The 55,345-nt window shown below is 72.1% G+C and carries 50 protein-coding genes and 2 pseudogenes (2 of these 52 running past the window's edge); 26 read left to right on the top strand and 26 right to left on the bottom strand.

The window, feature by feature from the left end:
* On the top strand, positions 1 to 737 hold the 3' portion of the coding sequence (locus ACYQ8Q_RS12195; RefSeq protein ID WP_460064402.1) for a pseudouridine-5'-phosphate glycosidase. Its footprint begins 172 nt before the window's first position; the window shows 737 of its 909 coding nt (coding positions 173-909); the start codon falls outside the window, past its left edge; the stop codon is at positions 735 to 737.
* Positions 734 to 1,804, top strand: coding sequence for a carbohydrate kinase family protein (locus ACYQ8Q_RS12200; RefSeq protein WP_460064404.1), 1,071 nt, complete (start codon positions 734 to 736; stop codon positions 1,802 to 1,804). Before ACYQ8Q_RS12195 ends, ACYQ8Q_RS12200 begins: the two co-directional genes overlap by 4 nt.
* Positions 1,805 to 2,041: 237 nt before the next feature.
* Here the strand turns inward: ACYQ8Q_RS12200 and ACYQ8Q_RS12205 are convergent, their stop codons facing one another.
* Positions 2,042 to 2,836, bottom strand: a complete 795-nt coding sequence (locus ACYQ8Q_RS12205; RefSeq protein ID WP_460064406.1) for a methyltransferase — start codon at positions 2,834 to 2,836, stop codon at positions 2,042 to 2,044.
* Positions 2,837 to 3,094: 258 nt separating this feature from the next.
* Here ACYQ8Q_RS12205 and ACYQ8Q_RS12210 point away from each other — a divergent pair, with 258 nt between their 5' ends.
* On the top strand, positions 3,095 to 4,222 hold the full coding sequence (locus ACYQ8Q_RS12210; protein WP_460064408.1) for a magnesium and cobalt transport protein CorA: 1,128 nt from the start codon (positions 3,095 to 3,097) through the stop codon (positions 4,220 to 4,222).
* 48 nt (positions 4,223 to 4,270) lie between these two features.
* Here ACYQ8Q_RS12210 and ACYQ8Q_RS12215 read toward each other — a convergent pair whose 3' ends face one another.
* Together ACYQ8Q_RS12215 and ACYQ8Q_RS12220 are read right to left on the bottom strand one after the other, a co-directional pair.
* Entirely contained in the window at positions 4,271 to 4,696 is a 426-nt protein-coding gene (locus tag ACYQ8Q_RS12215; RefSeq protein ID WP_460064409.1) for a CBS domain-containing protein, read from the bottom strand.
* 123 nt (positions 4,697 to 4,819) lie between these two features.
* Positions 4,820 to 5,461 (bottom strand): nucleoside/nucleotide kinase family protein, encoded by a 642-nt coding sequence (locus ACYQ8Q_RS12220; RefSeq protein WP_460064411.1) that lies wholly within the window; start codon positions 5,459 to 5,461, stop codon positions 4,820 to 4,822.
* Between the two features lie 122 nt (positions 5,462 to 5,583).
* Between ACYQ8Q_RS12220 and ACYQ8Q_RS12225 the strand changes: the two genes are divergently transcribed.
* From ACYQ8Q_RS12225 to ACYQ8Q_RS12235, 3 genes are all read left to right on the top strand, one after another.
* Positions 5,584 to 6,411: a DUF2293 domain-containing protein gene (locus tag ACYQ8Q_RS12225; RefSeq protein WP_460064413.1), complete on the top strand. Its 828-nt coding sequence runs from the start codon at positions 5,584 to 5,586 to the stop codon at positions 6,409 to 6,411.
* Between the two features lie 52 nt (positions 6,412 to 6,463).
* Positions 6,464 to 6,943 (top strand): anthrone oxygenase family protein, encoded by a 480-nt coding sequence (locus ACYQ8Q_RS12230; RefSeq protein WP_460073274.1) that lies wholly within the window; start codon positions 6,464 to 6,466, stop codon positions 6,941 to 6,943.
* A gap of 144 nt (positions 6,944 to 7,087) precedes the next feature.
* The gene (locus tag ACYQ8Q_RS12235) at positions 7,088 to 8,575 is read left to right on the top strand and encodes a glutamate synthase subunit beta (RefSeq protein WP_460064415.1); all 1,488 of its coding nucleotides are present in this window, start codon (positions 7,088 to 7,090) and stop codon (positions 8,573 to 8,575) included.
* A 44-nt stretch (positions 8,576 to 8,619) separates the two neighbouring features.
* Here ACYQ8Q_RS12235 and ACYQ8Q_RS12240 read toward each other — a convergent pair whose 3' ends face one another.
* On the bottom strand, positions 8,620 to 9,156 hold the full coding sequence (locus tag ACYQ8Q_RS12240) for a carboxymuconolactone decarboxylase family protein (RefSeq protein ID WP_460064416.1): 537 nt from the start codon (positions 9,154 to 9,156) through the stop codon (positions 8,620 to 8,622).
* A 47-nt stretch (positions 9,157 to 9,203) separates the two neighbouring features.
* Between ACYQ8Q_RS12240 and pdxR the strand changes: the two are divergent.
* Positions 9,204 to 10,613, top strand: a pseudogene (gene pdxR / locus ACYQ8Q_RS12245) (MocR-like pyridoxine biosynthesis transcription factor PdxR); the annotation flags it as partial.
* A 470-nt stretch (positions 10,614 to 11,083) separates the two neighbouring features.
* On the opposite strand, the gene ACYQ8Q_RS12250 reads toward pdxR, so the two are convergent.
* From ACYQ8Q_RS12250 to ACYQ8Q_RS12260, 3 genes are all read right to left on the bottom strand, one after another.
* The gene (locus tag ACYQ8Q_RS12250; RefSeq protein ID WP_460064418.1) at positions 11,084 to 11,896 is read right to left on the bottom strand and encodes an SAM-dependent methyltransferase; all 813 of its coding nucleotides are present in this window, start codon (positions 11,894 to 11,896) and stop codon (positions 11,084 to 11,086) included.
* 116 nt (positions 11,897 to 12,012) lie between these two features.
* The gene (locus ACYQ8Q_RS12255) at positions 12,013 to 12,267 is read right to left on the bottom strand and encodes a DUF397 domain-containing protein (protein ID WP_055638138.1); all 255 of its coding nucleotides are present in this window, start codon (positions 12,265 to 12,267) and stop codon (positions 12,013 to 12,015) included.
* Complete coding sequence (locus ACYQ8Q_RS12260) at positions 12,268 to 13,128, bottom strand: helix-turn-helix domain-containing protein (RefSeq protein WP_460064420.1); 861 nt, start codon at positions 13,126 to 13,128, stop codon at positions 12,268 to 12,270.
* A 274-nt stretch (positions 13,129 to 13,402) separates the two neighbouring features.
* On the opposite strand from ACYQ8Q_RS12260, the pseudogene ACYQ8Q_RS12265 reads away from it, so the two are divergent.
* The 3 genes and pseudogenes from ACYQ8Q_RS12265 to ACYQ8Q_RS12275 all read left to right on the top strand — a co-directional run.
* A pseudogene (locus ACYQ8Q_RS12265) lies at positions 13,403 to 14,029 on the top strand (ATP-binding protein); the annotation flags it as partial.
* Between the two features lie 1,166 nt (positions 14,030 to 15,195).
* On the top strand, positions 15,196 to 15,633 hold the full coding sequence (locus tag ACYQ8Q_RS12270) for a hypothetical protein (protein ID WP_460064422.1): 438 nt from the start codon (positions 15,196 to 15,198) through the stop codon (positions 15,631 to 15,633).
* A gap of 312 nt (positions 15,634 to 15,945) precedes the next feature.
* Positions 15,946 to 17,808 carry an ABC transporter ATP-binding protein gene (locus tag ACYQ8Q_RS12275; RefSeq protein ID WP_460073275.1) on the top strand — a complete coding sequence of 621 codons (1,863 nt, stop codon included), beginning with the start codon at positions 15,946 to 15,948 and terminating at the stop codon, positions 17,806 to 17,808.
* A 3-nt stretch (positions 17,809 to 17,811) separates the two neighbouring features.
* On the opposite strand, the gene ACYQ8Q_RS12280 is transcribed toward ACYQ8Q_RS12275, so the two are convergent.
* Positions 17,812 to 17,988 (bottom strand): hypothetical protein, encoded by a 177-nt coding sequence (locus tag ACYQ8Q_RS12280; RefSeq protein WP_460064424.1) that lies wholly within the window; start codon positions 17,986 to 17,988, stop codon positions 17,812 to 17,814.
* Positions 17,989 to 18,144: 156 nt separating this feature from the next.
* Entirely contained in the window at positions 18,145 to 18,801 is a 657-nt protein-coding gene (locus ACYQ8Q_RS12285) for a DUF899 domain-containing protein (RefSeq protein ID WP_460064426.1), read from the bottom strand.
* A 249-nt stretch (positions 18,802 to 19,050) separates the two neighbouring features.
* On the opposite strand from ACYQ8Q_RS12285, the gene ACYQ8Q_RS12290 reads away from it, so the two are divergent.
* Positions 19,051 to 20,007: an endonuclease/exonuclease/phosphatase family protein gene (locus ACYQ8Q_RS12290; protein ID WP_460064427.1), complete on the top strand. Its 957-nt coding sequence runs from the start codon at positions 19,051 to 19,053 to the stop codon at positions 20,005 to 20,007.
* A gap of 276 nt (positions 20,008 to 20,283) precedes the next feature.
* Here ACYQ8Q_RS12290 and ACYQ8Q_RS12295 read toward each other — a convergent pair whose 3' ends face one another.
* From ACYQ8Q_RS12295 to ACYQ8Q_RS12315, 5 genes are all read right to left on the bottom strand, one after another.
* Positions 20,284 to 22,158: an FUSC family protein gene (locus ACYQ8Q_RS12295; protein WP_460064428.1), complete on the bottom strand. Its 1,875-nt coding sequence runs from the start codon at positions 22,156 to 22,158 to the stop codon at positions 20,284 to 20,286.
* Positions 22,159 to 22,729: 571 nt separating this feature from the next.
* Complete coding sequence (locus ACYQ8Q_RS12300) at positions 22,730 to 23,461, bottom strand: DUF7873 family protein (RefSeq protein WP_460064430.1); 732 nt, start codon at positions 23,459 to 23,461, stop codon at positions 22,730 to 22,732.
* 58 nt (positions 23,462 to 23,519) lie between these two features.
* Positions 23,520 to 24,302: a nucleotidyltransferase domain-containing protein gene (locus tag ACYQ8Q_RS12305; protein ID WP_460064432.1), complete on the bottom strand. Its 783-nt coding sequence runs from the start codon at positions 24,300 to 24,302 to the stop codon at positions 23,520 to 23,522.
* A 172-nt stretch (positions 24,303 to 24,474) separates the two neighbouring features.
* The gene (locus tag ACYQ8Q_RS12310) at positions 24,475 to 25,197 is read right to left on the bottom strand and encodes an aspartate/glutamate racemase family protein (protein WP_460064433.1); all 723 of its coding nucleotides are present in this window, start codon (positions 25,195 to 25,197) and stop codon (positions 24,475 to 24,477) included.
* A 5-nt stretch (positions 25,198 to 25,202) separates the two neighbouring features.
* Positions 25,203 to 26,669 (bottom strand): NCS1 family nucleobase:cation symporter-1, encoded by a 1,467-nt coding sequence (locus ACYQ8Q_RS12315; RefSeq protein ID WP_460064435.1) that lies wholly within the window; start codon positions 26,667 to 26,669, stop codon positions 25,203 to 25,205.
* A gap of 147 nt (positions 26,670 to 26,816) precedes the next feature.
* On the opposite strand from ACYQ8Q_RS12315, the gene ACYQ8Q_RS12320 reads away from it, so the two are divergent.
* The 3 genes from ACYQ8Q_RS12320 to ACYQ8Q_RS12330 are packed head-to-tail and all read left to right on the top strand — an operon-like array spanning position 26,817 to position 27,939.
* Positions 26,817 to 27,536 carry a GntR family transcriptional regulator gene (locus ACYQ8Q_RS12320; RefSeq protein WP_460064437.1) on the top strand — a complete coding sequence of 240 codons (720 nt, stop codon included), beginning with the start codon at positions 26,817 to 26,819 and terminating at the stop codon, positions 27,534 to 27,536.
* Between the two features lie 41 nt (positions 27,537 to 27,577).
* Positions 27,578 to 27,784 carry a hypothetical protein gene (locus tag ACYQ8Q_RS12325; protein WP_460064439.1) on the top strand — a complete coding sequence of 69 codons (207 nt, stop codon included), beginning with the start codon at positions 27,578 to 27,580 and terminating at the stop codon, positions 27,782 to 27,784.
* Entirely contained in the window at positions 27,742 to 27,939 is a 198-nt protein-coding gene (locus ACYQ8Q_RS12330) for a hypothetical protein (protein WP_460064440.1), read from the top strand. The genes ACYQ8Q_RS12325 and ACYQ8Q_RS12330 overlap by 43 nt, the downstream gene beginning before the upstream one ends.
* A 36-nt stretch (positions 27,940 to 27,975) precedes the next feature.
* On the opposite strand, the gene pip is transcribed toward ACYQ8Q_RS12330, so the two are convergent.
* From pip to ACYQ8Q_RS12345, 3 genes are read right to left on the bottom strand one after another with little or no spacing between them, the layout of a single operon-like run.
* On the bottom strand, positions 27,976 to 28,950 hold the full coding sequence (pip, locus tag ACYQ8Q_RS12335; protein WP_460064442.1) for a prolyl aminopeptidase: 975 nt from the start codon (positions 28,948 to 28,950) through the stop codon (positions 27,976 to 27,978).
* Positions 28,951 to 29,005: 55 nt separating this feature from the next.
* Positions 29,006 to 29,740: a uracil-DNA glycosylase gene (locus ACYQ8Q_RS12340; protein WP_460064444.1), complete on the bottom strand. Its 735-nt coding sequence runs from the start codon at positions 29,738 to 29,740 to the stop codon at positions 29,006 to 29,008.
* A gap of 30 nt (positions 29,741 to 29,770) precedes the next feature.
* Complete coding sequence (locus ACYQ8Q_RS12345; protein ID WP_460064445.1) at positions 29,771 to 30,454, bottom strand: class I SAM-dependent methyltransferase; 684 nt, start codon at positions 30,452 to 30,454, stop codon at positions 29,771 to 29,773.
* Positions 30,455 to 30,665: 211 nt separating this feature from the next.
* Here ACYQ8Q_RS12345 and ACYQ8Q_RS12350 point away from each other — a divergent pair, with 211 nt between their 5' ends.
* Positions 30,666 to 30,944, top strand: a complete 279-nt coding sequence (locus ACYQ8Q_RS12350; protein WP_460064447.1) for a DUF6343 family protein — start codon at positions 30,666 to 30,668, stop codon at positions 30,942 to 30,944.
* A gap of 15 nt (positions 30,945 to 30,959) precedes the next feature.
* Here ACYQ8Q_RS12350 and ACYQ8Q_RS12355 read toward each other — a convergent pair whose 3' ends face one another.
* From ACYQ8Q_RS12355 to rpsA, 4 genes are all read right to left on the bottom strand, one after another.
* Entirely contained in the window at positions 30,960 to 31,340 is a 381-nt protein-coding gene (locus tag ACYQ8Q_RS12355; RefSeq protein ID WP_055637991.1) for a tetratricopeptide repeat protein, read from the bottom strand.
* Positions 31,341 to 31,390: 50 nt separating this feature from the next.
* A complete protein-coding gene (gene coaE / locus ACYQ8Q_RS12360; RefSeq protein WP_460064449.1) occupies positions 31,391 to 31,999 on the bottom strand; it encodes a dephospho-CoA kinase in 609 nt (202 codons plus the stop codon).
* 76 nt (positions 32,000 to 32,075) lie between these two features.
* Positions 32,076 to 33,014 carry a PAC2 family protein gene (locus tag ACYQ8Q_RS12365; RefSeq protein ID WP_460064451.1) on the bottom strand — a complete coding sequence of 313 codons (939 nt, stop codon included), beginning with the start codon at positions 33,012 to 33,014 and terminating at the stop codon, positions 32,076 to 32,078.
* A gap of 221 nt (positions 33,015 to 33,235) precedes the next feature.
* Positions 33,236 to 34,726 (bottom strand): 30S ribosomal protein S1, encoded by a 1,491-nt coding sequence (rpsA, locus tag ACYQ8Q_RS12370; protein ID WP_133910183.1) that lies wholly within the window; start codon positions 34,724 to 34,726, stop codon positions 33,236 to 33,238.
* 389 nt (positions 34,727 to 35,115) lie between these two features.
* Between rpsA and ACYQ8Q_RS12375 the strand changes: the two genes are divergently transcribed.
* Entirely contained in the window at positions 35,116 to 35,952 is an 837-nt protein-coding gene (locus ACYQ8Q_RS12375; protein ID WP_460073277.1) for a class I SAM-dependent methyltransferase, read from the top strand.
* Between the two features lie 43 nt (positions 35,953 to 35,995).
* On the top strand, positions 35,996 to 38,536 hold the full coding sequence (gene hrpB / locus ACYQ8Q_RS12380) for an ATP-dependent helicase HrpB (RefSeq protein ID WP_460073278.1): 2,541 nt from the start codon (positions 35,996 to 35,998) through the stop codon (positions 38,534 to 38,536).
* A 58-nt stretch (positions 38,537 to 38,594) separates the two neighbouring features.
* Here hrpB and ACYQ8Q_RS12385 read toward each other — a convergent pair whose 3' ends face one another.
* The 3 genes from ACYQ8Q_RS12385 to ACYQ8Q_RS12395 form a co-directional block, all read right to left on the bottom strand.
* Positions 38,595 to 39,587: a PorA family protein gene (locus ACYQ8Q_RS12385; protein ID WP_460064452.1), complete on the bottom strand. Its 993-nt coding sequence runs from the start codon at positions 39,585 to 39,587 to the stop codon at positions 38,595 to 38,597.
* 21 nt (positions 39,588 to 39,608) lie between these two features.
* Positions 39,609 to 39,743, bottom strand: a complete 135-nt coding sequence (locus tag ACYQ8Q_RS12390) for an SPW_0924 family protein (RefSeq protein ID WP_107472664.1) — start codon at positions 39,741 to 39,743, stop codon at positions 39,609 to 39,611.
* A 144-nt stretch (positions 39,744 to 39,887) separates the two neighbouring features.
* The gene (locus tag ACYQ8Q_RS12395) at positions 39,888 to 41,672 is read right to left on the bottom strand and encodes a lytic transglycosylase domain-containing protein (protein ID WP_460064454.1); all 1,785 of its coding nucleotides are present in this window, start codon (positions 41,670 to 41,672) and stop codon (positions 39,888 to 39,890) included.
* 328 nt (positions 41,673 to 42,000) lie between these two features.
* Between ACYQ8Q_RS12395 and ACYQ8Q_RS12400 the strand changes: the two genes are divergently transcribed.
* Entirely contained in the window at positions 42,001 to 42,867 is an 867-nt protein-coding gene (locus tag ACYQ8Q_RS12400) for a DUF4184 family protein (RefSeq protein WP_460064456.1), read from the top strand.
* Here ACYQ8Q_RS12400 and ACYQ8Q_RS12405 read toward each other — a convergent pair.
* Entirely contained in the window at positions 42,833 to 43,156 is a 324-nt protein-coding gene (locus ACYQ8Q_RS12405; protein ID WP_460064458.1) for a hypothetical protein, read from the bottom strand. The two genes, ACYQ8Q_RS12400 and ACYQ8Q_RS12405, sit on opposite strands and share 35 nt — an antisense overlap.
* Positions 43,157 to 43,363: 207 nt before the next feature.
* The gene (polA, locus tag ACYQ8Q_RS12410; RefSeq protein ID WP_460064459.1) at positions 43,364 to 46,090 is read right to left on the bottom strand and encodes a DNA polymerase I; all 2,727 of its coding nucleotides are present in this window, start codon (positions 46,088 to 46,090) and stop codon (positions 43,364 to 43,366) included.
* A 246-nt stretch (positions 46,091 to 46,336) separates the two neighbouring features.
* Here polA and ACYQ8Q_RS12415 point away from each other — a divergent pair, with 246 nt between their 5' ends.
* From ACYQ8Q_RS12415 to ACYQ8Q_RS12450, 8 genes are all read left to right on the top strand, one after another.
* The gene (locus ACYQ8Q_RS12415; protein WP_460064461.1) at positions 46,337 to 48,616 is read left to right on the top strand and encodes an FdhF/YdeP family oxidoreductase; all 2,280 of its coding nucleotides are present in this window, start codon (positions 46,337 to 46,339) and stop codon (positions 48,614 to 48,616) included.
* 48 nt (positions 48,617 to 48,664) lie between these two features.
* On the top strand, positions 48,665 to 49,129 hold the full coding sequence (locus ACYQ8Q_RS12420) for a PaaI family thioesterase (protein WP_067245415.1): 465 nt from the start codon (positions 48,665 to 48,667) through the stop codon (positions 49,127 to 49,129).
* A 105-nt stretch (positions 49,130 to 49,234) separates the two neighbouring features.
* The gene (locus ACYQ8Q_RS12425) at positions 49,235 to 49,645 is read left to right on the top strand and encodes a hypothetical protein (protein ID WP_460064463.1); all 411 of its coding nucleotides are present in this window, start codon (positions 49,235 to 49,237) and stop codon (positions 49,643 to 49,645) included.
* Positions 49,642 to 50,277 carry a Tat pathway signal sequence domain protein gene (locus tag ACYQ8Q_RS12430; protein ID WP_460064465.1) on the top strand — a complete coding sequence of 212 codons (636 nt, stop codon included), beginning with the start codon at positions 49,642 to 49,644 and terminating at the stop codon, positions 50,275 to 50,277. The genes ACYQ8Q_RS12425 and ACYQ8Q_RS12430 overlap by 4 nt, the downstream gene beginning before the upstream one ends.
* 288 nt (positions 50,278 to 50,565) lie before the next feature.
* The gene (locus ACYQ8Q_RS12435; protein WP_460064467.1) at positions 50,566 to 51,795 is read left to right on the top strand and encodes a branched-chain amino acid ABC transporter substrate-binding protein; all 1,230 of its coding nucleotides are present in this window, start codon (positions 50,566 to 50,568) and stop codon (positions 51,793 to 51,795) included.
* A 115-nt stretch (positions 51,796 to 51,910) separates the two neighbouring features.
* A complete protein-coding gene (locus ACYQ8Q_RS12440) occupies positions 51,911 to 52,843 on the top strand; it encodes a branched-chain amino acid ABC transporter permease (protein WP_460064468.1) in 933 nt (310 codons plus the stop codon).
* Positions 52,844 to 52,848: 5 nt separating this feature from the next.
* Positions 52,849 to 54,672, top strand: a complete 1,824-nt coding sequence (locus ACYQ8Q_RS12445) for a branched-chain amino acid ABC transporter permease (RefSeq protein ID WP_460064470.1) — start codon at positions 52,849 to 52,851, stop codon at positions 54,670 to 54,672.
* 5 nt (positions 54,673 to 54,677) lie between these two features.
* A protein-coding gene (locus ACYQ8Q_RS12450) for an ABC transporter ATP-binding protein (RefSeq protein ID WP_460064472.1) crosses the window boundary here: on the top strand, positions 54,678 to 55,345 show its 5' portion. 229 nt of this gene lie beyond the right edge of the window; only the first 668 of its 897 coding nucleotides appear in the window; the start codon lies at positions 54,678 to 54,680; its stop codon lies beyond the right edge, outside the window.

The following is a 55,345-nucleotide window of genomic DNA, read 5'->3' on the forward strand; positions in this document are numbered from 1 at the left end:
CCGTGCTGGACGGGCGGCCCCATATCGGCCTCGACAAGGAGCAGCTGGAGCGGGTCGCCAACGAGGACGGCATCCGCAAGCTGGGCCACCGTGACCTGCCGCTCGCGGTGGCCTCGGGGGCGAGCGGCGCGACCACGGTGTCGGCGACGGCGCTGCTGGCCGCACTGGCGGGGGTCCGGGTGTTCGCGACGGGCGGGCTCGGCGGGGTGCACCGGGAATGGACGGTGACCCAGGACGAATCGGCCGACCTGGGGCTGCTCGCGCGGACCAGGATCACGGTGGTGTGCGCGGGCGTGAAGTCGATCCTGGACGTTCCGGCGACCTTGCAGCGTCTGGAGACCCTGGGCGTGGCCGTCGCCGGATACGGCACGGACCGCTTCCCGGGCTTCTACCTGTCCGACTCGGGTCATCCGGTGGACTGGACGCTGGAGACCCCCGCGCAGGTGGCCGAGGTGATGCGGGCCCAGGACACGCTCGGCGGGCCGGAGTCGGCGCTGATCGTCGCCAACCCGGTGCCCGAGGAGGAGCAGCTGGATCCCGAGGTGCACGCGCGCGTGCTCGCGGACGCGCTGCAGGCGTGCGAGGAGGCGGGCGTCACCGGCCAGGGGGTCACTCCGTTCCTCCTCGACCACCTCGTCCGGCACACCGACGGGGCGTCGCTGAGCGCCAATCTGGCGGCGGTGCGCGGCAACGTCAGCCTCGCGGCCAGGATCGCGGCGGCCTGGGCCGAGGGATGACCGGACGCCCGGGCGGACCGGAGCGCCCGCGCGGCGGGCCGGGCACGGCAGCGGTACCGGCTCCGCCCTCGTCCGAGGGCGGGAACCCGCCGGGCGGGGCGCTGCTGGTCGTCGGGGACGTGGTGACGGACGTCGTCGCACGGCATCGGGGGCCGCTGGCGTCGGGTACGGACACGGCCGCCGCGATCCGGACCCTGCCGGGCGGCGCGGGCGCCAATGTGGCGTGCTGGGCGGCGCACCGGGGGTGTTCCGACGTACGGCTGCTCGGCCGGGTCGGTGCGGACTCGGCGGCCTGGCACGAACGGGAGCTGACCGCGTGCGGGGTGCGGCCCCGGCTCGTCGTCGATCCGCAGGCACCGACCGGGACGGTGATCTGTCTGGTGGACGCACAGGCCGCGGCCGAGCGGACGTTCCTCACGGACAGCGGGGCCGCGCTGCGGCTGGAGCCCGGCGACTGGTCCGACGCCCTGCTGGACGGGGTGGGCCGCCTGCATCTGTCGGGCTATCTGCTGTTCTCCGCGTCCGGGCGGGCCCTGGTGCGTACGGCGTTGGCGTCGGCACGGGCGCGCGGAGTGCCGACGAGCCTCGATCCGGCGTCGGCGGGCTTCCTGGTGGAGCTGGGCGCCGAGCGTTTCCTCTCGCTCGTCGAGGGGGTGGACGTACTGCTGCCGAGCCGTGACGAGTCGTGTCTGCTGACCGGTCTGCCGGACGGAGCGGAGGCGGCGGCCGAGCTGAGCCGCCGTGTCCCGCTCGTCGTGGCCAAGCAGGGGGCCGGCGGGGCGCTGATCGCGCGCGGCGGCGCGGTCGTCGCCGCCGTTCCGGCCGTCCCCGCGACCCCCAGGGACACCACGGGCGCCGGCGACGCCTTCACGGGCGCCTTCCTCGCCTCCCTCCTGCGGGGCGACGAGCCTGCGGCAGCGGCGGCCGAGGGGTGCCGGGCGGGAGCCCGCGCGGTGGAACGGGTGGGAGCCCGGCCGCCCACTCCCGGCGACGGGACGACACCGGCGGTCACGAACGGAACCCGGGCCACCGGCTCCCAGGTCACCGGCTCCCGGGCCACCGGTTGAGGCCGCGTCGGCGGGGCGCATCGGCCCGTTCTCCGACGGACGGCCAAGTGGCTCCCGGCGGACGGCCCGGCGGTGCTCGGGCGGACGGCGGCCCAGCGGTCCCCGGTCGCGGCCCAGTCGTGCCCGGCGGTCGGCCCGCCCGCCGCCGGGCGTCGGCGTGGCCCGCGCACACCCCTCGGTCCCACAACCCCGCGGTCCTTGAGGCTGTCCCGTCCCCGACAAGCGGTCCCGCCGGGTCTAAGCCTTGCGTCCCCAGGCGGAGATCATCGGGGCCGTGGCCAGGTCCATGGTGCCGGAGGCGACGTTGGTCAGATGGCAGTCGATCTCCTCGGTGGTCGCGAGACCGGCGCTGACGAGTCTGTCGCGGATCTGGCGGACCGTCGCCGACTCCAGGGCGGCGCAGGCGGGTGAGGTGACGGGGAAGTAGGCGTCGGCCTCGACGCGCTGGAGTCCGGCCTCGCGCAGCAGACGCGGGAGCTTACGGCCGTAGGAGAGGTCGGCGCCCCGGTCGGCGAGCAGCGTGCGGAAGCCGTGGCGCAGCCGGTTGGCGAGCTGCTGTTCGGGGCCGTACTCATCGGGACAGAGCAGGGGCTGGAGGGCGGGGTCACCGTCCTCGACGAGCAGGCGTCCGCCGGGGCGCAGGGCCTTCACCATGGAACGCAACGCCCGTTCCCGGTCCGGGACATGGACCAGGACGAGCCGGGCGTGCACCAGGTCGAAGCCCTCGGCGGGGGGCTCCTCGACGCCGACGTCGTGGACGCGCACCTCGACCGGCGGGCGGGCGGCCGGGGTGAGCCGGGAGGTGTCGATGTCGGTCGCGACGACCTTGCCGGTGGGGCCGACCTTCTTCGCCAGCCAGGCCACCACCGAGGTCCCGCCGGCCCCGACCTCCCAGCAGCGCCAGCCGGGGCCGACCCCCAGCCCCTCGAGGTGGCGGAACGTCGTGGGGTCGAAGAGGGCGGCGAAGGCGTCGAAGCGCTCCGCCGCCTCGGTCTGCCGGTTGTCGAGAAGGTACCCGTCGGTTCGCGTCATGTGCCGATCATCCCAGTTCTCCCGTTTGCCGGAGGCGGTCGACGCGGCCATGAATCCATGCCGGGGCGTCGTGGTGTTCCTGTCGGGAGAGGGCGGGGAACCCGCATCGGTGGTGGCGGGTAACACCGTTGTCCACAGGCGGGAACAAACCGGAACCAGCCCTTTCCACAGGCTTACCCACGGCATACGCGAGCCTGGCAAACTGGCGGACCAGGGCGCGGGAGTACGGCGCGAGGAGAGCCACGCAAGGAGATCCAGATGACCATGGCAGGGAATCTGCGGAAGGTCACCGGCCTCGGCCGGGTCGGCGGCCTGCGCGGGGTGGCACGGCTCGCCCGGCGTCGCGCCCGGGTCGATCTCAGTCACCACGCGCGCTCCCCGCTGGGCTCCTCGGTGGTGAACTGCGTGACCTACCAGGAGGGTGTGCGCGCCCCTGTCTGCGAGGATCTGGTCGAGACGGTCGAGCGGGTGCGCAAGAGCGGCCAGGGCTTCGTCTGGCTCGGGCTGCACGAACCGACGAACGCCGAGTTCGCGGGCATCGCCGAACTCTTCGACCTGCACCCGCTGGCCGTGGAGGACGCCGTCGAGGCCCACCAGCGCCCCAAGGTCGAGCGGTACGGCGAGACACTGTTCGCGGTCTTCAAGACGGTCTGCTACGTCGAGCACGAGGAGCTGACCGCGACGAGCGAGGTGGTGAACACCGGCGAGATCATGGTCTTCGTCGGCCAGGACTTCGTCGTCACGGTCCGTCACGGGCGGCACGGCTCGCTGGGCCCACTGCGCGAGGAGCTGGAGTCCGATCCGGGGCAGCTCACCAAGGGCCCGTCGGCGGTGCTGCACGCGATCGCGGACCATGTCGTGGACGACTATCTGAACGTCACGGACGCGGTACAGGGGGACATCGACCAGGTCGAGGCGGACGTCTTCGCGGAGAACGGGGCACGGGCCGACCCGGGGCGCATCTACCAGCTCAAGCGTGAACTCCTGGAGCTGAAGCGGGCGGTGGTCCCGCTCAAGCGCCCGCTGCTGGATCTCGCAGACCGCCCGGTGCGGGTGATCGAACCGGAGATACAGGCGTACTTCCGGGACGTCTCCGACCATCTGCTGCGGGCCACGGAACAGATCGCCGCGTTCGACGAACTGCTCAACTCCATCCTTCAGGCGCATCTGGCGCAGGTCACCGTCGCGCAGAACGAGGACATGCGCAAGATCACCGCCTGGGCCGCGGTGATCGCGGTGCCGACGATGGTCTGCGGGGTGTACGGCATGAACTTCGATCACATGCCGGAGCTGCACTGGAGGTTCGGCTATCCCCTGGTCATCGGTGTGATATCCGTGGCCTGCCTGGTGCTGTACCGCGGCTTCCGGCGCAACGGCTGGCTCTGAGGGCACCCGGCCCCGGGCGGCGGCAGGGCCGGGGCGTCGTGGGCACGGTCAGGGTCCGGTCCTGGCGTAGACGCTCCCGGCCCAGGAGGCGATCTGGCCCTCGCTCAGATGCCGGGCGAGGTCGGCCTCGCTGATCATGCCGACCAGGCGCTTGTTCTCGATGACGGGGAGCCTGCGGATCTGATGGTCCTGCATCTCGCCGAGCACGTCACCGACGTCGGCGCTCGCGTCGATCCAGCGCGGGGTGCCCCGGGCCATCTCTCCGGCGGTGACCTTCGCCGGGTCGCGGCCCATGGCCACGCAGCCGACGACGATGTCGCGGTCGGTGAGGATGCCGCAGAGCCGGTCGTTGTCGTCGCCGATGGGCAGGGCTCCGACATTGAGTTCGCGCATCAACTGTGCGGCGCGGTCGAGGGTTTCATGGGCGGGGATCCAGCGGGCTCCCCGGTGCATGATGTCTCCGGCTGTGGTCATGGGTACCTCCCGGTACCGGACGGCCGGCGCGGCGCGGGGGGCACCGCTCGTCCCGGCGCCCCTCCATTCTCGCCGCGCCCGCGGGCACCCGCATCTCACCCGGCCGTCCGGCTGCGCCCCGGCTCACCCGCCCCACGCCGGATGGCGCGGATCGTCCGCACGGACCAGGACATCGGCCGTGGCGGCGGGGTCGGTCTCGGCGGCGTACGTGTCGAAGGCGGGCAGCGTCCACCGGTCCGCGTCCGGGGTGCGTCGGCGCAGGGCGGCCGGGGAGAGCTGGACATGGACGGTGAGGTCGAAGGGGAACCAGTGTCGTAGGAGGAGGGGACCGTGCAGCAGCAGGAAACCGCCCGGCGGGAGGTCGACGTACGGACTGCGGGTGGCCCGGTCCGTGGCCGGGTCCCAGAAGTCGGGAAGGATCCGCCCGTCACCGCCGGGCTCCAGGGGGCCGAACACCTCGCGCCAGAGGGTCCCGGTGTCGAACCAGCCGTCGTAGTAGGCCTCGACATCGTGCCGGCCGTACTCCAGGCGGAGGGAGGCGGGACGCAGGAAGCCGTGTGCGTCCACGACATGGGAGGCGCGGCCGCGTATCCGCAGCGCCTCGGCGACACGGGCCGCGAGGTCTCCGGGGCGGGCCGCCGGGGCGCCGTCGAAGGCGATACGGGGCCAGGGGCTGCCGTCCGCCGGCTTCAGGTCGAGCAGCCGCTCGGCGAGGAGGTCGCCGAGCCGTTCCCAGGTGATCGCTTCGAGTCGCACACCGCCCATGATGCGTCAGGCACCGGTCGCGAAGCGTCGCGGTCGCCGTCCGGCGGGGGAACGCCGCGTGCGGGCGCGAGCCGAGGCGCCGGTCGGGTGCTACCTCGCCCACCAGCGGGAATGAAGCCTGCATGGCAGCACCGACAACGCCCCCGTCCCGCACCGGCCTTCTCGTCGTCCAGCCGCTTCGACGGAAGTACTGTGCGGGCTGCCGCCGGGGCCCGCAGTCGATGCTGGTGCTGGAGGAGAGCGGGTCCCGCTGCCTTGACTGCGCCGACCTGGGGCACCTGGTGTTCCTGCCCCGCGGCGACACGGCGCTGACACGCAGGTCGCGGGAGGAGAGCGGGCTGTCGGCGGTGGTCATGCGGTTCAACCGGCGCAAAGGGCGCTACGAGCGGCAGGGCGTCCTGGTCGAGGAGGCGGGGCTCGCCCGGGCCGAGCAGCGGTGCCTGGCCGACGCCGAGGCCCGGCGGCGGCGCCGGCTGCGGGACGCGCGGCGGCGGGCCGTGACGGACGCGCGGTTCACGGAGGCGTTCGCGGCAGAGATCCTGCGCCTGCTGCCCGGCTGCCCGGTGGCGCGGGCCCGGGAGATCGCGGCCCACGCCTCGGTGCGGGGCAGCGGGCGGGTGGGCCGCAGCGCCGCCGGGCGGGCGTTGACCGAGGGCGCGGTGATCTCGGCGGTCGCGGCCTCCGTACGGCATCTGGAGACGCCCTACGACGAGCTGCTGATGAACGGCGTGCCGCGCAACGAGGCGAGACGGCGGATCGCGGCAGGGGTGGAGGCACGGCTGCGGGAGTGGCGGGAGGGCGGGGGCGGGGAGGGTGGGGAGGGGAGGGGGGAGGGGAGGGGGGAGGGGAGGGGGGAGGGGGCCCCTCCCCCCGGTCACCGGTCACCGATCGCTGGTCACCGGTCACCAGTCACCAGTCACCGATCACATACGGGATATCACTTGAGGTGACAGGGCAGGGCCGGGCAGGATCTTCGGACGACAGGGGGAGTTCACGGTGACAGTGATCGACGGACCGTATCCGATGCTCGCGCTGCTCGGCGCCGTCACGACGGGGGTGATGGCGGGGGTGTTCTGCGCGTTCTCGGTGCTGGTGATGCGGGGGCTCGCCAAGCTGCCGGCCGCGCAGGGGGTCGCCGCGATGAACGCGATCAACTCCTCGGCGATGACGCCGGTGTTCCTGGTGCTGTTCCTGGGGGCGGCGGGGTTGTGCGCGGGGATCGCCATGGTGACGTTCCTGCTGTGGCCGGACGAGGGGATGCTCCCGTTGCTGCTGGGCAGCGGGCTGTATCTGGTCGGTGCGTTCGGGGTGACCGTCGTGGCGAACGTGCCGCGCAACGAGACGCTGATGAAGCTGGAGCCGGGGGCGCCGGAAGCGGCGGCGTACTGGCCGACGTACGTGCGCCAGTGGACGCGCTGGAACCATGTGCGGGCGGTCACCTCGGCGGCGGCGGCGATCGTGTACGCGATATCCCTGGTCTGAGCCGGACCGGATCCGAGTCGGTCCGGTCTCCGGTCGGGCCTGGCGTCCGCCTCTCTGCACGGCGGACGGACCGGACGTATCGTGGCCGAAAGAGTGCCGCCCGATGACGCTCGGCCTGTCCACGCGTACGCAAGGAAGACGCCCATGGCCGATCCCAAGGGATTCATGACGACCCCCCGCCAGGACTGGCCCCGCCGGCCGGTCGAGGAGCGGGTGCGGGACTGGGACGAGGTGTACGTCCCCGGCGCGCTCCTGCCCATCGTCAGCAAGCAGGCCGACCGCTGCATGGACTGCGGCGTCCCCTTCTGTCACGACGCGTGTCCGCTCGGCAACCTGATCCCGGAGTGGAACGACCTGGTGTCGCGGGAGGACTGGCGGGCGGCGAGCGACCGGCTGCACGCGACGAACAACTTCCCCGAGTTCACCGGACGGTTGTGTCCTGCGCCGTGCGAGGCGGGGTGCGTCCTCGCCATCAACCAGCCCGCCGTGACGATCAAGAACGTCGAGGTGGCGATCGCCGACCGGGCCTGGGCCGAGGGGTTCGCGCCGCCGAGCCCGCCGGACCGGCTCTCGGGGAAGACGGTGGCGGTGATCGGTTCGGGGCCGACCGGGCTGGCCGCCGCGCAGCAGCTGACCCGGGCCGGGCACACGGTCGCGGTGTACGAGAAGGACGACCGGATCGGCGGTCTCCTGCGGTACGGGATCCCCGAGTTCAAGATGGAGAAGCGCCATCTGGACCGGCGGATCGAGCAGATGATCGCCGAGGGGACGCGGTTCCGTACGGGCACGGCGGTGGGGCGGGACGTGGGCGCGGCCGAGTTGCGGGCCCGCTACGACGCCGTGGTGATCGCCACCGGGGCGACGGCCTGGCGGGAACTTCCGGTGCCGGGGCGGGAGTTGGCCGGGATACATCAGGCGATGGAGTATCTGCCGCTGGCCAACCGGGTGTGCGAGGGCGATCTCGAGGTCTCGCCGATGTCGGCGGCCGGACTTGATGTGGTGATCGTCGGCGGCGGGGACACCGGCGCGGACTGCCTGGGGACGGCGGTCCGCGAGGGCGCGGCGTCGGTGACCCAGCTCGACATCTACGCCCAGCCCGGCGCGGACCGTGACGAGGACATGGATCCCTGGCCGACGTACCCGAAGATCTACCGGCTGTCGGCCGCGCACGAGGAGGCGCGCGAGCTGCGCAGTGCGCCGGCGGCCGACGCGGACGCGCGCCTGTTCGCGGCGTCCACGCTCCGCTTCAGCGGGGACGAGGACGGGCGGGTGCGGTCGTTGCATCTCGTCGAGGTGGACGCGCGGCGGCGGCCGGTGGCGGGGAGCGGGCGGGAGCTGCCGGTGGACCTGGTGCTGCTGGCGCTCGGTTTCTCCGGGCCGGACCGGGCGGACGGGCTCGTGGACCAGCTGGGGCTGACGCTCGAGCCGCGGGGCACCATCGCGCGGGACCGTGACTTCGCGACGAACGTCCCCGGCGTGTTCGCGGCCGGGGACGCGGCGCGCGGGCAGTCGCTGATCGTGTGGGCGATCGCGGAGGGGCGTGCGGTGGCGGCGGCGGTGGACCGGCGGCTCTCGGGCGGTTCGCGGCTGCCGGCGCCCATATCGCCGTACGACCGTCCTATGAGCGTGTGACGGTGGTACGGCGATATGTCCCGGCGGTCCCGCCGCACGACCGGTCAGCGGCGTTCGTCCGTGCCCGCGACCTTGCCCGTCGCGAGGGCCACCCGGTTCCAGGTGTTGATCGTGCAGATGAGGGCGAGCACCTGGGCCAGTTCGTGGTCGTCGAAGTGGGCGGCTGCCTCGGCGTAGACGTCGTCCGGGACGCCTCCGTCGGCGACCAGGGTGACCGCCTCGGTCAGGGCGAGGGCCGCCTGTTCCTTCTCGGTGTAGAAGTGGCGGGCCTCGCGCCAGACGGCGACCAGGTGCAGGCGGTCCTCGCTCTCGCCGGCCTTGCGGGCGTCGTTGGTGTGCATGTGCAGGCAGTACGCGCAGTGGTTGAGCAGCGAGGCGCGGATCTGGATCAGTTCGACGAGGGCGGGGTCGAGGCCCTCGCGGGCGGCGGCGTCGAGGCCGATGAGGGCGCGGAAGGCCGGCCGGGCGGACTTCCCGAAGTCGAGCCGGGTGCGTGCGGCCTCCGCGGCGGCGATCGCCCCGGAAAGGAGCGCGGCGGTCTGGAGGGCGGCGGTCGTGGTGTCGGTCGTGTGCGTCGTCATGCAGATAAACCTAGGGGCATGAAAGACCTCCGATAGGGTGCATTTCCATGGCGGATTCGTGGGTCAATTCTGCGGAGCGGATCGGTGCCGACCTGCATGTGGAGCTGTCCGGGCCGGGCGGGCGGCGGGCGGCTCTGATCGGGGCGCTGCGCGAGGCCGTGCGCAGCGGGCGGCTGGCGCCGGGGACGCGGCTGCCGCCGTACCGTTCGCTCGCCGCGGATCTCGGGGTGGCGCGCAACACGGTGGCGGACGCGTACGCCGAGCTCGTCGCGGAGGGCTGGCTGACCGCGCGTCAGGGCTCGGGTACCCGGGTCGCCGATCGTGCCCTCCCGCTGCGGCATGCCGAGCGGGTGCCGGTGAAGGCGCCGCTCCGCGCGCGTGGCCCTCGGCACGATCTGCGGCAGGGCACCCCGGACGCCTCGGCGTTCCCGCGCGCGGCCTGGCTGGCCTCCTATCGGCGGGCGCTGCAACAGGCGCCGAGCGAGGTGTTCGGGCCGGGTGATCCGGCCGGGCGCCGGGAGTTGCGCGAGGCGCTGACCGAGTATCTGGCACGTGCGCGTGGTGTGCGGACCGAGCCGGAGCGGATCGTGATCTGCTCCGGTTTCGCCCACGCCCTGCGGCTGTTGTGCGGTCCGGGTGGGGTGGTGCGCGGTCCGCTCGCCGTGGAGGCGTACGGGCTTGGCTTCCACCGGGAGCTGCTGGCGGCGGCTGGGGTGCGGACGGTTCCGCTGCCGCTGGACGGGGCCGGGGCGCGTGTCGATCTGCTGGGGCGTGAACGGGGCGTCCTGCTGACGCCCGCTCATCAGTTCCCCACCGGGGGACCGTTGCACGCGGGCCGTCGCGCGGCGGTGATCGACTGGGCCCGCGCGCGGGGCGCGGTGGTGGTGGAGGACGACTACGACGGCGAGTTCCGTTACGACCGCAGGCCGGTGGGCGCCGTGCAGGGCCTCGACCCCGAGCGGGTGATCTACGTCGGTTCGGTCAGCAAGAGTCTCTCGCCCGCGCTGCGCCTCGGCTGGATGGTGCTGCCGCGGCGGTACGTCGACGCCGTCCTCGCCGTCAAGGGGGAGCGGGAGGCGTGGGCGAGTGTCCTGGAGCAGCTGAGCCTGGCCGACTTCGTCGTGTCGGGGGCGTACGACCGTCATGTCCGGCGTATGCGACAGCGCTACCGGGGTCGCCGGGACCGGCTGGTGGAGGTGCTGGCCGCGCGGGCCCCGCACATCGAGGTCGGCGGGGTCGCGGCGGGTCTGCACGCGGTGCTGCGTCTGCCGGCGGGCACCGAGCGGTCGGCGGTGAAGGCGGCCACCTGGCACGGGGTCGCGCTGGACGGGCTGGCCGACTACCGGCACCCGGGGACGGACATGGCGGTGGGGGACGGCCTGGTCGTCGGATACGCGACGCCCTCGGAGCATGCGTACGGGGCGGCGCTGGAGGCCCTGTGCGAGGTGCTGCCGCCGCCGGGCACGGCACCCGGGCCGGTCGGCCCGGCCGGTGTGAAAGCGGGCCCGGTCGGTCGAGCAGGTGCGGCATCCGGGCCAACTGGTCGAGCCGGTGCGGAACCCGGCCGGGCCGGGCCGGCCGGTACGCAACTTGGCCCAGCCGGGCCGGCCGGTACGGAACCCGGACCAGCCGGGTCGGCCGGTACGGAACCTGGACCAGCCGGGCCGACCGGTAAGGAACCCGGCCCAGCCGGGCCAGCCGGTACGCAACTTGGCCCGGCCGGGCCGACCGGTACGCAACCCGGCCCGGCCTCCGGCTCTGTGTCCGGAGGGGGTGCTGCGGGTCCTCTCCGGTCCCAGGGGAAGGGCTCTGTGGGGAGGTAGGTGTGCCGGACCGGGCCCCTGACGGCCTCCCGCTGCCGGGCGGTCGTCAGGGGGTGAAGGTGCCGAGGGTGCGGGCCAGGGCTCGGGGCCTGAGGCTCGGGGGGCTACGGCTTGCGGGCCACCGCCCCGTAGCCGGGGATGACCCCGTCCTCCTGGCCCGGGACCGGTTCGCCGAGTTCGGGGTGCCAGTCGGGTACGACCGCCACGCCCGGGTCGACCAGGTCGAGCCCGTCGAAGAAGCGGCTGAACTCCTCGCGGGAGCGCAGGGCCAGGGTCACGCCCGCGGCCTTGAGTTTCTCCGTGGCCGCCGCGGACTCCTCCGGGGTGAAGTCGGCGGTGGCGTGGGTCATCATCAGGTAGCTGCCCGAGGGGAGTTCGGCGAGCAGTCGGTCGACGAGGTCGTGCGCGCCGTCCTGGTCGGGGACGAAGTGCAGGAGCGCGACCAGCGACAGGGCCACCGGCCGGGTGAGGTCCAGGGTCTTCCTGGCCCCCTCGACGATGGTGGCCGGGTCGCGGACGTCCGCCTGGAGGTACTCGGTGACACCGCCGGGCGTGCTGCGCAGCAGTGCCGCCGCGTGGGCGAGGACGATCGGGTCGTTGTCGCAGTAGACCACGCGGGCGTCCGGTGCGATCTCCTGGGCGACCTGGTGCAGATTGGGCTCGGTGGGGATGCCCGTGCCGATGTCCAGGAACTGGCGGATGCCGTTCCGGGCCAGCCAGCGCGTGGCGCGGTGCATGAACGCGCGGTTGACTCGTGCCATCACCGGCACGCGCGGGTCGAGCGCGAGCATCTGGCGGCCCATGGCCTCGTCGACGGGGTAGTTGTCCTTGCCGCCGAGGTACCAGTCGTACATCCGCGCGGGATGGGGCTTGCTGGTGTCGATCTCGACAGCGGGGGCGGGTTCCTGCCCGGTCATGAAACGCTCCGTAAGACGCAACGAATAATCAAGTCAGTGCCAAATCAAGGATGTCGAAGGACAGAGAGGAACGGGGTGGCAGCAGGGCAATCGAAAAGCGATCGGTGGTGATCAGGTCAGGACAGCAGGAAGTCGGCATCCCCCGCCTTGGCCCCCTCGATGAAGGCCGTCATCTCGTCGGTGGTGTAGATCAGCGCCGGACCGTCCGGGTCGGTCGACTGGCGGACGGCTATCCGGCCGTCGGCGAGCTTCATCGCCTCCAGGCAGTTGCCGCCGTTCCCGCCGCTCCAGGGCTTGTGCCAGCCCTCGCTGCCCAAGTCCCGCGCGGGCATGCCGTTGTAGACCCGTTTGCGCGGCTTGATGCGATCCATTCACAGCTCCTTGCGGAAATCCCTGAGGATCTCCTTCGTGCGATGTGCAGTAGCGGCCTGCGCCGCCATGCGGTCCATGACCTCGAGATGGGTCGCCACCTCGGTGCGCGCGTCGAGATAGACGGCGCCGGTCAAGTACTCGCTGTAGACCATGTCCGGAAGCTCCGGCATGGCGAATCGGAACAGCACGAAGGGCCCGTAGGTGCCGGGGTGCGGCCCGTTCGAGAACGGGGCCACCTGAAGCGTCACGTTGGGCAGCTTCGTCGCCTCGAGCAGTTTGTCGATCTGCGCGCGCATCACCTCCGGACCGCCCACCGGGCGGCGCAGCACCGTCTCGTCCATCACGACCCACAACCGGGGCGCGTCCTTACGAGTGAGCAGTTCCTGGCGTTGCATGCGCAGGTCGACAAGACGCTGGATGTCCTCCGGCCGGGTCTGGCCGATGGCTCCGGACTTCAGGACCCCGCGCGCGTAGTCCTCGGTCTGGAGCAGACCGGGGACGAAGTGCGGTTCGTACTGGCGGATCAGGGCGGCCGCGCCCTCCAGGCTGACGTGCATCGAGAACCAGCCGGGCAGGACGTCGTGGAAGCGCTGCCACCAGCCGGGCTTGTTGGCCTCCTCGGCCAGCTGCACGAACCCCTCGGCCTCCTCGTCGGTGACGCCGTAGGCCTTCAGCAGCAGCTGGAGATACGGGATCTTGAGGCCGACCTCGGCCATCTCCATCCGGCGGACGGTGGCGGGGGCGACCCGGAGGATGCGGGCGGCCTCCTCCCGCTTGAGCCCTGCGCGTTCCCGCAGGTCCAGCAGGCGCCGGCCGAGGACGACCTGTCCGACGGTCGGCGCGGACCGCGGTTCGCTCACGCTCCACCTCCACGAAGAGCCCCGGCCGCCCGGTCGTCTCGGCCGCGCTGAGCAGCCCCCGACCGGCCGGTGACGGAACGAATCCTGACAGCCCTACGGCGCCATTCGAAGACCTATTCGAACGATCTGTACGACTACGTACGGATCTCCGGTGATCCCAACTGGCGCCGCTCAACATGCTGTTGCGAGCAGTGTGCCACGGCCCTCCACCGCGTCACACAGCACTCTGCATTTTTCAGAGTGACACTTGCCAAGTGTTCACGGCGCGGCGATAGTGGCAAGCGTGATTCCGTCCGCGCCTTTAGGAACAGACGCCGCCGCAGGCCGCCCCCAGGGTCTCGGTGCCGCCCCGGGAGCAGGCCCCGACCAGGCCGCTGCCGAGCGCCGGTTCCGATTCGAACTGGCCGCCCATCCGGGTTCCCCCGCCCAGGCCAGACGCCTGGCACGGGCCCGGCTGACCGGCTGGTCGGTGTGCGAGGACACCTGCGACACCGCGGCTCTCGTCATATCCGAGCTGGTCACCAACGCGATCGTGCACACGGCCAGCGATGTCGTCGTGTGCGAGCTGCTCGACGGTGACGACGTGCTGCGTATAGCCGTGCGCGATCAGGGCTGTACCGCCGAGGATCCGCATCCCTCCCCGCAGCGGCCCGAGGAGGAGCACGGGAGGGGGTTGCTCCTCGTCGAGGCCCTCTGTCACGCGTGGGGCGCCCAGGAGCACGGCTCCGGCCTGCTGGTCTGGGCGGACCTGCCGCGCGGAACGGACGGACCGGCGGCGGTCGCGGAGCCACGGGAGGGCGCCGACGCCGCCCTCGCGGAGCACGCCGAGCCGCGCGACGATCTCGGCTGGGGCGCCCGTCCCAAGCCCGGGCCGGCCGACGGCTCCGGGGACGAGGACGAGGTGGTGGAGCAGATCCACCGCGATCCGATGCAGCCTGGCTCGATCCGTCCCGGCCCGATCCATCCGGGCCAGATCCTTCCCGGCCAGGTCCACCCCGGCCGGTCCGATCTCGACCGGACCGATCGCGACCAGACCGATTCCGACCGGACCGATTCCGAACCGGCAGGTCGAGACCGGACCGATTCCGACCCGGCGCATCGAGACCGGACCGATCGCGACCCGGCGGATCGAGACCGGACCGATTCCGAACGGGCAGGTCGAGACGGGACCGATTCCGACCCGGCAGGTCCAGACCGGACCGATTCCGACCCGGCGCATCGAGACCGGACCGATCGCGACCGGACCCACAGCGCCCGGATGCATCGCGACGCGGTCCGTCCCGAGCAGGCCCGCCCCGAGCGATCTGGTCCCGAGCGATCTGGTCCCGAGCGATCCGATCCCGCGCAGGCCGGCCCCCGGCGGTCTCGCCCCGAGCAGACCAACCGTGAGCCGTCTCGCCCCGACGAGGCCGGCCCGGAGCCGTCTCGCCGTGAGCGAGCCGGCCGCGACCAGGCCCCCCTCGACCGCGGACCGCAGGGCTCCGCTCCGGCGGTGCGTCCGGCGCCCTCACGCGGTGCGGCGGAGGCGTACGCGGCCGAGTTGATGCGCAGGGCCCCGTCCGGCATGCCGAAGCCCACGGGCCAGACCGCGAGCAGGCCCTCGGCCAAGGAGCACCACGCTCCGGAGCAGCGCGCGGCCAACCCCTTCGGCCCGGACCGCCGCACCCCGGAACAGCGCGTGTCCGACCTCTGCGTCCTGGAGCACCAGGGCCCGAGCCATCACGCCCTGGACCAAACCGCTTACGGGCACCCTCCGCTGGGCCACACCTCCGTGAGCCACAGCCACAGTCACAGCCCGCTGAACCACCGCGCGACGGACCACCGCACGCAGGATCACTGCGCACAGGCCCACCGCGCACCGGATCACCGCACCGCCGACGCCCACCGCGCGGACGAGCGCGGCCCGGACCACCAGGCCACCGGCCACTCCCCCGCGCCCGTCGGCCCCAGCGGCCCCGCCGCTCCGGTCACCCCCGTCGGCGAGGCCTCCGTCCCTCGTCCGTTCCCCGGTGTCGGGGGCGGCACGGGGCTCCCTCGGTTCGAGAGAAGCCGAGAGCGAGGGAGGGCATGAGCGGCGCGCCCGGCCGGCCGGTGCGCTCCCTCGACACACTCGTCCGGCTGCGGCGCGACCTGGGCCCCGTCCCGGAGCCGCCCCGCCGGCTGACCGTGCCGGACGGCATGATCGCCCCGCTGGGCTGTGACGCCGTGGCCGTACCGGTCGGCATCGGCCCGCTGCTCCTGCCGCGGCTGCCCCGCGTGGGCTGCGTCTACGCCGACGAGGCGCACTGGTGGTGGCTCGTCCCGTGCGACTCCGACTACGCCCTGGAGTGGCCCGCCCCGGCGCGTTACACGCCTGGCGCGATCGTCCCGGAGTCGCTACCCGCGCCGGACCTCATCCACCGGCCGGACGGCACGCTTCCGTACACCCCGCCGATCCCGCTCTACCTGGCCCTGTGCCGCCTCACGGGCACGACGCCCACCTGGTCACGGCCGATCAGCGCCTAGCCGGCCGCACCACCGACCCCTCTCGCCCCGCGCCACATCACCGGCCCCCTCGCCCGGCCACCCCCGGCGTACGCCCCCGCGCATCCTGCTTCCGCGTCCCGCGCCCTGTCCGGACCCGGCGCCTCTCGGGATAGTGGCCGTTCGTCCACGATCGCGGGAGGCGCACAGGTGGGGAAGGCGGGGAAGTCAGGAGAAGCGGGAGAGACGGGAGCGGCGGAAGCGACAGAAGAGGCACCGAAACCGAAAGGGCCCGACGACCGCGAGGTGTCCGAGTCGGAACGGCTCCTCTTCGGCGGCCCGCTCCGCTACGACATGGGCTGGAACCAGCACCGGGACGCCTTCCTGGAGCTGAGCTTCCGCGCCATGGTGACCCGGCTGCCCTCCCTGCTGGGCGTGAGCCTGCGGCTGGCCCGGCAGGCCGACCCGCGGGCCGCCCGCACCGTGCTGACCGCCGAGGTGGGCCGGGGCATGGCCCAGGCGGTGGGACTGCTCGCAGTGAACGCGGTGCTGAGCCGGCTGATCGGCGGCGGCCCCATCGAGGACCGGCTGCACGGAGCTCTTCCCGCCCTGGTCGTCATGGCCGTCGTCCTCCTCGTCGGAGCGCTGCTGCGGGCCGCGTCGACGTACGCCACGGGGCGGCTGGAGCCCAAGGTGGAGCGGGTGGCGACCGAGCTGTATCTGGAGCGGGCGGCGGCGGTGGAGCTGGCCGCGATCGAGGACCACGCCTTCCACAAGCTGCTGGACACCGCGCAGTACGGCGCCTCTTCCGCCCGGCGGATGATCATGTACGGCACGCGCGTGGTGAACGCGATGATCTCGCTGGTCGCGGCGGCCGGTGTGCTGACGGTGCTGCATCCGCTGCTGCTGCCGCTGCTGATCACGATGACGCTGCCGAGCGCCTGGAGCGCGCTGACGAACGCGCGACGCCGCTACGAGTCGTTCCACACCTGGGTGCAGCACGCGCGCGCGGGTCAGCTCATCGCCTCCCTCCTCACCGAGCCGGAGGCGGCTCCGGAGATCCGGGTGCACGGTGTCGGCCCGTTCCTGCTGCGGCACTTCCGGGCGATGTCGGAGACCGCGGAGGCGGAGCAGGCCCGGCTGGCCCGGCTCGCCGCCCGCACCGGTCTGTTCGCGGCGACCTGGACGGGCCTGGCGACGCTGGCGACGTACGCCACGCTGGGCGGGCTGCTGCTCACCGGGACGATGGCGCTGGCGGTCGCGGGCACCGCGGTGATCGCGATCCGCAGCGGCTCGGCGAGCCTGAACACGCTGGTCCTGGAGGTCAACCAGCTGCATGAGGAGGCCCTGTTCGTGGGGGATCTCCAGCGGTTGTACGTCGAGGCGGCCGAGCGGGCGATCCCGGTGGGCGGGGCGGCCCTGCCGGAGGATCCGCGGGAGATCCGCTTCGAGAACGTCACGTTCGGCTATCCGGGCGAGTCGGCCCGGCCCGCCCTGGAGGACGTCACGCTCTCCCTCCCGCTGGGCCGGATCGTCGCGCTGGTCGGGGAGAACGGCTCCGGCAAGACGACCCTGGTGAAGCTGCTGGCCGGGCTGTACCGGCCGGACCGGGGGCGGATCCTGTGGGACGGTGTGGACGCGGCGGACGCGGACCGGCGCCAACTGGCCGAGCGGATCGCGATGGTGGCGCAGGACTTCAAGCGGTGGCCGTTCACCGCGCGGGTGAACGTGGCGGTGGGGCGTTCGTCGGCGCCGCTGACGGAGGAGCGGCTGGCGGACGCGGTCGCGCAGGCGGGCGCCGAGGAGGTGGTCGGGGATCTGCCGCGCGGTCTGGACACCTTGCTGGCCCGGAACTTCAGCGGCGGGCACGAGCTGTCCGGCGGCCAGTGGCAGCGGCTCGGCATCGCGCGGGCCGCGTACCGGCGGGGCCGCATCCTGATCGTGGACGAGCCGACGGCGGCCCTGGACGCCCGCGCGGAGCTGGAGGTGTTCGACAAGATCCGTGCGCTGGCGGGCAGCGGCCAGACGGTGGTGCTGATCACCCACCGGCTGGCGTCGGTGCGCCACGCGGACCTGGTGCACGTCCTCGACCAGGGCCGGCTGGTGGAGTCCGGGACTCCGGACGAGCTGCTGGCCTGCGGCGGCGTCTACGCGGAGCTGTACGCGCTCCAGGCGGAACAGTTCAGCCCGACGGCGCCCACGCCGAGCGTCGGCTGAGGGTCAGTCCGTGGCGTCGCCGCCCCGGACGATCACCAGGAAGGTGTCGGTCGCGAGGTCCATGACGACCTCGGCGGCCAGTCCCTCCATCCGGCGTGCCTGCGCGAACTCCTCCGCGGGCCACGATCCGCGCGGCCCGCCTGCGGGAAAGCGCTCGAGCACGGTTCGCCCGTTCACCATCTCGCACCTCCAGAAAGCGTCGTACTCCCGTAGGAGTTAACGCCCTCCGGAGGCCGGAAAGCTCGCTCAGTTGCGTTACTGAGACGTAGTTGACACGGGTTCGGCGCGGACGGTGAGGATCCGGTCACGTTCCGGACATCTCCGGCACCGCGCGTGTCAGAGGTCGTACGCGTCGTGATGGCGGACGGGGGCGCCGGCCGGTGGTTCCAGGGCGGTGAGGTCCAGGAGGCCGGGGAGGGAGCCGAGCCCGTCGAGGCCGTGGCCGTGCACCGAGTAGGTGTGGAAGACACGGTCGCCGTCCCGCAGGAAGCAGCTCAGCCCGGGCCGCTCGACGAGGCCGCCGTCCTGCTCCCGTGTGACGTCGAAGTCATGGTTGAAGTCGTTCGTGTACGACGAGTACCAGGGCAGTGTCCAGCCCATGCGGGCCTTGAACTGGAGCAGGCGCGGATACGGCGCCCGGGAGACGGCCGCGAAGGAGACGCCGCGGGCCGTGAGGTGGGCGAGGTGGCCGAGCTGGTCCAGGAAGGCGGAGCAGTGGGGACAGCCCTCCTCCCACTCCGGCGCGAACATGAAGTGGTACAGCAGGAGTTGTCCGCGTCCGCCGAAGAGGTCGAGCAGGGTGGCCTTGCCGTCGCCGCCCTCGAAGACGTACTCCGTGCCGATCCCGACCATGGGCAGGCGCCGCCGTCGCGCGGTCAGCGCCTGCCGGGCGCGGGCCAGCGCCTCCTCCTCGGCGAGCAGTTCCGCGCGTGCCGTGCGCCATGCCTCACGCGAGACGATCTCCGGCAGTCCCGGAAGCTCCGGATGCGCCATGGGGCCCCTCCTGTACTGCAGTTGACTCGAAGGGGTGACCGGGGTGCGGTGCGGAACTCATCGGCGCCGCCGGGAGTTTTTCGCGTGCGGGGCACTTCCGGGGCGGGCGGCGCAGTAGGCGTCATCGTGTCGACGTACGCCGGTGTCGTGTCGTCGTGTGAGCCGTGGCCCGCATCGTGTCGCGGACCTGTCGTCGTGCGCGGTGGCCGGGCACGCTGGCGCCACGACACCTCCCGGAGGGATCCCGGCATGCTCCTCGGCACCTGGAACCTGGAGAACCTGTACCGGCCCGGAGGGCCGTTCGGCCCGAAGGACAAGGCGGCGTACGAGGCGAAGCTCGCCGCGCTCGCCACCGTGGTCACCGCGCTGGACCCGGGGGTGCTCGCCGTGCAGGAGGTCGGTGAGCCGGAGGCGTTGGCGGATCTGCTGGAGACGGTGGGTGGCGCCTGGCACGTGGCGCTCTCCGCGCTCCCGGACGGCCGGGGCATCCGGGTCGGGGTGATCAGCCGTACGCCGCTGGAGGTGCTGGCGGACACGCGCGCGTTCCCGCCGGAGGTGCGGCCGGTGCAGTCGGACGACTCCGGTGCGGTGTCGGACGGGGCGGGGCGCGGGTTCCTGGCGGTGGAGACGGTGACGGAGGCGGGGCCGCTGCGGGTGGCGGTGGCGCATCTGAAGTCGAAGCTGCTGTCGTATCCGGGGGATCGTTTCTTCCCGCGGGACGAGGGCGAACGGGCCCGATACGGCGCGTACGCCCTGCACCGCCGGGCCGCCGAGGCGACGGCGCTGCGGGCGCTCGCCGACGAGCTCCTGGCGGGTGACGGCCAGGCGCGCGATGTGGCGGTGCTGGGCGATCTGAACGACGAGGTGCGGGCGGCGACCACCCAGATCCCGCTCGGTCCGCCCGGGTCGGAGATCGGCACGCCGGGCTTCGAGACACCGGACAGGGGCGACGCGGCCCGGCTGTGGGACGTGGCCCCGCTGATCCCCGCGGAGCGGCGCTACTCGCGGATCGACTCCGGGCGCCGTGAGCTGATCGACCACATCCTGACGAGCCATCGGCTGGTCCACCGGGTGGCGGAGGCGGGGACGGGAAGCGGACCGGGGGCCGAGGGGGTGCTTCGGCTGCCGTCGGTGGGGGCGGATCCGGCGGCACACCGCAGCGAGCCGGGGTCGGACCACGCCCCGGTGTGGGTGCGGATCGACTGACGCGGCCCGAAGCCGGGTCAGCCCGGACACGGTCCCGGTCGGACCACGAGCGCCGGCCCACGGACGGTGCCTGCCGGACGGCGAGCGCCATCCCTCGCCCGGCGCCAGCCGGACCGCGACCGGCAGCCCTCGGACGCTGACCGTCGGACCGCGACCAGCAGCCCTCCGACACGGGCATCAGACCGCAAGCACCAGCCCCCGAGCGGTCGTCGGACCGCGACCACCAGCCCTCCGACACCGGCATCAGACCGCAAGCACCAGCCCCCGACACGGGCATCAGACCGCGAGCGGTAGTTCGGAGGGCGGGCTCGTGAGGCCCAGGCGGTCGCGGCGTGCGGCGAGTTCGGCGAGGAGTTCGGTGAGCCGGGCCCGGTGCCCGGGGGTGAGCCGGCCGGTGTCGTCGAGGTGGACGGCGCAGGCGGTGGTGGTGTCGACGAGCCGTTCGAGGAGGGCGGCGACCTCGTCCGTGCCCTCGGTGTGGCGGGCGAGGGCGGGCAGTTCATGCGCGGCGAGGGCGATGGCGGTACGGGCCTCGGCGAGGGTGCGGTAGGCCTCGCGGCGCAGGGTCCAGCGGACGGCGCGGTCGTCGGGGCCGTCGAGGACGTGGCTGAGGTAGGCGTGCGCGGCGCCGGTGGCCGCGGTGAGCCGGGCGCGCACCTGGCCGCCGCGCTCCCCCGGCATCGGCAGATGTCCGACGACGATGACGATCGCGCAGGCCAGCAGGGTCTCGGCGATACGGCTGACAGAGGCCTGCGGCTCGCCGCCGACCATCACGAGGGACAGCACGAGCACGGTGACGACGGCGGTCTGCGCGGCGAAGTGCCGGGTGGAGACGGGGATCAGCGCCCCGCAGACGGCGACCAGCGCGACGAGTCCCTCCGGCCGGGGCAGCACGGCGGCGAACGCGGCGAACAGCAGCGCGCCGAGCACGGTCCCGGCGGCCCGGCACAGCACCCGCGACACCAGCGGTCCGAGGTCGGGCTTGACGAGGAAGACGGCGGTGGCGGGCAGCCAGTACCAGTGGGTGTGCTGCCCGTACCAGTGGGAGTGGTGCAGGGCCTGGGCGATGGCCGCGCTGGCTCCGAAGCAGAGGGCGACCCGCAGGCCGTACTCGCGCCCGCCCGCCCCGAACGCGGTCCGCAGCAGATCGCGGGGACTGCGCCGACGGGTGTGCAGATCTCCTCCGCCGCCCCGGTCGAAGGCCTCGGCGGCGTGCAGCAGCGCGTCGTCGAGGGCGCGCAGCGCGGGCGCGGACCGGGAGGGCGCGGGCAGCGGCCCGGTGGGGGTGTTGTCGCGTACGGCGGCGGCGAGCCGGCGGGGGGCTTCGGCGGCGCGGGCGGAGACGGCGTCCCCGGCCCAGGCGAGGGCGGTCGCGGCCTCGGCGAGGGGCAGGGCGGCGGCGTACTGGGCGTGCAGACGCCGTTCGGCGGCGGAGCTGGCGAAGCGGCGCAGCCGGGGGCCGGTGAGGGCGTCCTGGGCGTGGTCGAGGGCGGCGGTGAGGGCGGCACGGCGGGCGGTGGCGTGGGGGGTGCCGGTGGCGTCGAGGAGGTCGGCGACGGCGTCGTACACCCCCGAGACGGCGGCGCGCTCCCCGTCGAAGCGGAAGTCGCCGGTCAGGGAGCCGGGCGTGGGCAGCGCGAGCCGTAGCGCGAGCAGCCAGCCGGCGCCGGCGAGGAAGGCGAGGGCGCGTGTCCAGCCGGCCTCGGGCACGGGCATCCCGGCGCCGATGGCCGCCGCCACCAGCAGCTGTGTCCCGGCGCCGGAGGCGACGGGCCCGATGGCGCTCATCCCGCCGGCGAGCAGGCCCAGGGCGGTCAGTACGGCCGTCAGCGCGACGGCGCCCACTTGGTCGCCGACGTACGTCCCGACGAGCATCCCGGCCGCTCCCGCGAGGGCGGGTGCACCGAGCCGCTTGACGGCGGCCCGTCGGCTGCCGGGCCGGTCGTTGATCCCGGCGAGCATCGCGGCGATGGCGGCGACGACTCCGAGGGAGGCGCGGTCGGCGAGGACGGCGGCCAGCAGCAGCGGCCCGGCGGCCAGCGCGCCGCGGGTGACCGCGTTCCAGGGGACGGGTCCGCGCTGGGCACGCAGGGCGTGGGCGAGCCAGGGCGGAAGGACGGTGCGACCGGCAACGGCGGAACGCGGGGACACAGGGCTCCTGTCGTGTCGAGGGCGGGGGGCCTTCGGGCGACGGTGGCCGGGGCGGTCAGCGGTGGGCTGTGGTGTCCACGGTAGGGGGTGGTTCCGGGGGTCGTGGGGCGGTTGCGTTTCGGCGAGGTGACGGCTGGGCCGGATCCCGCTTTCTTTATGAACGCAACGCCCGGAAGGGCATTCCTGGTGCCGAAGGGCCGGGAATGCGGGAGCGGGAGCGCGGGAGCGGGGCCGGAGGCGTAGCCTGCCCCCGGCCCCTGTCGATGCCGCCCATGGGGCACGCCGGCACGCTTGAGGACCCAGGTGAGTCTGATGTCGTCGCGTCCTGCCTTTGGACCACCGCGCATCGAGCTGCGCGGGCTGGACTTGAACCAGCATTTCGACGTCCGGGGCCCTGGGCCCGGTCGATCCGGCGATCGGCGGCGAATGCTGAGTCTGGAGCAAGAGTCTGAGATTCTGCGATCACCGATGATGGGTGATCATCACGACAAGCTTCAGTTTCAGCTTGCGCTCCTCGCGCACCCCGGCCTCAGTGGGCCGGGGGGTCTGAATTCACTTGGCCGTAGCCGGGTCATGCGAAGAGGTACCCGAAAACCGAGTCACCCACCCGCTGGTCGACGACGTCGACGCCGTTCGCCTCTTCGCGGGCGAATTTCACGGCCTGCTGCACCTTCTCCACGCGGGCGAGGATTTCGTTGACCCGGCGGGCCGGAAGGGCTCCGGAGAACTTCACGGTCGTCCAGTAACCGACCGGCACGTCCTCGTAGTACACCTCGACCTGCGCCGGGTGCTTCTCGGTCGCCTCCGCCTTCACATGGTTGCGGGGCACCTTCCTGGTCCGCAGGGTCCGCACCGGCTCGGTCTTCCAGGCGTCGGTGGAGGGGTCCTCCACCCAGGCCTCGGAGGCGTCGAGGACGGGCAGCTTCCGTACGAAGGTGTTGAGGTCGACGAGCTGCTTCTCCAGGAACAGCAGGTAGGACACGGGGGCGTCGGCGACGAGGACCCGTCCGTCCACCTTCACGTCGGCGCGGGCGGTGCAGTTGGCCCAGTCCTTCGTGGCGGTCACGTCGAACAGCCGGGTCAGGGTGGCCGCGGTCTCCCGCAGCACGTCCTCGGCCTGCACCTGCACACGCGTCGACTCGGGCGGCAGCTGCTCGCCCTCCTCGTCCTTGGGCTGGTAGGTACGCGAGATACCGGCCAGCAACGCGGGCTTCTGCAGCCCGTGATGAGCCGCGGTCAGGTCCTGGTGAGCCTTGGACTTGATGCCCTTCTCGACTGCGATGATCTGATTGAGTTTCGCCACGAGAACGACCGTAGCAACGGCAACTCATTCTCTTCCAACGATTATTCGAGCACCTGACTCACGAAACGTCCCGCACGCTTTCCCCGAAAAGGATCTCGGCCTGTTCGAGCGCGGTCACGATCTCACCGGATTCGGCGTTCCCGAGAAGGGATACGAGTTCGTCGACGTCCCGCAGACCCGCCCTTTGCAGCAGCCGTTTCTCGTTCGTCACCCACTCCCCCCGCGCCGCCAGCACCGCGTGCCCGACCTGCGTCGCCGCCACGGCGAGCGCCCCGGCGGCCTCGGTGCGCCGGCCGGCGGCGGCGTGGGCGGCCCGGGCGTAGCCGAGGGTGGCGCGGGCGGTTCCGTACCAGCGCTCGGGGGCGGTACGGCGGAGCCTGCCGGGGTACGCGGCGGGCTGCTGCAGCTCACCGCGCAGCACCTGGTTCACGGCCAGCTCGGCGACGACGAGATAGCTCGGGATCCCCGCGAGATGGAACAGCAGCGGCTCCACCCGGAACCGGCCCTCCTCGGCCTCGGCCCACTCGTGCTCCACGACGTCGAGGTCCCGGTAGTGCACATCGACCCGCCGCCCGTCGACGGTCAGCCAGGCTCCCCCGTTGAAGACTCCTCCGCCCCACCCGCCGATCTCCGACACCTCCCCCTCCCAGCCGACGGCCCGCAGGTCGTCGGGGTCGAAGGTCCCCCGGTAGTACACGGCCAGGTCCCAGTCGCTGTCGGGGCGGTGCGTTCCCTCGGCCCGGGACCCGCCGAGCGCGACGGCCCGGACCGCGGGGAGCGCGGCGAGTCGGTCGGCGGTGGTGTCGAGGAACTCGGCGTCGCTCAGGGCGGGCACGGGCATCGGTCTCCCAGCGGTCACGATGACGGGGCAGGGCAGGGCGGGGCGGGGCGCGGCAGGGCGGAGGCGCTCCGGGAGGCAAGGGTGGCGGCGCGGCGCGGCCGGTGTCGAACGGTTATCGGCACCAGTGCTCCGGCGGCGTCGCGCCCAGTGCGTCGCGCCCAGTGCGTCGCGCTCAGTGCGTCCCCCACACCCGCCTCTTCGGTACCGGCCGCCCGAAGCTCCCCGCTCTGCTCGTCGTCAGGCCCAGGTGCACCAGGGATTCCGCCAGCTTCACCGCGGCTCCCACGCCGTCCACGACCGGCAGCCCCAGCTTCTCGCCCACCGTCCTCTGGAGGCCGGTCATCCCGGCGCAGCCCAGGACCAGCACCTCCGCGCCCGCGTCACGGGCCCGTTCGGCCGCCGCGAGGAAGGCCGCCTCGGTGCGTTCCCCGTCACCGAGGTCGAGGACGCCGAGGCCGGTGCCCACGACGGCGGCGCAGTTGCGGCCGACGCCGGCGAGTTCCAGGCTGTCCTCGATCTGGCCGCAGGAGCGCTCCAGGGTGGTGACGACGCCGTAGCGGCGGCCCAGGAGGCAGGCCAGGTGGGCGGCGGCCTCGGTGATGTCGACGACGGGGGCGTCGACCAGCTCCCGGACGCCTTCACGGCCGTGTTCGCCGAAGCCGGCCATGACGACGGCGTCGTAGGGCGGTCCGTCGTAGGTGCGCAGGAGGTCGATGACGGCCGCGGCCGAGAGGTAGCTGTCGAGCCAGCCCTCCACCGACTCCGGTCCCCAGTCGGGGGTGAGGCCGAGCACGGCGGTGCCCGGGCCTGCCGCGGCCCGGGCACCTCGCACGATCTCCTCGGTCATCTCCTGCGTGGTGTTGCAGTTGGTGACGACGATCCGTACGTTCCGCACGCTTCTCAGACCTCCGTGGGCTGTTCGGGGACGGCCGCCCGCTCGGTGCGGGTCAGCAGGACGTAGAGGCCGGCGGCGAGGGCCGTGCCGATGAACCAGGAGTAGGGGGCGATGTCGCTGAACGTCTTCACCAGGGCGAGCACCGCGGCGACCCCGGCGGAGGGCAGGAACGCCCACAGGGCCTTGGGGTTGACGCCCTTGCGGTAGTAGTAGCGGGAGCCGGGGGTGGCGTCGAACAGTTCGTTCACGTCGACGCGGCCGCGCTTGACCAGGTGGTAGTCGACCATGATCACGCCGAACAGCGGGCCGAGGAAGGCGCCGAGGCCGCCGAGGAAGTAGTTGACGACGGTCGGGTTGGAGAAGAGGTTCCAGGGGGTGACGACCAGCGCGGCGACCGTGCTGATCATGCCGCCGACCTTGAAACTGATCTTCTGCGGCCAGACGTTGGCGAGGTCGTACGCCGGGGAGACGAAGTTGGCGACGATGTTGACGCCCATGGTGGCGATGGCGAAGGTCAGCGCGGCCAGGACCAGCACCCAGGTGTTGCCGACCTTGGCGACCAGTTCGGCCGGGTCGGTGATGGCTTCGCCGAACACCTCCAGCGAGCCGGCCGTGACGATGACCGACACCACCACGAAGGCCGTGGAGTTGACGGGCAGGCCCCAGAAGTTGCCGCGCCGGACCGTCTTGTAGTCGGGGGCGAAGCGGGAGAAGTCGCAGAAGTTGAGCATCAGGGTGCCGTAGGTGGCGAGGATCAGGCCGATCGCGCCGAACCACTGCCGCCACTGCTCACCCACGGAGACGGGGTGCGGGGTCGTGGTGAGGGAGATGGTCCAGCCGGCCTTGGCCAGCACCCAGACCGCGAGCGCGATCATGACGAGCCAGATCGCGGGGCCGCAGAAGTCCTGGAACTTGCGGACCGACTCCATGCCCTGGCTGATGATCAGCGCCTGGATCAGCCACAACGACACGAACGACACCCAGCCGAGGGCGTCGAGGCCGAGGAAGGAGTGGTGGGTCCAGGACTCCAGGCCCGGCCAGGCCGCCAGCAGCATCACGTTGACCGCGACGGACGCCAGGTAGGTCTGGATGCCGTACCACATGATGGCGATCACGGCCCGGATGAGGGCGGGGATGTTGGCGCCCCAGACGCCGAAGCTGATCCGGCTGACGACCGGGAAGGGCACGCCGTGGCGCTGGCCGATCCTGCCCATCCAGTTCATGCCGATGTAGATGAGCACGAAGCCGACGAGGAGGGAGGTGAAGACCTGCCACACGTTCATGCCGAGGACCAGCAGACCGGCGGCGAACGTGTAGTTGCCGAGATTGTGGACGTCGGACATCCACATGGCGAAGAGGTCGAAGACCTTCCAGTTCCGCTTCTCGGCGGGGGCGAGGTCTTCGTTGGTGAGCCGGGGGTCGGGGACGAACGCGGGTGCGCCGGTGGCTTCGGCACTGTCGGCGAGGGACACGGGGGCCTCCATGAGGGGGATCACCGGATGCGGAATCCTCGTTTGGTATACCAAACTGCGGACATAGTCCTCCCGTCAAGCGGTGCGACCGATGTCCGTCCCGTTACGGCTCCGTAAAAGCACCCCCGGGTCGGCGAAGATGGCCCCATGAGCCCCACGGCGAAGATCGAACCCCTCGGAGCGGTGCGCGAACGCGTCCTGGCCACCCTGCGGCAGGACATCATCGCGGGCCGCCTGCGCCCCGGCGACCGGCTCGTCGAGCGCGAACTGGCCGAGCGGCTGGGCGTCTCCCGGGTACCGGTCCGGGAGGCCATCCGGTCCCTGGTCGCCGAGGGCTTCGTCCTCTTCGAGTCGGCGCGCCGGACCGTCGTCCGCCGCCTCACCCCCGACGACGTCAAGGAACTGTTCGAGCTGCGCGAGGCGCTGGAGGTGTACGCGGCCGGACTGGCCGCCGCCCGCGCCACCCCGGACGCCCTCGCCGAGCTGCGCGACCTCCTCGACCAGGCGGCCGCCGCGACCGCCGCCGACGACGCCGAGACGATCACCGACGTCAACACCCGCTTCCACGACGGCATCCTCGCGATGGCGGGCAACAGCCTGCTGATCTCGGTCATGGAACCCGTCGACGGCCGGATGCGCTGGCTCACCCGGCAGAACGAGGAGTGGCCGCAACTGCTCACCGAACACCGTGAGCTGTACGACGCCATCGCCTCCGGCGACCCCGACCGGGCCCGCGCCCACGCACTGCGCCACGTCCAGGCCAACTACCGCTCCAGCGTGCGGCATCTCTTCGGGGACCTCTCCGGAACGGCACCCCGACGCGTGACACCACGAAAGCCGACCGCTACCGAACAACCGTCCGAATAGACTCCCGGGGTCGGACACCCAACGGGAGGAGGACAAGGACCATGGTCAGCAGACGCGGGCTGTTGAGCGGAGCCGCACTCGTGGGGACGGGTGCGATGACCGGCGTGATCGGCGGGGCGGGGAGCCCCGCCGCGGCCGCCCCGCTCGGCACCCCGTTCACCCCGGTCGCCGCCCCGCACCTCCTGGAGGCCGAGCGGATGGTCCAATGCCAGCGGCTGCTGGCCGCCGGTCATCTGCGGGCGACCTGATCGCGGTCGACTACCTGGGCACGGTCGAGAACAACACCGGCCACATGATGTTCTACGCCTCCGACACCACCGGCGAGTTCTCCCGCTACCGCTGGAGCGTCAACTCCGCCAAGTCGACGAACACCTGGCCGGTGTCGGCGGCACGGATCGTGTGACCCGAGGGCGGCGTGCCCGGGTGCTCCGGTGGACGGTCAACGGCGGGCGTACTTGTCGGTGGCCGCCACCAGCGCCTCCGCGATGCCGGGCGCGCTCGCGTTGTGCCCGGCCTGGTCCACGACCACCAGCTCACTGCCGGGCCAGGCGTGGTGGAGCCGCCAGACGACACCGACGAGATTGCCGAAGTCGAGGCTGCCCTGGACGAGGGTGCCCGGGATGCCCTTGAGGAGATGCGCGTCGCGCAGGACCACCCCCTCCTCCCCCGCCTCCCCCGCCTCGCCCAGGAAGTGCCCGTTGCCCCAGTAGTGCGTGACGGTACGGGCGAATCCCATGCGGAACGCCGGATCCTCGTAGCGCTCCACCGAACGCGGCGGCGCCGGGATGATCGCCGTCTCCCAGTCGGTCCACGCCCGCGCCGCCCGCTCCCGCACCTGCGGATCCGGCGACTCCAGCAGCCGGTTGTAGGCGGCGGGCAGATTCCCCTCCCGCGCCGCCCCCTCCGCCAGCACACCCAGGAACTCCTCGAAGGCCTCCGGGTAGAGCTTTCCGAGCCCCCGGGTCAGCAGCTCCACCTCCGCGTCCGAACCCGACGCCACCCCGGTCAGCACCAGTTCGCTCACCACGCCGGGATGCGTCTGCGCGTACCGCAGTCCCAGCACCGACCCCCACGACACCCCCCACACCAGCCACCGCTCGATGCCGAGCCGCTCCCGCAGCAGCTCCAGGTCCGCCATGAGGTGAGCCGTCGTGTTGACGCTCATGTCGGTGTCGTACACGCTCGCGTTCGGCGTGGAACGCCCGCACCCCCGCTGGTCGAGCAGCACGATCCGGTACGCCTGGGGATCGAACAGCCGCCGCGCCCACGCACTCGCCCCGGACCCCGGCCCTCCATGCAGCACCAGCGCCGGCTTGCCCCGTGGATTCCCGCAGGTCTCCCAGTACACATGGTTGCCGTCCCCTACGTCGAGCAGGCCGTGGTCGTACGGTTCGATCTCCGGATAGAGGCTCATCCGGGCACCCTAGTTCGCCCGCCATCCCGAGGTCGCGCCGATTTCGGCCACCCCGTCAGGGCCTCTGTCCGGGCAGCCCCGCCGCTTCCGCCGCCGTGCGCAGGACGTCCCTGAGCATCTCGGGGGTGAGCCGGCCGGTGAAGGTGTTGCGCTGGCTGACGTGGAAGCAGCCGAACAGTTCGAGCGGTCCTTCCGTCCTCGCCAAGGTCACCCGTGCCCCGTGCCCGAACGGCGGCCGCGGACGGGGCACCGCCCAGCCCGCCTCGGCGAACGCGGGCAGTGCGGCCTGCCAGCCGAACGCGCCGAGGACGACTGCCGCGCGCAGCGTCGGCCGCAGCAGCCGCAGTTCCCGGACGAGCCAGGGCCGGCAGGTGTCCCGCTCCTCGGGGGTGGGCTTGTTGCCGGGCGGTGCGCAGTGCACCGGCGCGGTCACCCGGACCCCGGACAGCCGCAGCCCGTCGTCCGCGGAGACGGAGGTGGGCTGCGAGGCGAGCCCCACCTCGTACAGCGCCCGGTACAGGACGTCACCGGAGCGGTCGCCGGTGAACATACGGCCGGTGCGGTTGCCGCCGTGCGCCGCCGGGGCGAGCCCCACGATCAGCAGCCGCGCGTCCGACGGACCGAAGCCGGGCACCGGGCGGCCCCAGTACGTCCAGTCGGCGAAGGCGGCCCGCTTGGCGGCGGCGACCTCCTCCCGCCATTCCACCAGCCGAGGACACGCCCGGCACCCCACGACCTGCCGGTCGAGACCGGCGAGGCCCGCGAGACCCGAGCGGTGTGCCGCACCCATGCCTCCACCGTACGCGCCGCCGCCCGGACGTCATCGGTCCGAACGCACCGCTCTCGCCCAGATCCCGTCCTCCGTCAGATACCGGTCGACCTGCAGACCCGCCTCCGCCAGCGCCTCCTCGAACTGTTCCTCGGTGAGGGGGCGGGCGAGGAAGGTCTGGGTCCAGGTCGCGTCCGGGAACGCGTACTCCGCGTGGACGGAGTGGACGCCGTCGCCGATCGGGTCCGAGGAGACCATGCGCAGGGTGAAGCCGGTCGGGTCGACGCGTTCGCGGGGCAGGTCGGTGTGGTAGTCGGCGCCCTCGCGCTGGATCAGGACGCACCCTCCGTCGGCCAGGTGCCGTGCGCAGGCGCGGAGCATGCCCCGGCGGACCTCGATGTCCCCGCTGTGGACGAGGAAGGAGGCGAGCAGCACCACGTCGAAGGTCTCGTCGAGATCGAGGGTCTCGATGGAGGCGCATAAGGTGCGCGCGCCCCGGACCCGGTCCAGCATCTCGGGGGACTCGTCCACCGCGGTCACGGTGAACCCTCGGTCCAGGAGGGCGTGGGTGACGCGGCCGACTCCGCTGCCGAGTTCGAGGATGTGCGCGCCGGCGGGCACCGCCGCGGCGATGACGTCCGGCTCGTCCCGCACCGGGAGCCGTGAGTAGAGCTCGACCGCGCAGCCGTCCGGGGTGATCGCTCCGGGGCCCGTGCCCGCGTATCCGTGTCGCATCTCAAGTCGCATGCCCGTCCAACGGCCCGCTCTCGGCCAGCCGTTCCCCTCTCGCACGGGTTCACCCGTTCGTGTCACAGCGGGAGCGGGGGCCCGAGGCGGAACCGGTCCTGGAAACGGACGATGCTGGAGTCCTGGGGCAGGTGGCCCTTGAACTCGTGGTGGTCTCCCTGGAGAACGTCCGGGCGGAAGAGTACGTTTCAAGGGAGGAATGGTGATCCCGATGCGTACGGGCAGTGAGCCGACGACAGCGCGCAGTGCACTGCGGATGCGTGCCTGGCTGAGCGTGTGGGGGCTGGTGTGGGCGATCTTCGGGACGGCCGCGTTCTCCCTCGCGGGGCGCCCGGGCTGGGCGGTCGCCTGTGGGGTGCTCTGGGTGGTGGTCACCGTGGATCTGGCGATGATCCTCCGGCACCTCCGGCAGGGCCCGCACTACCAGCCCGGTCGCGACATCCCGCCGTACCGGCCGCCGGAGCAGCGCCACCCGTGAGCGCCGGGCCTCCGGTCAGGTCTCGAAGCGGGCCGCCTTGAGGTACTGCGGGTTGGGGTCCAGTGCGGCAGCCAGACGGAAGTGGCGTTTCGCCTGGTCGCCGCGACCCTGCCGCTCGTAGGTGCGGGCGAGCGCGAAGTGCGCGTACGCGTTGTCCGGTTCCCGCTCCAGGACGACGGTGAACTCCAGCTCGGCGGGCCTGAGTTGGGCGGCGGCGAAGAAGGCGCGGGCGCGCAGCAGGCGGGCGGCGGTGTTCTCGGGGTGTGCGGCTATGACACTGTCGAGCAGTTTCACCGCGCCCCGCGGGTCCCGTGCGGCGAGCAGTTGCTCCGCGGCACGGAAGTCGATGACATGCGTCTCCGGAGTACGTCCGGTCGAACCGCTGGTATCGGGCACGGAAAAATCCTTCCCTTGCTGGGAGGGTTCAACGCGCGGAACGAGCGCCCCTATTCCGTGGACTGCCGCGCTCTGCGCGTCAGCTCGGCCCACACGTCCTTCACGCGCCGCTCCAGCTCCGCCAGCGGTACGTCGTTGTCGATGACGATGTCGGCGATCTTCCGGCGTTGTTCGCGGGTGGCCTGGGCGGCCATCCGGGCGCGGGCGTCGTCCTCGGTCATGCCGCGCAGCCGGACCAGCCGGTCGAGCTGGGTCGCGGTGGCCGCGTCGACGACGATCACGAGGTTGTAGAGCGCGGCGAGGCCGTTCTCGGTGAGGAGGGGGACGTCGTGGACGACGACGGCGTCCTCGGGGGCGGCGCTCTCCAGCGCGCGGGAGCGGGCGCCGACCAGGGGGTGCACGATCGCGTTGAGGACGGCCAGCTTCTCGGGGTCGGCGAAGACGATCGAGCCCAGCCTGGGCCGGTCGAGGCCGCCGTCCGCGGTCAGCACCTCCTCGCCGAAGGCGTCGACGACCGCCGCGAGCCCGGGCGTTCCCGGCGCGACGACCTCGCGTGCGATGCGGTCGGCGTCGATGAGCACGGCTCCGCACTCGACGAGCAGCCGCGACACCTCGCTCTTGCCGGCGCCGATCCCGCCGGTCAGGCCCACCTTCAGCATGAGGCGAAGCTTAGGGCCTGCCGACGGCCGCCGTCCCGGCAGGCCCCGTCCCGCCAGGCCCCGTGCCGCCGGTGGCTCAGTTGTCGCCTTCGCGTTCCGCCAGGAAGCGTTCGAACTCCAGGCCGATCTCGTCCGCCGACGGGATGTCGGCCGGTTCCGCGAGCATGTTGCCCCGGGTCTCGGCGCCGGCGGCGGCGTCGTACTGGTGCTCGAGGCCCTGGACGAGGGAGGTGAGCTCCTCGTCGCCCTCGCGGATCTGGCGCTCGATCTCGGTCTGGGTGCGGTGGGCGTCGGTGCGGAGGCTGTGGGCGATGCCGGGCAGGACCAGGCCGGTCGCCGCGGTGATCGCTTCGAGGACGGTGAGCGCCGCGTCCGGGTAGGCGGAGCGGGCGATGTAGTGCGGGACGTGCGCGGCGACGCCCAGGACGTCGTGGCCGGCCTCCATGAGGCGGTACTCGACGAGTGCCTCGGCGCTGCCGGGGACCTGGGCCTCGTCGAAGGGGCTGCGGTGGCCCGGGACGAGGTCCGTGCGGCTGCCGTGCGGGGTCAGGCCGACCGGGCGGGTGTGCGGGACGCCCATGGGGATGCCGTGGAAGTTCACCGACAGGCGGACGCCGAGGCGCTCGACGATCTGCTGCACGGCGGCGGCGAAGCGCTCCCACTCGACGTCCGGCTCGGGGCCGGACAGGAGCAGGAAGGGCGCGCCGGTGGTGTCCTGGACGAGCCGCACCTCGATGGTGGGTTCCTCGTACTCCGTCCAGCGGTCGCGCTTGAAGGTCAGCAGCGGCCGGCGGGCGCGGTAGTCCACCAGTCGGTCGTGGTCGAAGCGGGCGACGAGCTGGTGGGGCAGCGAGTCGAGGACCCGGTCGACGATCTGCTCGCCGGTCTCGCCCGCGTCGATGTATCCGTCGAAGTGGTAGAGCATGACAAGTCCGGCCGACTCCTGGGCGAGCGCCATGTCGACGACGGCCAGCCCCTTCGGCTCCCATGCGTACAAACCCTGCGGATCAAGCACCTGGACCGCTCCTCCTCGTGTTCCTCCATGTCAACGCGCGTACGGGCGTGGGCATTCCCGCCCTGAGGGGTGCTTGCTCGGCGGGGGGCGCCTCCAACCCCCTGGGGCGCGGGGAACCGAGCGAGAAGCCCCACGGGCGGAAGCCGGAAAGGCTGAGGGGCCGCACCTCGAAAGGTACGGCCCCTCAGTCAGGAGCTACTGCTCAGTGGGCGATCAGGCGATCAGCTCTGGCCGCCGGCCAGCTTCTCGCGCAGCGCGGCCAGCGCCTCGTCCGAGGCCAGGGCACCGGAGGTGTCCGCGCCCTCGGAGGAGTACGAGCCACCGGTCGCGGCCGGAGCCGCGGCCTCGCCGCCCTCGGCGGCAGCGGCCTCGTCGGCCTCGCGGGACTTGATGACCTGCTTCTGGTGCTGCTCGAAGCGGGTCTGCGCCTCGGCGTACTGCTGCTCCCACGTCTCCCGCTGGGTCTCGTAGCCCTCGAGCCAGTCGTTGGTCTCGGGGTCGAAGCCCTCGGGGTAGATGTAGTTGCCCTGGTCGTCGTAGGACGCGGCCATGCCGTACAGGGTCGGGTCGAACTCGACCGAGGCCGGGTCGGCACCGAAGGACTCGTTGGCCTGCTTCAGCGAGAGGCTGATGCGACGACGCTCGAGGTCGATGTCGATGACCTTGACGAAGATCTCGTCGTTGACCTGGACGACCTGCTCCGGGATCTCCACGTGGCGCTCGGCCAGCTCGGAGATGTGGACCAGACCCTCGATGCCCTCGTCCACGCGGACGAACGCACCGAACGGCACCAGCTTCGTGACCTTGCCGGGCACGACCTGGCCGATCTGGTGGGTGCGGGCGAACTGCTGCCACGGGTCTTCCTGGGTCGCCTTCAGCGACAGGGAGACGCGCTCGCGGTCCATGTCGACGTCGAGGACCTCGACCGTGACCTCCTGGCCGACCTCGACGACCTCGGAGGGGTGGTCGATGTGCTTCCAGGACAGCTCGGAGACGTGGACCAGACCGTCGACGCCACCCAGGTCCACGAAGGCACCGAAGTTGACGATCGAGGAGACCACGCCGGAGCGGACCTGACCCTTCTGGAGGGTCGTGAGGAACGTCTGGCGGACCTCGGACTGGGTCTGCTCCAGCCAGGCACGGCGGGACAGGACCACGTTGTTGCGGTTCTTGTCCAGCTCGATGATCTTCGCCTCGAGCTCCTTGCCCACGTAGGGCTGGAGGTCGCGGACACGGCGCATCTCGACCAGGGAGGCCGGGAGGAAGCCGCGGAGGCCGATGTCGAGGATGAGACCACCCTTGACGACCTCGATGACGGTACCGGTGACGATGCCGTCCTCTTCCTTGATCTTCTCGATGGTGCCCCAGGCACGCTCGTACTGGGCGCGCTTCTTCGAGAGGATCAGGCGGCCTTCCTTGTCCTCCTTCTGGAGGACGAGGGCCTCGATCTCGTCGCCGACGGCGACGACCTCGTTGGGGTCGACGTCGTGCTTGATCGAGAGCTCGCGGCTCGGGATGACACCTTCGGTCTTGTAACCGATGTCGAGCAGGACCTCGTCCCGGTCGACCTTCACGATGACGCCGTCGACGATGTCGCCGTCGTTGAAGTACTTGATCGTCTCGTCGATCGCGGCGAGGAAGGCTTCCTCGTTACCGATGTCGTTGACCGCAACCTGCGGGGTGGTGGCGGTGGTCTCGGTGCTGCTCGTCATGTGGGAAAGGGCTCCGGTTACGGACAGAAAGTCGTAGGTACTGCTACGCCGGGAGCCCGTATCGCTCTGATGAAGCCGGACAGCTCAAGAAGCGCCCCACCGGCCGAACCGGTGATGCGCCTCGACAACCGAGGGGACATACAACAGATGCGAGCGCAGCCTGCTCCGTCTGAGGTGCGCAGGCCCGCAGCGCAACTTGTAGCATACGGGGGCAGCCGGGCAGGGTCAATGCGCGAAGGCGCACACCCGGGGCAGAACGCCGCATAACCGGCACACAACCTTTCTCCTGAGGTCACGCAGGCCGCAGGAAGCCCCTCCGGTGACACTCCGAGACAACTCCGAGTGGCGCCGTCGGGCGGGTTGCACGGAAGAGTACGACGAGGGAGCCGATCATCCAAGAGCCCGCATCGTCCGCGCCCCTGTCCCAGCCGGCCGTCGAGCCGGAGGCCACCAGGCGCGACGCCGACGTCACGGAGAGTTCCCGGGCCAACCGGGGCTGGTGGGACCGCAACGCGGACGAGTACCAGATCGAGCACGGCACGTTCCTCGGAGACGACCGCTTCGTCTGGGGTCCCGAGGGACTGGACGAGGTGGAGGCCGAGCTGCTCGGCCCGGCCGAGGACCTCAAGGGCAAGGACGTCCTGGAGATCGGCGCCGGCGCGGCCCAGTGCTCGCGCTGGCTCGCCGCCCAGGGGGCGCGTCCGGTCGCGCTGGACCTCTCGCACCGCCAGCTCCAGCACGCGCTGCGGATCGGCGGGGCGTTCCCGCTGGTGTGCGCGGACGCCGGGGCGCTGCCCTTCGCGGACGGCTCCTTCGACCTGGCCTGCTCGGCGTACGGGGCGCTGCCCTTCGTGGCCGATCCGGTGCTGGTGCTGCGGGAGGTCCGCCGGGTGCTGCGGCCGGGCGGCCGGTTCGTGTTCTCGGTGACCCACCCGATCCGCTGGGCGTTCCCGGACGAGCCGGGCCCGGAGGGGCTGACCGTCTCGGCCTCGTATTTCGACCGGACGCCGTACGTCGAGGTGGACGAGGGGGGTCGGGCGGTCTACGTCGAGCACCACCGCACGCTGGGCGACCGGGTCCGTGACATCGCCGCGGCCGGTTTCCGCCTGGTCGACGTGGCGGAGCCGGAGTGGCCGGTGTGGAACACCTCCGAGTGGGGCGGCTGGTCCCCGCTGCGCGGCAACCTGATCCCGGGCACGGCGATCTTCGTCTGCGCACGGGACTGAGGCGTCGTACGGGACGGACCCGTCGTACGACACTAGGGGTGTGATCCTCCGTGACGACGCCCTGGCCGCGCTGCCCGTGCGCGCCGCCCTGCCCGCCCTGGACGAGGCTCTGGACGGGCACGGCACCGCCGTCCTGGCCGCGCCGCCCGGTACCGGCAAGACGACGCTCGTCCCGCTGGCGCTGGCCGGGCTGCTGGGCGAGGGGCCGGCGCGGCGGGTGGTCGTGGCCGAGCCGCGGCGGATCGCGGCGCGGGCGGCGGCCCGGCGGATGGCGTGGCTGCTCGGCGAGAAGGCCGGCGACAGCGTCGGGTTCACCGTGCGCGGGGAGCGGGTCGTCGGGCGGCACACGCGCGTGGAGGTCGTCACGACGGGTGTCCTGCTGCAGCGGCTCCAGCGCGACCAGGAGCTGGCCGGTGTGGACGTCGTCGTGCTCGACGAGTGCCACGAGCGGCATCTGGACGCGGACACCTCGGCCGCCTTCCTGTGGGACGTACGGCAGACGCTGCGGCCCGAGCTGCGGCTGGTGGCCGCCTCCGCGACGACCGACACGCAGGGGTGGGCGCGGCTGCTGGGCGGGGCGCCGGTGGTGGAGTCCCACGGGTCGGCGTACGACGTGGAGGTGGTCTGGGCTCCCCCGGTCCGTCCGGTACGGCCGCCGCACGGGATGCGGGTGGATCCGGCGCTGTTGGCGCACGTGGCGTCGGTGGTGCGGCGGGCGCTGGCCGAGCGGTCCGGGGACGTGCTGTGCTTCCTGCCGGGCGTCGGGGAGATCGCGCGGGTCGCCGGGCAGCTCGGGGTCCTGGACGGGGTGGACGTGCTCCAGGTGCACGGGCGGGCGCCGGCCGCCGTGCAGGACGCGGTGCTGGCCCCGGGCGAGCGGCGGCGGGTGGTGCTGGCGACCTCCGTCGCGGAGTCCTCGCTGACGGTTCCCGGGGTGCGGGTGGTCGTCGACTCGGGGCTGGCGCGGGAGCCGCGGGTGGACCATGCGCGCGGGCTGAGCGCGCTGGCGACCGTACGGGCCTCGCGGGCGGCGGCGCGGCAGCGGGCGGGGCGGGCCGGGCGGGAGGCGCCGGGGGTGGTGTACCGGTGCTGGACGGAGGCGGAGGACGCCCGTCTGCCGCGTTTCCCCGCGCCGGAGATCAAGGTGGCCGACCTCACCGCGTTCGCCCTCCAGGCGGCCTGCTGGGGCGATCCCGGGGCGTCGGGGCTGGCGCTGCTGGATCCGCCGCCGGGTGGGGCGATGGCGGCGGCGCGGAGTCTGCTGACGGCTGTGCAGGCGGTCGACTCCGTCGGTCGGGCCACGGACAAGGGGATTCGGCTGGCCCGGCTGGGACTGCACCCCCGGCTGGGGCGGGCCTTGCTGGACGGCGCCTCGTCGGTGGGCGTGGAGCGCGCCGCGGAGGTCGTCGCCCTGTTGAGCGAGGAGGCTCCGCGGGAGTACGGGGATGATCTGGCCGCCGCTTTGCGGAGTGTCCGGCGTGGGGGTGACGCCTATGCGGCGCGGTGGCGGGCGGAGGTGCGGCGACTGCGGCACGTCTTCGCGGACCTTTCCCACCCACCCGCCCATGGCTCCTCGCTGGAAGGCGGGCGCCGGGCCGGACCGGGTGCCCCCGACGATCAGGTCGCCGGGCTCGTCGCCGCCCTCGCCTTTCCCGAGCGTGTCGCCAAGGCTGACGGCGGTTCGTACCTCATGGTCTCCGGGACCCGTGCCGAACTCCCCGAGGGCTCGCCCCTGCGCGGCTCTCCCTGGCTCGCCGTCGCCGTCGCCGACCGGCCGTTGGGGAAGGGGCACGCGCGTGTGCAGCTCGCGGCGGTGGTGGACGAGGAGGTGGCGCGCGGGGCCGCCGGTGCGTTGCTCGACGAGCGGGACGAGGTGCGCTGGGCGGACGGGGACGTCGTCGCGCGGCGGGTCGAGCGGCTCGGGGCGGTGGAGGTGACGGTGCGTCCGCTGCGGGACGCCGACGCCGGTCTCGTACGGGACGCCCTGGTGGAGGGCCTCCGGCAGGAGGGTCTCGGGCTGTTGCGGTGGTCCGCGGAGGCGCGGACGCTGCGGCAGCGGCTGGCGTTCCTGCGGCTGCATCGGGGGGAGCCGTGGCCCGAGGTGTCGGACGAGGCGCTGCACGCGCGCGTGGACGAATGGCTGGAACCCGAACTGGGCCGGGCCCGGCGGCGGGCGGACCTGGGCCGGATCGACGCCGGGGAGGGGCTCGCGCGGCTGCTGCCCTGGGCGTCCGGGGAGGCGGCCCGGCTGGACGAGCTGGCGCCGCAGCGGATCACCGTGCCGAGCGGGTCCGGGATCCGGATCGACTACACGGATCCCGCGCGGCCGGTCCTGGCGGTGAAGGTGCAGGAGATGTTCGGGCTCCAGGAGTCCCCTCGGATCGCCGGGGTGCCGCTGCTGGTGCATCTGCTGTCGCCCGCCGGGCGGCCGGCCGCCGTCACCGCCGATCTGGCGTCCTTCTGGAAGGACGGGTACCGGGGTGTGCGGGCGGAGTTGCGGGGGCGGTACCCGAAGCATCCGTGGCCGGAGGACCCGACCACCGCCGAGCCGACGCGGCACACCAACGCACGACTCAGAGGGTAAAGGCCCGGCCACTCAGCAGGCCGAACGGCCGACGGCCCCGCCGCCGGCGTCTCGGCGCTCAGGCCGTCACCGGTTCCCGTTCGGACGTTCTTGCCCTTGGTGGGCCCGTCGGGCGGCGGTCGCGGGCCTCCAGCCAGAGGGCCAGGGCGAGCAGCAGGGCGCCGAGGGTGAGGCAGCCCCAGGGGATGTAGGACGTCATGAGCAGGACCAGGGTGCGGTTGTGCTTGACGAGGGCGACGGTGTGCTCGGTGTAGTCCTCGCGCATCTTCACATGGCCCGCGAACGCGGTGACCTTGGCCCGGTCGCCGAGGAGGGTGCCGCCGCGCAGTTCCTCCTTGTGGATCTCCTCGCCGTAGACGGGTGCGCCGGTGAGCGGTTCCACCCAGAACCTGCGGACCGTCGTGTACCAGCGGGTGGTGCCGGTCCTGGCCACGGTCTCGGGGGTGATGCCGGCGACGGGCATGGTCTTCGGCATGGAGACCTTGGTCCAGGGGATGGTCTGCTCGAAGTAGTAGACCTTCACCCCGCGGAAGTCCTGGGTGCCCTTGTAGTGGATGGGGTTGCTGGTGCGGGTCTGGGCGTCGAAGTACTCGTAGTCGCGTTTCTCGGTCAGGAAGGGCCACTTGAACTCGATGCCCTCGCGGCGGACCGGGTCGCCGTCGACGGATTCCCCGGTGGCGTGGACGGGCTCCTGGGTGTGGGCGTCGAAGATGTAGCGCTCGGGGACCTTGGAGACCATCTTGCCGTCGGGGCCCTGGATGTAGGACAGGCCGTCCCAGACGACGACGTCCCGGCCGGCGGTCTTCTCGATCTTCTCGGAGGCCGCCACATCACCCTTGAGGGTCTGCACGATCGTCACCTTGGGGACCGTGCGGGCGGTCATGGTGCCGTAGTCGAGGAGAGTGGCGTTCTTCGCCTCCAGGACCATCGTCTGGTATTCGTTCGCCGGGATCTTGGCCAGGCGCGGGAAGGCGTACCAGCGCACGAGCGGGGCCAGCGCCGCGAAGAACACGGCGAGGGCGAGCAGGACCAGGCTTGCCTTGCGGCGCATCTCGGCCTCCCTCCGGGGCGGTTACGGGTGTGCGGGCACCGTCGTCAGCAGCGGCTTCGGTGAGGTCTTGCCGGTGGGTGTGCCGAGCGCGGTGAGGGTGAGGACGAGGGCGAGCGCGACGGCGAGACCGGTCGCGGCGGCGATCAGGGCGCGCATGTCGGGCCTCCCGGAGCTGACGGGACGTCAGGTTGCGGCACCGTAGCAACCGGCGCGTGAGATGAGAACACGTCGGACAGCACTGCGGCGCCCCTCCGTCGGGAAGGGCGCCGCAGTGGCCGTAAGGGAGTTGGTGCGTGAGGGCTACGACCCCGAGGCCGACGTCGATGCCGACGCGCTCGCCGAGGCGTCGGCGCTCGCGCTCGATCCGGCGGTGGCGCTGTCGCTCGGGGACGGGCTCGTGCTCGTCGATTCGCTGGGCGTCGGGTCCGGGTCCGGGGTGGTGGACGCGGCGGCCGTGACGGTCAGTTCGACCGTGAGGGTCGCTCCGCCGGTGGTCGTGATGCGCAGCAGGTAGGTGCCGGCGGTGTCGTCCGCGTACAGCTTGGGCAGCTGCAACACGCCGTCCGCGTCGGTCAGGAGGTCCGTGAGGGTGCGGACGGGGTTGCCGGAGGCGTCCTTGAAGTAGGGGCCCTTGTCGTTGGCGGTCGGGTCGTCGGCCGAGGTGATCAGGGTGGCGGTCGCGGCGACCTTGTCGGCGACGGCGCCCTTGTAGGTGGCCTTCACCGCGACCTGGTCGGCGAACTCGCCGCCGGCGACAGCGGTCGGCGCGGTGTCGGCGGTGCGGGCGAGGGCGTCGGCGGCGCGCGCGGTGACGGTGGCCTTGTAGTCGACGGCGGTGATCGTGCGGCCCACGAGGGTGGCGCGGACCGTGAACGTGCCGGTCTTCTCACCCGCCTGGAGCGCGGGCGCGACGGCGACGCCCTTGCTGTCGGTGACGACGGTGGCGACGCTCTCGCCGCCGGTGAACGCGAGATCGGTGTCACCGACGATGGTGAAGCGGACCCTGACCTTGGCGACGGCCTTGCCGGCCGCGGTCTCCGCGCGGGTGCTGACCTTCGCGCTGAAGGCGTCGCCCGCCATGGCGGTGAGCTTGGTCGTGCCGCCGGCGTTCTCGAGGTGGTCCACCGTGTCGGTCGGCGTGGGCGCCGGGGTGCTCGGCGTCGAGGGGGTGCTGGGCGTGCTCGGCGTCGAGGGCGTGCTGGGCGTCGACGGGGTGGACGGCGTGCTCGGGTCGTCGCTGCGGTCGGAGGGCACGGTGCCGGTGCCGTCGGGGATGGAGTGGGTGCCCTTGCGGTAGTACTCCAGCCACGAGATGACGGTGTTGTAGTAGTCCGTCGAGTTGTTGTAGCTGAGGATCGCGCTGCGCATGCCCGAGGTGGTGGACATGTCCCAGCTGTAGCGGCACAGGTAGTGGCCGGCGGCGAGCGCGGCGTCGTAGATGTTGTTGGGGTCCTTCTTGCCGTCGCCGTTGCCGTCGCGGCCCGCCCAGGCCCAGGTGGAGGGGATGAACTGCATGGGGCCGACGGCGCGGTCGTAGGTGCTGTCGCCGTCGTAGGCGCCGTTGTCGGTGTCGCTGATGTTCGCGAAGCCGTTGCCGTTGAGGACCGGGCCGAGGATCGGGGTGATGGTGGTGCCGTCGGCGGTGACGTTGCCGCCGCGGGCCTGGCCCGACTCGACCTTGCCGATGGCGGCGAGGAGTTGCCACGGCAGGTTGCAGCCGGGCTTGGACTGCGCGAGTTCCGCCTCGGCCTTCTTGTAGGCGTCCAGGACGGTCGCGGGGATGCCCGCCTCGGAGCTGCCGGTGCCGACCGGGCTGGTGGTGGCGCTCGAGCTGGGTGCGGGGTTCGGGCTGTTCAGCGGCGGCAGGTCCGTGTAGTACGGCGAGTTGCCGGTGGCGCTGCCGTCGGTGCTCGCCTCCGCGGCCGCTGGGGTGTCGGCGGCGGTCTGTCCACTGCCGCTCCCGCTCACACCGCCGGCCGTGACGTCCGGTGCCTGGGACGCGGCCAGGGCCGCGACCGCCAGTGCGGCCACGGTGGTGTTGACCGCTCCCTTGCGCAGCCTCCTGCCGAAATGCGCCGACGACATGAAGCGAACCCCTCCCGTGGACGCCCGGCGTCCGTGTCCGTGTGCGCCACGCCCGTGTTGGCTGTGACGACCCCTGCGGCTGTTGTGACGATCGGACCGCCCCGAGGGTTGCACCCGGAGCGCCCGTCTGGGTCTGTTCTTTTGTTCGACTGCCCGCGGCGGCACGGCAATCCCAGCGACCCTACGACAACTTCTTTTGCACCGGCACCCGTTCGCACCTCCATTTCACCGGTTGGCCGGGTTCCGTTCGTCCGGGAACCACTGCCGCATACTGGACGTCTTCTGTGACCGTGTCGGTCCGGACCCCCACCCTCCGCCTCCGGGAGCCGTGTTGCCGTTCACTCTGAGTCATGCGGCGGCGGTGCTGCCCGGGGTACGCGCCGACGGGACCGGCCGTGGACGGCTGGTACCGGCCGTTCTCGTGGCGGGTTCGTTCGCGCCCGATCTGACCTACTACGCGGCGAGTGTCCTGTCCGGGGCGATGGGTTTCGGCGACGTCACGCACTCCTTCCCCGGTGTGTTCACCGTCGACGTGGTCATCGCCTGGGCGCTGGTGGGGCTCTGGCTGCTGCTGCGCGAGCCGCTGGTGGCGCTGCTGCCGCCGGCGCGGCAGGCGCGGACGGCCGCGCTGACCCGGTGCGGTGCGCCCCGCGCGCGCGTGCGGGCCTCCACCGTGGCGTGGTGGTACGTCTCCGCGGTGCTCGGCGCGTCGACGCATGTGGTGTGGGACGCGTTCACGCATCCGGACCGCTGGGGCATGCGGCTGTTCCCGGTGCTGGGCGAGACGGTGGCCGGTTCGCCGCTGTACTGGTATCTCCAGTACGGCGGGTCGGCCGTGGCCGCCGTGGTGATCGCCGCGTTCGTCGTGCACGCGCTGCGGTGCGCGCCGGCGGACGGGCCGGTCGGGGTGCCGGCGCTGTCCGCGCGGGACCGGTGGACGGCGGCGGCGGTGATCGGCGGGTGCGCTGTGGCCGGGGCCGTGCAGCGGGTGTCGCGGTGGTGGACCTCCTGGGAGTCACGCGGCGCGAAGCCGTGGGAGCTGGTCCCGACGGTCTGCTTCGGGGCGGGCGCGGGCCTGGTGCTGGGGCTGCTGCTGTACGCCGTCGGCGTGCGCGTGTGGCGTCCGGTCGCCGGGGGCGCGGCGGGCGGGCCGGTGGAGGTCAGCGTGGGGCGGAGCCGTCAGGACGTGCGCTGAGGGACGTCGGCGTCGCGACGAAGACGGTGATACGGCGGGTCGGCTTCCGTCGGTGTGGACGGCCGAGGGTGGCCCGTGCGAGGGCGAGGTAGGCGCGGGTCTGCTCGGCCCACAGGCGCGGGGTGGCACCGAAGCCGCACCGGGTGCCGGGGACGCGGGCGGTGGAGGCACCGGGCGCCAGGGCGGGGAGCCGGTGCCGGGGAGGGGCCGGGTCGCGGTCACCCTGTGTGTCTGCGGTCGCCGTGCCCGGGGTGGGGGCCGTCCGGCGGTGGTGCGTACGTATACCCATGGCGGCATCGTGGCGGGCCGGGACGGTGGGAGGCGTGTTCTCGGGGGCCACGTGGGTGAGGGCCCTTCGGGGGATGTACCGGGGGTGACGGGTGGCGGGGCAGAAGGGGTACGGGAAGGGGCCCTGTCCGTGCCGACAGGGCCCCTCGATGCTCGCCCGGGAGGTGGGGAGACAGCTCCCCGCGGGTCCCCGCTCTCCCGCCGGAGGCTAGTGCGCCGCCGACTCCCAGTCGGAGCCCGCGCCCACCGAGACGTCCAGCGGGGCCCTGAGGTGGACCGCGCCCGCCATCTCGCGGCGGACGATCTCCTCCACGGCCGCGTGCTCGCCGGGCGCGATCTCCAGGACGATTTCGTCGTGGACCTGGAGCAGCATGCGGGAGGTGAGGTCCGCGGCGCGCAGCGCGCCGTCCACCTTGAGCATGGCGATCTTGACGATGTCGGCCGCGGTGCCCTGGATGGGCGCGTTGAGGGCCATGCGTTCGGCTGCCTCGCGGCGCTGGCGGTTGTCGCTGTTGAGGTCGGGGAGGTAGCGGCGGCGGCCGAAGAGGGTCGCCGTGTAGCCGGTCGCCCGGGCCTCGTCGACGGCGCGGCGCAGATAGTCGCGGACGCCGCCGAAGCGCTCGAAGTAGGCGTCCATCAGGGCGCGGGCCTCGCCCGCCTCGATGTTGAGCTGCTGGGAGAGACCGAACGCCGACAGGCCGTAGGCCAGGCCGTACGACATGGCCTTGATCTTGCGGCGCATCTCCGCGTCCACCGCGCCCGGTGCGACGGCGAAGACCTGGGAGGCGGCCGTGGTGTGCAGGTCCTCGCCGGAGGTGAAGGCCTGGATGAGTCCCTCGTCCTCGGAGAGGTGGGCCATCACACGCAGTTCGATCTGGCTGTAGTCGGCGGTCATCAGGGACTCGAACCCCTCGCCGACGACGAAGCCGCGGCGGATCGCGCGGCCCTCGTCCGTGCGGACCGGGATGTTCTGGAGGTTGGGGTCCGTGGAGGACAGCCGGCCGGTCGCGGCGACCGTCTGGTTGAACGTGGTGTGGATCCGGCCGTCGGCGGCGATCGTCTTGATCAGGCCCTCGACGGTGACGCGGAGCTTCGCCTGCTCGCGGTGGCGGAGCATGATGACGGGCAGTTCGTTGTCCGTCTGGCCGGCGAGCCAGGCCAGGGCGTCGGCGTCGGTGGTGTAACCGGTCTTGGTCTTCTTCGTCTTGGGCAGGGCCAGTTCACCGAAGAGGACCTCCTGGAGCTGCTTGGGCGAGCCCAGGTTGAACTCGTGCCCCGCGGCCGCGTGCGCCTCCTTCACGGCCTGCTGGACGGCGCCCGCGAACATCTGCTCCATGGCCTCGAGATGGGCGCGGTCGGCGGCGATGCCGTGCCGCTCCATACGGGCGAGCAGGGTGGAGGTGGGCAGCTCCATGTCCTGGAGCAGGTCGGCCGCGCCGACCTCCTCGAGCTTGTCGCGGAAGGCCTCGCCGAGGTCGAGGATCGCGCGGGCCTGCACCATGAGGGCCTCGGCCTCGGCGCCGTCGTCCGCGCCGAAGGCGAGCTGGCCGTCGGCCGTGGCGGCGGGGGCCAGCTCGCGGCCCAGGTACTCCAGGGAGAGCGCGTCGAGGTCGAAGGAGCGGCGGCCCGGCTTGACCAGGTAGGCGGCGAGGGCGGTGTCCATGCGGACGCCGGCGACGGACCAGCCGTGCTCGGCGGACACCCGCATCGCGCCCTTGGCGTTGTGCAGGACCTTCGGGCGGTCCGCGTCGGCGAGCCAGGCCGCCCAGGCCCGCTCGTCGGCCTCGTCGAGCTGGGTGGGGTCGAACCAGGCGGCGGGGCCGTCGGCGGCGGCCAGCGCGATCTCGGCGACCGAGCCGGTGCCCAGCGCCCAGGTGTCGACGGTGGCGACGCCGAGGGGCTGCCCGGCGTGGCCGGCGAGCCAGTCGGCCAGCTCGCCGGTGCCCAGCACGGTGCCGTCCAGTTCGACGCCCGCGGTGACCACCGGGGTCGTCTCGGCCTCGGCGCCGCCCGGGTCGACGGCGAGGAGCCGCTCGCGCAGGGAGGGGTTCCTGATCTCCAGGGTGTCCAGGACCATCGCGACGGCCGTGCGGTCGTACGGGGCACGCTCGAGGTCGGTGACCGTCTTCGGCAGGTCGACCGTGCGGACCATCTCGGTGAGGCGGCGGTTGAGCTTGACGGCCTCCAGGTGGTCGCGGAGGTTCTGGCCGGCCTTGCCCTTGACCTCCTCGACGCGCTCGACGAGGTCCGCGAACGAGCCGAACTGGTTGATCCACTTCGCGGCGGTCTTCTCGCCGACGCCGGGGATGCCCGGGAGGTTGTCGGACGGGTCGCCGCGCAGCGCCGCGAAGTCGGGGTACTGGGCGGGCGTCAGGCCGTACTTCTCGACGACCTTCTCCGGGGTGAACCGGGTCAGCTCCGAGACGCCCTTCGTCGGGTAGAGCACGGTGGTGTGCTCGGTGACGAGCTGGAAGGAGTCGCGGTCGCCGGTGACGATCAGCACCTCGAAGCCCGCGGCCTCGGCCTGGGTGGCGAGGGTGGCGATGACGTCGTCGGCCTCGAAGCCGTCGACCGCGAACCGCGAGACGTGCATCGCGTCGAGCAGTTCGCCGATCAGCTCGACCTGGCCCTTGAACTCGTCCGGGGTCTTGGAGCGGTTCGCCTTGTACTCGGTGAACTCCTCGGAGCGCCAGGTCTTGCGGGAGACGTCGAAGGCGACCGCGAAGTGCGTGGGCGCCTCGTCACGCAGGGTGTTGGCCAGCATCGACGCGAAGCCGTAGATCGCGTTCGTCGGCTGGCCGGTCGCGGTGGTGAAGTTCTCCGCGGGCAGCGCGAAGAACGCGCGGTAGGCCAGCGAGTGCCCGTCCATGAGCATCAGGCGCGGGCGGGCGCCGGCGTCGGGGGTCTCGGTCTTCTTCGATGCTGTCTCTGCCACGCCCCCGATCCTGCCACGCCCCACTGACACTCGGCCCCGCCCACGGTCCGCGCGCACCGACGCGCCGTGACCGCGTGGTCACGACACCTCGAGAGCGTTGCCCCTTCCGCAACCATTGCTCTATACGCAACCATGAAGGGGGTCCTCGCCCGCCCGGCCGCCGTGACCGTCGGCGCCCCGTGCGAGGATTCGCACGCGTGTCGCACACGGCACCGGCGCACACCGCAGGACAAAGGGGAGGGTGCGATGGCAACCAGGCCGCCCGAGGCTGATCCGGTCCAGGACGTGCCGGAGGTCACCGAGCCGAAGCACGCGGCGGCGGGTCTGCCGGCCGTCGGACACTCCCTGCGGATCGCCCAGCAGCAGATGGGGGTCCGGCGCACCGCGCTGACGCTGCTGCGGGTCAACCAGAAGAACGGCTTCGACTGCCCCGGCTGCGCCTGGCCCGAGCCGGACCACCGGCACGCCGCCGAGTTCTGCGAGAACGGCGCGAAGGCGGTCGCGGAGGAGGCGACCCTGCGCCGGGTCACGCCGGAGTTCTTCGCCGCCCACCCCGTCGCCGACCTCGCCACGCGCAGCGGCTACTGGCTCGGCCAGCAGGGTCGGCTCACCCATCCCATGTACCTCCCCGAGGGCGGCACGCACTACGAGCCGGTCGCCTGGGAGCGCGCCTTCGACATCATCGCCGAGGAGACGGCCGCGCTCGCCTCGCCCGACGAGGCCGTCTTCTACACCTCGGGCCGCACCAGCAACGAGGCCGCGTTCCTCTACCAGCTCTTCGCGCGCGAGCTCGGCACGAACAACCTGCCGGACTGCTCCAACATGTGCCACGAGTCCTCCGGCTCGGCCCTGTCGGAGACCATCGGCATCGGCAAGGGCAGCGTCCTGCTGGAGGACCTGTACCAGGCCGACCTGATCATCGTCGCCGGCCAGAACCCGGGCACCAACCACCCGCGGATGCTCTCCGCCCTGGAGAAGGCCAAGGCCGGCGGCGCACGGATCATCAGCGTCAACCCGCTGCCCGAGGCGGGCCTGGAGCGGTTCAAGAACCCGCAGACCCCGCAGGGCATGCTCAGGGGCGCCGCCCTCAACGACCTGTTCCTCCAGATCCGCATCGGCGGCGACCAGGCCCTGTTCCGGCTGCTGAACAAGCTGGTCCTGGAGACCGGGGGCGCCCTCGACGAGGCGTTCATCGCCGAGCACACCCATGGCTTCGAGGAGTTCGCCGAGGCCGCCCGCGCCGCCGACTGGGACGAGACGCTCACCGCGACGGGCCTCACGCGCGCGGAGATCGAGGAGACCCTGCGCATGGTGCTCGCCTCGAAGCGCACCATCGTCTGCTGGGCGATGGGCCTCACCCAGCACAAGCACTCCGTGCCGACCATCCGCGAGGTGGTCAACTTCCTGCTGCTGCGCGGCAACATCGGCCGCCCGGGCGCGGGTGTGTGCCCGGTGCGCGGCCACTCCAACGTCCAGGGCGACCGCACCATGGGCATCTTCGAACGGCCGGCCCCGGCCTTCCTGGACGCCCTGGAGAAGGAGTTCGGCTTCGCGCCCCCGCGCGGGCACGGCTTCGACGTGGTGCGTGCCATCCGCGCCCTGCGCGACGGCGAGGCGAAGCTGTTCTTCGCCATGGGCGGCAACTTCGTCGCCGCCTCCCCCGACACCGAGGTCACCGAGGCGGCCATGCGGCGCGCCCGGCTGACGGTGCACGTGTCGACCAAGCTGAACCGCTCGCACGTCGTCACGGGCGCGCGTGCCCTGATCCTGCCGACGCTCGGACGCACCGAGCGCGATCTCCAGGGCGGCGGCGAGCAGTTCGTCACCGTCGAGGACTCCATGGGCATGGTCCACGCCTCGCGGGGCCGGCTGGCGCCCGCGAGCGACCAGCTGCTGTCCGAGCCCGCCATCGTCAGCCGGCTGGCCCGCCGGGTGCTCGGCGCGGACAGCAAGGTGCCGTGGGAGGAGTTCGAGAAGGACTACGCGACGATCCGCGACCGGATAGCCCGCGTGATACCCGGCTTCGAGGACTTCAACGCGCGCGTGGCCCGCCCGGGAGGCTTCACCCTCCCGCACGCCCCGCGCGACGAGCGCCGCTTCCCGACCGCCACCGGCAAGGCCAACTTCACCGCCGCGCCGGTCGAGTACCCGAAGCTGCCCGAGGGCCGGCTGCTGCTGCAGACGCTGCGCTCGCACGACCAGTACAACACCACGATCTACGGCCTCGACGACCGCTACCGGGGGATCAGGAACGGCCGCCGGGTCGTCCTGGTCAACGCCGAGGACGCGCGCGCACTGGGGATCGCGGACGGTGCGTACGTGGACCTGGTCGGCGAGTGGGAGGACGGGGTGGAGCGGCGGGCCCCCGGTTTCCGGGTCGTGCTGTACCCGACCACCCGGGGCTGCGCGGCCGCCTACTACCCGGAGACGAACGTGCTGGTGCCGCTGGACGCCACCGCCGACACGAGCAACACCCCGGCCAGCAAGTCCGTCGTGGTGCGTCTGGAACAATCGTCGACCGACTGAGCGTTTGCTCAGTGACTGGACCCGGATCGACGAACGGAGCCCGGCCCCATGGGCGAGCAGCAGCACGTGAAGTTCCCACCGGAGGTCATCGCGGAGTACGCCGCGCTCGGCATCGACATCGTGGCCCTGTTCTCGGCCGGACACCTCGGCTCCCGCATGGGCGTGGAGATCGTCGAGGCCTCCGCGGACCGGGTCGTCGGCACCATGCCGGTGGAGGGCAACACCCAGCCGTACGGCCTGCTGCACGGCGGCGCCTCCGCGGTGCTGGCCGAGACCCTCGGCTCGGTCGGGTCGATGCTGCACGGCGGCAGCTCCAAGATCGCCGTCGGGGTCGACCTGAACTGCACCCATCACCGGGGCGTCCGCTCCGGGCTGGTCACCGGCGTGGCCACGCCCGTGCACCAGGGGCGGTCCACGGCGACGTACGAGATCGTGATCAGCGACGAGGAGGGACGCCGGGTGTGCACCGCCCGGCTGACCTGTCTGCTGCGGGACGCCCCCACGGCCGGCTGACGCCCCCGGAGCGGGCCGACAGTCCCGCAGCGGGCCGGCCGCCCCCAAGACGACGCGCCGCGAGGCCCGTTGCCCCCTGGCGCCCCGGCACCCTAGCGTCGGGGCATGACCACGGGAGGCGCGGGCGGAGCGCGGGCGGCGGCACGGCTGGCGGGCTGGGTGCTGCTCGCCTCGCTCTCGGCGGCCGCCTGCGGCGACACCGCCCGAAGCGAGGCCCACGCCGCCTCCGCCCCCTCCTCCGTCTCCCCGTCCACCACGTCGCCCGAGGAGCTGTGCACACGCGTGGTCGCCCACTGGTCCCGCGAGGTCCTGGACAGCCACACCTACGGCGACTACCAGTCGATGGGGCTCTCCAACGGCCAGTACGACATCCTGCGGAGCGTCGTGGACGCGGCACGGGCCGAGAAGAAGCGCGAAGGGGCCGCGGCCGCCGACGCGTTGATCGACCGCGAGGCCCGCACGGGCTGCGAGGACTGGTACCGCTCCGGCGGCCCGGGCGAAGGCGCCTGGCGGTGAGCGGCGTCGGCCCGGTCGAGCCCGGCGAGGGCACGCACGCGTGGGACACGCACCCGGCGGAACCCCCGGCCGACGCCCCCGCTCCCCCGCGCACCCCCCTGATCCGTCTGCGCGGCTTCCTCGCGGACCACCGCAGATCCGCCCTGGCCGCCCTTCTCACCGTCGGCCTGCTCGCCCTCTGCGGCCTTCTCTACGCGACCCGGCCCCAGGAGCGGGAACCAGCCACCTCCCCACCGCCGTTCCCCGCCCAGGTCGTCGACGTCACCTACATCGGCGCACACACCGTGCCACCCGGCACCCGACCGCACACCCTCGCCTTCGAGGTGCTGCTGAGCGTGGATTCCGGCCCGCCGGTCACGGTGACCCGGGTGTCCCAGCCGTACGCCGGTGTCTCCCTCACCTCGGCGCCCCGGGCCCCGTTCCGCACGGAAGCGGGCTCCGCCCGCAAGATCGTGATCACCATGCATGTGGCGGAATGCGGGAAAGTACCGGAGAATGCCGGGCTTCCTTTCATCGACGTAACTCTGCGTAATACGCGTGCAATACAAGTGCAGAGTTTCATCCTGGGACCTCGCTATGCGCAGGACCTCTCCCGGGCCCTGCAAGTCGCCTGCAGCAACGAATCCGCGTAATCACCAAAACGCCCGAGACGCCTGAACACACCAGGGTTCATCCTGCGCGTTCTCACCATGCGGACAGGGCGAATCGGCCTGAAATTCGCTGTTCCACCCGCCAAGTACCGCTCTGCATTACCTCGTGTCATAACAAGAGAGTCACAGCCTGGTTCAGACCCTCCTCCCCGTTCCCTCCGCCCGCTTAGAGTCACGCCCAGTCACCGCGCGGCTGGAATACCCCTTCGGCCTCAGCGCTCGACTCGGCCTCTTCCAGGGGGGAGAGCCGCCCAGGGAAAGGACTGGAACGTGCGTCAACGTTCGCTCATCGCCATCACCGCTGCGCTGTCCGCCGGAGCACTCACCCTCACCGCCTGCGGTTCGCGTGACAGCGGCGGCGACAAGGGCTCCGACAGCGGCGGCACCACCGTCACCATCGGCGTCGACGCCCCGCTCACCGGCGACCTGTCCGCCATGGGCCTCGGCATCAAGAACTCCGCCGACCTCGCCGCCAAAACGGCCAACAAGCAGAAGACCGTCGACGGCGTCACCTTCAAGATCGTCGCCAAGGACGACCAGGCGCAGCCCTCCGCCGGCCAGCAGAACGCCACCGCGCTCGTCGCCGACAAGACCGTCATGGGCGTCGTCGGCCCGCTGAACTCCTCCGTCGCCGAGTCGATGCAGAAGGTCTTCGACGACGCCGGCCTGGTCGAGGTCTCCCCGGCCAACACCAACCCGGCCCTCACCCAGGGCACCGACTGGGCGACGAGCAAGAAGCGCACCTACAAGTCGTACTTCCGTACCGCGACCACGGACGCCATCCAGGGCCCGTTCGCCGCGCAGTACGTCTTCAACGACGCCAAGAAGAAGAAGGTCTTCGTCATCGACGACAAGAAGACCTACGGCGCCGGCCTCGCCGGCACCTTCACCGAGGAGTTCAAGAAGCTCGGCGGCACGGTCGTCGGCACCGAGCACATCAACCCGGACTCCAAGGACTTCTCCGCGGTCGCCACCAAGGTCAAGAACTCCGGCGCCGACGTCGTCTACTACGGCGGCGAGTACCCGCAGGCCGGCCCGCTCAGCAAGCAGATCAAGGCCGCAGGCGCCAAGATCCCGCTGGTCGGCGGTGACGGCATCAACTCCGCGGACTACATCCCGCTCGCCGGCTCCAGCGCCACGGGCGACCTCTCGACCTCCGTCGGCGCCCCGGTCGAGCAGCTCGACTCCGCCAAGGAGTTCGTGGCCAACTACAAGGCCGCCGGCTACAAGGAGGAGTACTCCGCCTACGGCGGTTACGCCTACGACTCCGCCTGGGCCATCATCGAGGCCGTCAAGAAGGTCGTCGAGGACAACGACGGCAAGCTGCCGGACGACGCCCGCGCCAAGATCACGGCCGCGATGCAGAACGTCTCCTTCGACGGTGTGACCGGCAAGGTCTCCTTCGACGAGTACGGTGACGCCACCAACAAGCAGCTCACCGTCTACGCCGTCGAGAACGGTGCCTGGAAGCCCGTCAAGACCGGCACCTACACCGGCTGACCCCTCCCCACGCACCACTCCTGAGCCGCGCGGGGCGCTGTTCCACTGGCGCCCCGCGCGGACTCACATCCGGCCCCACCCGTCGAAACATCCGAACCGTCTCGGAGGACATGCGGTGAACGAACTGCCGCAGCAGCTGGTCAACGGCCTGCTACTGGGATCCATGTACGGCCTGGTCGCCATCGGCTACACAATGGTCTATGGCATTGTCCAGCTCATCAACTTCGCCCACGGCGAGATCTTCATGACCGGAGCGTTCGGCGCTCTCACGGTCTACGCATACATTCTGCCCGACGGCACCTCGATGGCCATCGCCCTGCCGCTGATGCTGGTGGGCGCGGTCCTGGTCTCCGTCACCGTCGCCGTGGGAGCGGAACGGTTCGCCTACCGTCCCCTCCGCAACGCACCACGCCTCGCGCCGCTCATCACCGCCATCGGCCTCTCCCTCGCTCTGCAGCAGGCCGTCTGGGCCTGGTACCCCGAGGCCAAGTCCGCACGCACCTTCCCCGAGATCCCGGGCGGCCCCTTCGAGATCGGCAGCGTCACCATCCAGACCGGTGACATCTTCCTGCTCATCGCCGCCCCGATCAGCATGGGCGTCCTCGCCTACTTCGTCATGAAGACCCGCACCGGACGCGGCATGCAGGCCACCGCACAGGACCCCGACACCGCCAAGCTGATGGGCGTCAACACCGACCGCATCATCGTGATCGCGTTCGCCCTCGGTGCCGCCTTCGCCGCCATCGGAGCCGTCGCCTACGGCCTCAAGTACGGCCAGATCGACTTCCGCATGGGCTTCATCCTCGGCCTCAAGGCCTTCACCGCGGCCGTCCTCGGCGGTATCGGCAACATCTACGGCGCCATGATCGGCGGCGTCGTCCTCGGCATCGCCGAGACCCTGGCCACCGCCTACATCGCCGACATCCCCGGCATGGACAAGTTCGGCAGCCAGTCCTGGGCCGATGTCTGGGCCTTCGTACTCCTCATCCTCGTGCTGCTGTTCCGGCCCCAGGGCCTGCTCGGCGAGCGCGTCGCGGACAGGGCGTGACACCGATGACGACACAGACCACCACACCCGAGGCGTTCGGCGACACCACGCCCGCACGCGCCGGCCTCATCGGCATCCCCGAGAACGCCGCCCGCGCCCTCGCCACCGGCGGCGCGATCCTCACCATCGTCTCCACCTTCATGGCCTGGACCTGGACCGCCGACTTCCCCGGCGACCTCACCGTCTACGGCTACCCGGGCGGCCTCCAGGTCCTTGTCCTGATCGGCGGCCTGCTCACCACCCTGTTCTCCCTGGCCTCCTACGGCCTCAAGGGCTTCGGCTGGCTCGCCCCCGCCGGCGCCGACGGCGCCATCAAGTTCGCCGCGCTCGCCACCTTCGCGACCGCCTGGTACACCGTCATCGCGATCAGCGCCGACCTCGGCGGAGTCGTCAACCTCGAACCCGGCGGCTATGTCGTCGCCGTGGCCAGCCTCGCGGCCCTCGTCGGCGCCCTGGCCCTGCCGTTCGAGCACCCCGAGCCCGACCCGATCGACCCCGACGACACGTCGTGGGAGCACACCAAGCACAAGCTCGGCCACCAGTGGCAGACCGTCAAGGCCGCCTTCGCCGGCGGCACGACCCGCCCCGTCCCGGCCCTGCTCCCGTACGTCGAGATCCTGATCATCATCGCCGTCCTCGCCCTCGCCCTCACCGTCTTCACCTACGGCATCGGCACCGAGTACGACGAACTGTTCATCGGCTTCCTGATCACCGCCGGCTTCGGCTTCGCCGCGCTCAACAAGTCCGGCCTCGTCGCCCAGGCCAGCCAGATCACCGCCCGGCACCAGAACATCACCATCTGCGGCGCCTTCGTCGCGGCGGCCCTGTTCCCCTTCACCCAGACCGACGACCAGTACGCGACCGTCGGCGTCTACATCCTCATCTTCGCCACCGTCGCCCTCGGCCTGAACATCGTCGTCGGCCTCGCCGGCCTCCTCGACCTCGGTTACGTCGCCTTCCTCGGCGTCGGCGCCTACGCCGCCGCCATGGTCTCCGGCTCCCCGAGCTCGCCGTTCGACGTGCACTTCCCGTTCTGGGCCGCCGCCCTCGTCGGCTGCGCCGCCTCCCTGGTCTTCGGCGTCCTCATCGGCGCCCCGACCCTGCGGCTGCGCGGCGACTACCTCGCCATCGTGACCCTCGGCTTCGGTGAGATCTTCCGGATCACCGCCAACAACCTCGACGGCACCTCCGGCCCCGACATCACCAACGGATCCAACGGCATCTCCTCGATCCCGAACCTCAACATCCTCGGGTTCGACTTCGGCGCCGTCCACAGCATCCTGGGCTTCGACATCGGCCGCTTCGCCAACTACTTCTTCCTGATGCTCATCATCACCGCCATCGTCGTGCTGGTCTTCCGACGCAGCGGTGACTCCCGCATCGGCCGCGCCTGGGTCGCCATCCGCGAGGACGAGACCGCCGCCCTCGCCATGGGCATCAACGGCTTCCGCGTCAAGCTCATCGCCTTCGCCGTCGGCGCCTCCCTCGCCGGCCTCGCCGGCACGGTCCAGGCCCACGTGACCTACACCGTCACCCCCGAGCAGTACGTCTTCGCCGGCGCCATCCCGCCCAACTCCGCCTTCCTGCTCGCCGCGGTCGTCCTCGGCGGCATGGGCACCATCGGCGGCCCCCTCATCGGCGCCTCGCTGCTCTTCCTCATCCCCAACAAGCTCCAGTTCCTGGGCGACTACCAGCTCTTCGCCTTCGGCCTCGCACTCATCCTGCTGATGCGCTTCCGGCCGGAGGGCATGATCCCCAACCGCCGCCGCCAGCTCGAGTTCCACGAGGAAGCGGAAGCGCCCACCGTCCTCACGAAGGCAGGGGCCTGACCACCATGACCACCGACACCACCACCCCGGTCGCCCCCACCGGCGAGACGGTCCTCGACGCACGCGGCGTCACCATGCGCTTCGGCGGCCTCACCGCCGTCCGCGACGTCAACCTCACCGTCAACAGCGGCGAGATCGTCGGCCTCATCGGCCCCAACGGCGCCGGCAAGACGACCTTCTTCAACTGCCTCACCGGCCTCTACATCCCCACCGAGGGCGAGGTCCGCTACAAGGGCACCGTCCTGCCGCCCAAGTCCTTCAAGGTCACCGCCGCCGGCATCGCCCGCACCTTCCAGAACATCCGTCTGTTCGCCAACATGACGGTCCTGGAGAACGTGCTGGTGGGCCGTCACACACGGACGAAGGAAGGTTTCTGGTCGGCCGTCCTGCGCCTCCCCGCCTTCCACAAGGCCGAGGCGGCCTCCCGCGAACGCGCCATGGAACTCCTGGAGTTCGTGGGCCTGGAGAAGAAGGCCGAACACCTCGCCCGCAACCTCCCCTACGGCGAGCAGCGCAAGCTGGAGATCGCGCGAGCCCTGGCGAGCGAGCCGGGCCTGCTCCTCCTGGACGAGCCGACCGCCGGCATGAACCCCCAGGAGACGCGGGCGACGGAAGAACTCGTCTTCGCCATCCGCGACAAGGGCATCGCCGTCCTCGTCATCGAGCACGACAT

It is taken from the genome of Streptomyces sp. YKOK-I1, assembly GCF_054660435.1.

Bases quoted from the DNA above. Each gene is read 5' to 3' on its own strand.
- ACYQ8Q_RS12200 (WP_460064404.1), top strand. From the start codon at position 734: ATGACCGGACGCCCGGGCGGACCGGAGCGCCCGCGCGGCGGGCCGGGC.
- ACYQ8Q_RS12285 (WP_460064426.1), bottom strand. From the start codon at position 18,801: ATGGCGCATCCGGAGCTTCCGGGACTGCCGGAGATCGTCTCGCGTGAG.
- ACYQ8Q_RS12210 (WP_460064408.1), top strand. From the start codon at position 3,095: ATGACCATGGCAGGGAATCTGCGGAAGGTCACCGGCCTCGGCCGGGTC.
- ACYQ8Q_RS12345 (WP_460064445.1), bottom strand. From the start codon at position 30,454: ATGCGACACGGATACGCGGGCACGGGCCCCGGAGCGATCACCCCGGAC.
- ACYQ8Q_RS12250 (WP_460064418.1), bottom strand. From the start codon at position 11,896: ATGACCGGGCAGGAACCCGCCCCCGCTGTCGAGATCGACACCAGCAAG.
- ACYQ8Q_RS12445 (WP_460064470.1), top strand. From the start codon at position 52,849: ATGACGACACAGACCACCACACCCGAGGCGTTCGGCGACACCACGCCC.
- ACYQ8Q_RS12340 (WP_460064444.1), bottom strand. From the start codon at position 29,740: ATGGGTGCGGCACACCGCTCGGGTCTCGCGGGCCTCGCCGGTCTCGAC.
- ACYQ8Q_RS12320 (WP_460064437.1), top strand. From the start codon at position 26,817: ATGAGCCCCACGGCGAAGATCGAACCCCTCGGAGCGGTGCGCGAACGC.
- ACYQ8Q_RS12405 (WP_460064458.1), bottom strand. From the start codon at position 43,156: ATGGGTATACGTACGCACCACCGCCGGACGGCCCCCACCCCGGGCACG.
- ACYQ8Q_RS12305 (WP_460064432.1), bottom strand. From the start codon at position 24,302: ATGCCCGTGCCCGCCCTGAGCGACGCCGAGTTCCTCGACACCACCGCC.
- ACYQ8Q_RS12275 (WP_460073275.1), top strand. From the start codon at position 15,946: ATGGGCTGGAACCAGCACCGGGACGCCTTCCTGGAGCTGAGCTTCCGC.
- coaE (WP_460064449.1), bottom strand. From the start codon at position 31,999: ATGCTGAAGGTGGGCCTGACCGGCGGGATCGGCGCCGGCAAGAGCGAG.
- ACYQ8Q_RS12255 (WP_055638138.1), bottom strand. From the start codon at position 12,267: ATGGATCGCATCAAGCCGCGCAAACGGGTCTACAACGGCATGCCCGCG.
- ACYQ8Q_RS12220 (WP_460064411.1), bottom strand. From the start codon at position 5,461: ATGGGCGGTGTGCGACTCGAAGCGATCACCTGGGAACGGCTCGGCGAC.
- ACYQ8Q_RS12385 (WP_460064452.1), bottom strand. From the start codon at position 39,587: ATGCGCCGCAAGGCAAGCCTGGTCCTGCTCGCCCTCGCCGTGTTCTTC.
- rpsA (WP_133910183.1), bottom strand. From the start codon at position 34,726: ATGACGAGCAGCACCGAGACCACCGCCACCACCCCGCAGGTTGCGGTC.
- ACYQ8Q_RS12280 (WP_460064424.1), bottom strand. From the start codon at position 17,988: ATGGTGAACGGGCGAACCGTGCTCGAGCGCTTTCCCGCAGGCGGGCCG.
- ACYQ8Q_RS12420 (WP_067245415.1), top strand. From the start codon at position 48,665: ATGGGCGAGCAGCAGCACGTGAAGTTCCCACCGGAGGTCATCGCGGAG.
- ACYQ8Q_RS12205 (WP_460064406.1), bottom strand. From the start codon at position 2,836: ATGACGCGAACCGACGGGTACCTTCTCGACAACCGGCAGACCGAGGCG.
- ACYQ8Q_RS12390 (WP_107472664.1), bottom strand. From the start codon at position 39,743: ATGCGCGCCCTGATCGCCGCCGCGACCGGTCTCGCCGTCGCGCTCGCC.
- ACYQ8Q_RS12330 (WP_460064440.1), top strand. From the start codon at position 27,742: ATGCCAGCGGCTGCTGGCCGCCGGTCATCTGCGGGCGACCTGATCGCG.
- ACYQ8Q_RS12425 (WP_460064463.1), top strand. From the start codon at position 49,235: ATGACCACGGGAGGCGCGGGCGGAGCGCGGGCGGCGGCACGGCTGGCG.
- pip (WP_460064442.1), bottom strand. From the start codon at position 28,950: ATGAGCCTCTATCCGGAGATCGAACCGTACGACCACGGCCTGCTCGAC.
- ACYQ8Q_RS12415 (WP_460064461.1), top strand. From the start codon at position 46,337: ATGGCAACCAGGCCGCCCGAGGCTGATCCGGTCCAGGACGTGCCGGAG.
- ACYQ8Q_RS12350 (WP_460064447.1), top strand. From the start codon at position 30,666: ATGGTGATCCCGATGCGTACGGGCAGTGAGCCGACGACAGCGCGCAGT.
- ACYQ8Q_RS12235 (WP_460064415.1), top strand. From the start codon at position 7,088: ATGGCCGATCCCAAGGGATTCATGACGACCCCCCGCCAGGACTGGCCC.
- ACYQ8Q_RS12270 (WP_460064422.1), top strand. From the start codon at position 15,196: ATGAGCGGCGCGCCCGGCCGGCCGGTGCGCTCCCTCGACACACTCGTC.
- ACYQ8Q_RS12290 (WP_460064427.1), top strand. From the start codon at position 19,051: ATGCTCCTCGGCACCTGGAACCTGGAGAACCTGTACCGGCCCGGAGGG.
- ACYQ8Q_RS12395 (WP_460064454.1), bottom strand. From the start codon at position 41,672: ATGTCGTCGGCGCATTTCGGCAGGAGGCTGCGCAAGGGAGCGGTCAAC.
- ACYQ8Q_RS12325 (WP_460064439.1), top strand. From the start codon at position 27,578: ATGGTCAGCAGACGCGGGCTGTTGAGCGGAGCCGCACTCGTGGGGACG.
- ACYQ8Q_RS12215 (WP_460064409.1), bottom strand. From the start codon at position 4,696: ATGACCACAGCCGGAGACATCATGCACCGGGGAGCCCGCTGGATCCCC.
- ACYQ8Q_RS12240 (WP_460064416.1), bottom strand. From the start codon at position 9,156: ATGACGACGCACACGACCGACACCACGACCGCCGCCCTCCAGACCGCC.
- ACYQ8Q_RS12225 (WP_460064413.1), top strand. From the start codon at position 5,584: ATGGCAGCACCGACAACGCCCCCGTCCCGCACCGGCCTTCTCGTCGTC.